56 protein-coding genes and 3 pseudogenes are annotated in these 56,540 nt (G+C 61.8%); 27 read left to right on the forward strand and 32 right to left on the reverse strand.

Annotated elements, in window-relative coordinates; translation table 11 throughout:
* A partial coding sequence (locus CVS30_RS18185) for a hypothetical protein (RefSeq protein ID WP_220033942.1) occupies positions 1–313 on the forward strand: 313 nt, incomplete at its 5' end.
* 179 nt (positions 314–492) lie between these two features.
* Here the strand turns inward: CVS30_RS18185 and CVS30_RS16160 are convergent.
* Together CVS30_RS16160 and CVS30_RS16165 are read right to left on the reverse strand one after the other, a co-directional pair.
* Entirely contained in the window at positions 493–1,596 is a 1,104-nt protein-coding gene (locus CVS30_RS16160) for a glycosyltransferase family 4 protein (protein ID WP_110486591.1), read from the reverse strand.
* Between the two features lie 12 nt (positions 1,597–1,608).
* Positions 1,609–3,654: an amylo-alpha-1,6-glucosidase gene (locus CVS30_RS16165; RefSeq protein ID WP_245934649.1), complete on the reverse strand. Its 2,046-nt coding sequence runs from the start codon at positions 3,652–3,654 to the stop codon at positions 1,609–1,611.
* Between CVS30_RS16165 and CVS30_RS18345 the strand changes: the two genes are divergently transcribed.
* The 6 genes and pseudogenes from CVS30_RS18345 (at position 3,653) to CVS30_RS16190 (ending at position 9,432) form a co-directional block, all read left to right on the forward strand.
* Positions 3,653–3,802 carry a hypothetical protein gene (locus tag CVS30_RS18345; RefSeq protein ID WP_245934650.1) on the forward strand — a complete coding sequence of 50 codons (150 nt, stop codon included), beginning with the start codon at positions 3,653–3,655 and terminating at the stop codon, positions 3,800–3,802. The genes CVS30_RS16165 and CVS30_RS18345 overlap by 2 nt on opposite strands.
* 744 nt (positions 3,803–4,546) lie before the next feature.
* A complete protein-coding gene (locus tag CVS30_RS16170) occupies positions 4,547–5,032 on the forward strand; it encodes a Dps family protein (protein ID WP_110486593.1) in 486 nt (161 codons plus the stop codon).
* Positions 5,033–5,212: 180 nt separating this feature from the next.
* Positions 5,213–6,136 (forward strand): hypothetical protein, encoded by a 924-nt coding sequence (locus tag CVS30_RS16175; RefSeq protein WP_220033943.1) that lies wholly within the window; start codon positions 5,213–5,215, stop codon positions 6,134–6,136.
* A gap of 106 nt (positions 6,137–6,242) precedes the next feature.
* Positions 6,243–6,928: pseudogene (locus tag CVS30_RS16180) on the forward strand (SDR family oxidoreductase).
* Positions 6,929–6,961: 33 nt separating this feature from the next.
* Complete coding sequence (locus tag CVS30_RS16185; RefSeq protein WP_110486595.1) at positions 6,962–8,302, forward strand: NRAMP family divalent metal transporter; 1,341 nt, start codon at positions 6,962–6,964, stop codon at positions 8,300–8,302.
* Between the two features lie 944 nt (positions 8,303–9,246).
* On the forward strand, positions 9,247–9,432 hold the full coding sequence (locus CVS30_RS16190) for a hypothetical protein (RefSeq protein ID WP_110486596.1): 186 nt from the start codon (positions 9,247–9,249) through the stop codon (positions 9,430–9,432).
* Positions 9,433–10,218: 786 nt separating this feature from the next.
* Here CVS30_RS16190 and CVS30_RS16195 read toward each other — a convergent pair.
* Both CVS30_RS16195 and CVS30_RS18600 read right to left on the reverse strand, forming a co-directional pair.
* A complete protein-coding gene (locus tag CVS30_RS16195; protein ID WP_110486597.1) occupies positions 10,219–10,788 on the reverse strand; it encodes a D-glycero-alpha-D-manno-heptose-1,7-bisphosphate 7-phosphatase in 570 nt (189 codons plus the stop codon).
* Positions 10,789–11,139: 351 nt separating this feature from the next.
* Positions 11,140–11,664, reverse strand: coding sequence for a DNA topoisomerase IB-related protein (locus CVS30_RS18600; RefSeq protein ID WP_370801181.1), 525 nt, complete (start codon positions 11,662–11,664; stop codon positions 11,140–11,142).
* A gap of 410 nt (positions 11,665–12,074) precedes the next feature.
* Between CVS30_RS18600 and CVS30_RS16200 the strand changes: the two genes are divergently transcribed.
* From CVS30_RS16200 to CVS30_RS18480, 3 genes are read left to right on the forward strand one after another with little or no spacing between them, the layout of a single operon-like run.
* Positions 12,075–13,643, forward strand: coding sequence for an FAD-dependent oxidoreductase (locus CVS30_RS16200; protein WP_110486598.1), 1,569 nt, complete (start codon positions 12,075–12,077; stop codon positions 13,641–13,643).
* Positions 13,644–13,666: 23 nt separating this feature from the next.
* Positions 13,667–14,206, forward strand: a complete 540-nt coding sequence (locus CVS30_RS16205) for an APC family permease (RefSeq protein WP_306418789.1) — start codon at positions 13,667–13,669, stop codon at positions 14,204–14,206.
* Positions 14,161–14,517, forward strand: coding sequence for a hypothetical protein (locus tag CVS30_RS18480; protein ID WP_306418790.1), 357 nt, complete (start codon positions 14,161–14,163; stop codon positions 14,515–14,517). Before CVS30_RS16205 ends, CVS30_RS18480 begins: the two co-directional genes overlap by 46 nt.
* Here CVS30_RS18480 and CVS30_RS18030 read toward each other — a convergent pair.
* The 3 genes from CVS30_RS18030 to ku form a co-directional block, all read right to left on the reverse strand.
* Positions 14,504–14,662 (reverse strand): hypothetical protein, encoded by a 159-nt coding sequence (locus tag CVS30_RS18030; RefSeq protein ID WP_181419837.1) that lies wholly within the window; start codon positions 14,660–14,662, stop codon positions 14,504–14,506. The genes CVS30_RS18480 and CVS30_RS18030 overlap by 14 nt on opposite strands.
* A 319-nt stretch (positions 14,663–14,981) precedes the next feature.
* Positions 14,982–15,464: a hypothetical protein gene (locus tag CVS30_RS16210; RefSeq protein WP_110486632.1), complete on the reverse strand. Its 483-nt coding sequence runs from the start codon at positions 15,462–15,464 to the stop codon at positions 14,982–14,984.
* A 54-nt stretch (positions 15,465–15,518) separates the two neighbouring features.
* The gene (gene ku, locus CVS30_RS16215; RefSeq protein WP_110486599.1) at positions 15,519–16,580 is read right to left on the reverse strand and encodes a non-homologous end joining protein Ku; all 1,062 of its coding nucleotides are present in this window, start codon (positions 16,578–16,580) and stop codon (positions 15,519–15,521) included.
* A 170-nt stretch (positions 16,581–16,750) separates the two neighbouring features.
* On the opposite strand from ku, the gene CVS30_RS16220 reads away from it, so the two are divergent.
* Positions 16,751–19,315, forward strand: coding sequence for an ATP-dependent DNA ligase (locus tag CVS30_RS16220; protein ID WP_110486600.1), 2,565 nt, complete (start codon positions 16,751–16,753; stop codon positions 19,313–19,315).
* Between the two features lie 51 nt (positions 19,316–19,366).
* On the opposite strand, the gene rfaE2 is transcribed toward CVS30_RS16220, so the two are convergent.
* From rfaE2 to CVS30_RS16275, 11 genes and pseudogenes are all read right to left on the reverse strand, one after another.
* The gene (rfaE2, locus tag CVS30_RS16225; RefSeq protein WP_110486601.1) at positions 19,367–20,872 is read right to left on the reverse strand and encodes a D-glycero-beta-D-manno-heptose 1-phosphate adenylyltransferase; all 1,506 of its coding nucleotides are present in this window, start codon (positions 20,870–20,872) and stop codon (positions 19,367–19,369) included.
* Between the two features lie 48 nt (positions 20,873–20,920).
* Positions 20,921–21,625, reverse strand: coding sequence for an SDR family oxidoreductase (locus tag CVS30_RS16230; RefSeq protein WP_110486633.1), 705 nt, complete (start codon positions 21,623–21,625; stop codon positions 20,921–20,923).
* Positions 21,626–21,676: 51 nt separating this feature from the next.
* On the reverse strand, positions 21,677–23,107 hold the full coding sequence (locus CVS30_RS16235; RefSeq protein ID WP_110486602.1) for a PfkB family carbohydrate kinase: 1,431 nt from the start codon (positions 23,105–23,107) through the stop codon (positions 21,677–21,679).
* Positions 23,104–23,739: a D-sedoheptulose-7-phosphate isomerase gene (locus CVS30_RS16240; RefSeq protein ID WP_110486603.1), complete on the reverse strand. Its 636-nt coding sequence runs from the start codon at positions 23,737–23,739 to the stop codon at positions 23,104–23,106. The genes CVS30_RS16235 and CVS30_RS16240 overlap by 4 nt, the downstream gene beginning before the upstream one ends.
* On the reverse strand, positions 23,736–25,022 hold the full coding sequence (locus CVS30_RS16245; RefSeq protein WP_110486634.1) for a glycosyltransferase: 1,287 nt from the start codon (positions 25,020–25,022) through the stop codon (positions 23,736–23,738). The genes CVS30_RS16240 and CVS30_RS16245 overlap by 4 nt, the downstream gene beginning before the upstream one ends.
* A 55-nt stretch (positions 25,023–25,077) precedes the next feature.
* Positions 25,078–26,036 (reverse strand): annotated as a pseudogene (locus CVS30_RS16250) (glycosyltransferase).
* A complete protein-coding gene (locus tag CVS30_RS16255; protein ID WP_110486635.1) occupies positions 26,033–27,034 on the reverse strand; it encodes a glycosyltransferase family 9 protein in 1,002 nt (333 codons plus the stop codon). Before CVS30_RS16255 ends, CVS30_RS16250 begins: the two are co-directional and overlap by 4 nt.
* Positions 27,035–27,278: 244 nt before the next feature.
* Positions 27,279–28,034, reverse strand: coding sequence for a sigma-70 family RNA polymerase sigma factor (locus tag CVS30_RS16260; RefSeq protein ID WP_146233428.1), 756 nt, complete (start codon positions 28,032–28,034; stop codon positions 27,279–27,281).
* A gap of 116 nt (positions 28,035–28,150) precedes the next feature.
* Positions 28,151–29,359, reverse strand: coding sequence for a glycosyltransferase family 9 protein (locus CVS30_RS16265; protein WP_110486605.1), 1,209 nt, complete (start codon positions 29,357–29,359; stop codon positions 28,151–28,153).
* Positions 29,356–30,783: an aldehyde dehydrogenase family protein gene (locus CVS30_RS16270; protein ID WP_370801174.1), complete on the reverse strand. Its 1,428-nt coding sequence runs from the start codon at positions 30,781–30,783 to the stop codon at positions 29,356–29,358. The genes CVS30_RS16265 and CVS30_RS16270 overlap by 4 nt, the downstream gene beginning before the upstream one ends.
* A gap of 579 nt (positions 30,784–31,362) precedes the next feature.
* The gene (locus tag CVS30_RS16275; protein WP_110486607.1) at positions 31,363–31,596 is read right to left on the reverse strand and encodes a CsbD family protein; all 234 of its coding nucleotides are present in this window, start codon (positions 31,594–31,596) and stop codon (positions 31,363–31,365) included.
* 14 nt (positions 31,597–31,610) lie between these two features.
* On the opposite strand from CVS30_RS16275, the gene CVS30_RS17855 reads away from it, so the two are divergent.
* On the forward strand, positions 31,611–31,799 hold the full coding sequence (locus CVS30_RS17855; protein WP_146233429.1) for a hypothetical protein: 189 nt from the start codon (positions 31,611–31,613) through the stop codon (positions 31,797–31,799).
* 466 nt (positions 31,800–32,265) lie between these two features.
* The gene (locus tag CVS30_RS16280) at positions 32,266–33,225 is read left to right on the forward strand and encodes a glycosyltransferase family 9 protein (protein ID WP_110486608.1); all 960 of its coding nucleotides are present in this window, start codon (positions 32,266–32,268) and stop codon (positions 33,223–33,225) included.
* A gap of 394 nt (positions 33,226–33,619) precedes the next feature.
* Here the strand turns inward: CVS30_RS16280 and CVS30_RS16285 are convergent, their stop codons facing one another.
* Entirely contained in the window at positions 33,620–34,066 is a 447-nt protein-coding gene (locus tag CVS30_RS16285) for a GNAT family N-acetyltransferase (RefSeq protein WP_110486609.1), read from the reverse strand.
* Positions 34,067–34,140: 74 nt separating this feature from the next.
* On the reverse strand, positions 34,141–34,644 hold the full coding sequence (locus CVS30_RS16290; protein ID WP_110486610.1) for a type 1 glutamine amidotransferase domain-containing protein: 504 nt from the start codon (positions 34,642–34,644) through the stop codon (positions 34,141–34,143).
* Positions 34,645–34,973: 329 nt separating this feature from the next.
* Between CVS30_RS16290 and CVS30_RS18485 the strand changes: the two genes are divergently transcribed.
* The 4 genes from CVS30_RS18485 to CVS30_RS16300 all read left to right on the forward strand — a co-directional run bounded on the left by CVS30_RS18485 (position 34,974) and on the right by CVS30_RS16300 (position 36,049).
* Positions 34,974–35,237: a cation efflux transmembrane domain-containing protein gene (locus CVS30_RS18485; RefSeq protein WP_306418791.1), complete on the forward strand. Its 264-nt coding sequence runs from the start codon at positions 34,974–34,976 to the stop codon at positions 35,235–35,237.
* Positions 35,238–35,253: 16 nt separating this feature from the next.
* Positions 35,254–35,409: a hypothetical protein gene (locus CVS30_RS18490; protein WP_306418792.1), complete on the forward strand. Its 156-nt coding sequence runs from the start codon at positions 35,254–35,256 to the stop codon at positions 35,407–35,409.
* A gap of 3 nt (positions 35,410–35,412) precedes the next feature.
* Positions 35,413–35,763: a cation diffusion facilitator family transporter gene (locus CVS30_RS18495; protein ID WP_306418793.1), complete on the forward strand. Its 351-nt coding sequence runs from the start codon at positions 35,413–35,415 to the stop codon at positions 35,761–35,763.
* A gap of 91 nt (positions 35,764–35,854) precedes the next feature.
* Complete coding sequence (locus CVS30_RS16300; RefSeq protein ID WP_110486611.1) at positions 35,855–36,049, forward strand: hypothetical protein; 195 nt, start codon at positions 35,855–35,857, stop codon at positions 36,047–36,049.
* A 543-nt stretch (positions 36,050–36,592) separates the two neighbouring features.
* Here CVS30_RS16300 and CVS30_RS16305 read toward each other — a convergent pair.
* The 6 genes from CVS30_RS16305 to CVS30_RS16330 form a co-directional block, all read right to left on the reverse strand.
* Positions 36,593–37,582 carry a DNA topoisomerase IB gene (locus CVS30_RS16305; protein ID WP_110486612.1) on the reverse strand — a complete coding sequence of 330 codons (990 nt, stop codon included), beginning with the start codon at positions 37,580–37,582 and terminating at the stop codon, positions 36,593–36,595.
* A 159-nt stretch (positions 37,583–37,741) separates the two neighbouring features.
* Entirely contained in the window at positions 37,742–38,341 is a 600-nt protein-coding gene (locus CVS30_RS16310; RefSeq protein WP_110486613.1) for a DUF3618 domain-containing protein, read from the reverse strand.
* Positions 38,338–38,769 carry a phage holin family protein gene (locus CVS30_RS18350; protein WP_370801183.1) on the reverse strand — a complete coding sequence of 144 codons (432 nt, stop codon included), beginning with the start codon at positions 38,767–38,769 and terminating at the stop codon, positions 38,338–38,340. The genes CVS30_RS16310 and CVS30_RS18350 overlap by 4 nt, the downstream gene beginning before the upstream one ends.
* 83 nt (positions 38,770–38,852) lie before the next feature.
* Positions 38,853–39,701, reverse strand: a complete 849-nt coding sequence (locus CVS30_RS16320; RefSeq protein ID WP_110486615.1) for a hypothetical protein — start codon at positions 39,699–39,701, stop codon at positions 38,853–38,855.
* A 184-nt stretch (positions 39,702–39,885) separates the two neighbouring features.
* The gene (locus tag CVS30_RS16325) at positions 39,886–40,968 is read right to left on the reverse strand and encodes a YihY/virulence factor BrkB family protein (RefSeq protein WP_110486616.1); all 1,083 of its coding nucleotides are present in this window, start codon (positions 40,966–40,968) and stop codon (positions 39,886–39,888) included.
* Between the two features lie 191 nt (positions 40,969–41,159).
* Positions 41,160–43,313: a catalase gene (locus CVS30_RS16330; protein WP_110486617.1), complete on the reverse strand. Its 2,154-nt coding sequence runs from the start codon at positions 43,311–43,313 to the stop codon at positions 41,160–41,162.
* A 238-nt stretch (positions 43,314–43,551) separates the two neighbouring features.
* On the opposite strand from CVS30_RS16330, the gene CVS30_RS16335 reads away from it, so the two are divergent.
* Entirely contained in the window at positions 43,552–44,736 is a 1,185-nt protein-coding gene (locus CVS30_RS16335; protein WP_181419838.1) for a carboxylate-amine ligase, read from the forward strand.
* Positions 44,737–44,928: 192 nt separating this feature from the next.
* On the opposite strand, the gene CVS30_RS16340 is transcribed toward CVS30_RS16335, so the two are convergent.
* Positions 44,929–45,474, reverse strand: a complete 546-nt coding sequence (locus CVS30_RS16340; RefSeq protein WP_110486619.1) for a Dps family protein — start codon at positions 45,472–45,474, stop codon at positions 44,929–44,931.
* A gap of 400 nt (positions 45,475–45,874) precedes the next feature.
* Here CVS30_RS16340 and CVS30_RS16345 point away from each other — a divergent pair, with 400 nt between their 5' ends.
* From CVS30_RS16345 to CVS30_RS16375, 7 genes and pseudogenes are all read left to right on the forward strand, one after another.
* A complete protein-coding gene (locus CVS30_RS16345; protein ID WP_110486620.1) occupies positions 45,875–46,144 on the forward strand; it encodes a GlsB/YeaQ/YmgE family stress response membrane protein in 270 nt (89 codons plus the stop codon).
* A 332-nt stretch (positions 46,145–46,476) separates the two neighbouring features.
* On the forward strand, positions 46,477–46,878 hold the full coding sequence (locus CVS30_RS16350) for a hypothetical protein (protein ID WP_110486621.1): 402 nt from the start codon (positions 46,477–46,479) through the stop codon (positions 46,876–46,878).
* An 81-nt stretch (positions 46,879–46,959) separates the two neighbouring features.
* Entirely contained in the window at positions 46,960–47,859 is a 900-nt protein-coding gene (locus CVS30_RS16355) for a glucose 1-dehydrogenase (protein ID WP_110486622.1), read from the forward strand.
* Between the two features lie 312 nt (positions 47,860–48,171).
* Positions 48,172–48,813, forward strand: coding sequence for a CinA family protein (locus tag CVS30_RS16360; protein WP_110486623.1), 642 nt, complete (start codon positions 48,172–48,174; stop codon positions 48,811–48,813).
* Positions 48,814–49,374: 561 nt separating this feature from the next.
* Positions 49,375–49,623: pseudogene (locus tag CVS30_RS16365) on the forward strand (DUF6766 family protein); the annotation flags it as partial.
* Positions 49,598–50,221: a transporter substrate-binding domain-containing protein gene (locus CVS30_RS16370; protein ID WP_245934652.1), complete on the forward strand. Its 624-nt coding sequence runs from the start codon at positions 49,598–49,600 to the stop codon at positions 50,219–50,221. The pseudogene CVS30_RS16365 and the gene CVS30_RS16370, both read left to right, overlap by 26 nt.
* A gap of 66 nt (positions 50,222–50,287) precedes the next feature.
* Complete coding sequence (locus CVS30_RS16375; protein WP_110486624.1) at positions 50,288–51,274, forward strand: cation diffusion facilitator family transporter; 987 nt, start codon at positions 50,288–50,290, stop codon at positions 51,272–51,274.
* Positions 51,275–51,383: 109 nt separating this feature from the next.
* On the opposite strand, the gene CVS30_RS16380 is transcribed toward CVS30_RS16375, so the two are convergent.
* The 4 genes from CVS30_RS16380 to CVS30_RS16395 all read right to left on the reverse strand — a co-directional run bounded on the left by CVS30_RS16380 (position 51,384) and on the right by CVS30_RS16395 (position 53,460).
* Complete coding sequence (locus CVS30_RS16380; RefSeq protein WP_146233430.1) at positions 51,384–52,502, reverse strand: baeRF2 domain-containing protein; 1,119 nt, start codon at positions 52,500–52,502, stop codon at positions 51,384–51,386.
* Positions 52,499–52,765 (reverse strand): hypothetical protein, encoded by a 267-nt coding sequence (locus CVS30_RS16385; RefSeq protein ID WP_110486626.1) that lies wholly within the window; start codon positions 52,763–52,765, stop codon positions 52,499–52,501. Before CVS30_RS16385 ends, CVS30_RS16380 begins: the two co-directional genes overlap by 4 nt.
* 67 nt (positions 52,766–52,832) lie before the next feature.
* Positions 52,833–53,027 (reverse strand): DUF2795 domain-containing protein, encoded by a 195-nt coding sequence (locus CVS30_RS16390; RefSeq protein WP_110486627.1) that lies wholly within the window; start codon positions 53,025–53,027, stop codon positions 52,833–52,835.
* A gap of 70 nt (positions 53,028–53,097) precedes the next feature.
* Positions 53,098–53,460, reverse strand: coding sequence for a nucleotidyl transferase family protein (locus CVS30_RS16395; protein WP_110486628.1), 363 nt, complete (start codon positions 53,458–53,460; stop codon positions 53,098–53,100).
* A 1,076-nt stretch (positions 53,461–54,536) separates the two neighbouring features.
* Here CVS30_RS16395 and CVS30_RS16400 point away from each other — a divergent pair.
* Positions 54,537–55,331 carry a glycosyltransferase family 2 protein gene (locus CVS30_RS16400; RefSeq protein ID WP_110486629.1) on the forward strand — a complete coding sequence of 265 codons (795 nt, stop codon included), beginning with the start codon at positions 54,537–54,539 and terminating at the stop codon, positions 55,329–55,331.
* A gap of 159 nt (positions 55,332–55,490) precedes the next feature.
* On the opposite strand, the gene CVS30_RS16405 is transcribed toward CVS30_RS16400, so the two are convergent.
* Positions 55,491–55,736 carry a DUF6480 family protein gene (locus tag CVS30_RS16405; RefSeq protein ID WP_110486630.1) on the reverse strand — a complete coding sequence of 82 codons (246 nt, stop codon included), beginning with the start codon at positions 55,734–55,736 and terminating at the stop codon, positions 55,491–55,493.
* A gap of 173 nt (positions 55,737–55,909) precedes the next feature.
* Between CVS30_RS16405 and CVS30_RS18035 the strand changes: the two genes are divergently transcribed.
* Positions 55,910–56,083: a hypothetical protein gene (locus CVS30_RS18035; RefSeq protein ID WP_181419839.1), complete on the forward strand. Its 174-nt coding sequence runs from the start codon at positions 55,910–55,912 to the stop codon at positions 56,081–56,083.
* The last annotated feature ends 457 nt before the right edge of the window (positions 56,084–56,540 follow it).

Consider the following 56,540-nt stretch of genomic DNA (forward strand, 5'->3'; position numbering starts at 1 on the left):
CGCCACCGGTCAACCCATTGCTGCCACCGGTCAAAACAAACTGCAGCCACCGGTCAGTTTAAAGTTGCAGTTGACAGTCATACGCAGGCTGGTACCAAGATACGAGGAACCCGCCCAAGACCACGGTGATCCCCATCTATCCAGTGAAACCGCCACCCGTTCGTCTTGTTTTGATCCCCTCGCGCGATATGGCATGAAACCGAAGAAGATCAGGGACTATCCAACTGAGCTCAAAAATATGCTCGCGGTCGCCCTGCGGACATCGAGTCCAATGTCTTTCAGCCTCGCGATTAGCCAGAACATTTGGCCCTAAAAGCTCAGTAAACTCAATGAACCAGTGTTCGGAGAAAATACGCAACATCCCAATCCCAGGGGTTGGCCGAGCTTCTGCGCTGGATGATCGGTAGCCTGGCCGAATAGCGTTTGGCCTCAAGTGTGGGATGTGATCTACATGCACCATTCCTATGACGTGGAACTGGCGGATACTTTGGATCAGGGGCCGTAGCGGGGTTCCACAACTGTGTCTTGCACGACCGCCATAGCCGCCGGTAGTGTCAGACTGGCACCGTTAGGAAGCGTTCGACTTCGAAGTAAATCACCGTATAACGTCAGGTGCTTTTGGACCATCCGTTCTGCACTGAATCGCGCTTCCACTGAGGCCCGGCAGATGGTTCTGTTCAACGCTGGCGCGGACTCGAGAGCAGCAGCCAGCCCAGTGATGGTCGTGCGTAAATGTCCTGTGACGCCTTCTTGGACAATCTCCGGCGCCGAACCCCGGGATGTAGCAATGACTGGTGTTCCCGCCGACAAGGATTCGATCATGACCATCCCGAATGGTTCATCCCACTGAATGGGATTCAACAAAGCCACAGCCTCTCTAAGTAGCTGGTACTTTTCCTCGGCATTCACTTCACCGACATATTCGATTCCCGCTCCCAGCAATGGCCTGACCACAGTGTCGAAATACTCGTGTTCGGCTACAGTCCGCATTTTCGCGGCAATCCGCAACGGCATTCCTGCCAGCCGTGCTACTTCAATGGCTTCCTTGACCCCTTTTGCCGGATCCATTCGGCCTAGAAAACACGCATACCCACCATGTCCCTGGCCCCACCCAATCCTCGTTGTATCGATGCCGTGATGGATAGTACGGGTAACGCTACCTTTGGGCGCCGTCCGTGCCTGATGGTGGGAGATTGCGATCAAAGAAGCATCACGGGCGCAATCTTGGTAGACGCTCCGAAGCGCACCGGAAAAAGGTCCGTGTGCCGTCACGACCACCGGAATCTCCGAAGGTCTCCGCCTATAGAAGGCGCCAGCAAGTGTGTTGTCATGAATGACATCAACATCCGACAGTGCTTTGTAGGCCAAGATGGCATGTCGCAGCTCGTCCGCGCAAGACCCGACAGATCCGGCGTTGCTTATGGCCGTGCCAGGCACCAGCTCCACCGGGCAGCGGCTATCCGATGAGGCCACCAAAACCACCTCGTGGTCTGCAGCGCTGAGCCCTCGCGCGAGTACGTCCATCACCGCTTCGATGCCACCATAGGCCGGCGGAGGAACAGGAATCCAAGGCGGTGCGATCAGTCCAATGCGCATACCGATACCTCCTCATCTACCGCCCCCATTTCGGTGTACGTCCAATAGATCCACCAACGGTTTACGAACCGTTCGGTGGAGTTTTACAGTACTGGGCAGCCCCGCCACCTGTGTCTCCCCGTCGACAATATTCACGGCTAGACGCGATCCCGCCAATGGAACGTTGGCCACCCGTATGTCACCAAAACGTGGCGGCAGGACCGGGTCAACCCATAGCCCCCCTTGAGGCAAGCAGGGGTCGAACCGCAGCAGGACGCGCATCAGTTGGATGGGGGTGGCAGCTGCCCAGGCTTGAGGTGAGCAGGACGCCGGGTATGGGACAGGCGTCGGATACGTGTCGCGGTCCAGCCCGCAAAAAAGTTCCGGAAGTCGCCCACCAAAGGCCTCGGCGGCATCCAGAATGGCTGTAGCGATTCGCTGCGCCTCTTCGACATAGCCGTAGCGCATCAGGCCGCTGGCGATCAGAGCATTGTCGTGCGGCCAGATCGAGCCGTTATGGTAACTGGCCGGGTTATAGGCCGCCATAGCTGAGGACAGTGTTCGTACCCCCCACCCGGTGAACATCTCCTTTGAAACCAAATGCTCAGCGACGGCGCCGGCCTTGTCATCGTCGACAATGCCACTCCACAAGCAGTGACCCATGTTTGATGCGCAGGAATCCACGACGTTCTTATCTCGATCCAGCGCCAGAGCATAGTAACCACGCCGGGGCAGCCAAAATCGTTCGTTAAAGGCGTCCTTCAGCGCGGCGGCTTTGTTCCCCCAATGAGTGGCCAGCGCAGAATCCCCAGCATCCTGCGCCATGAGCGCCCGGCTCAGGTAAGCCGTATATACATAGCCCTGAACTTCGCACAAAGCAATTGGCGCCTCCGCCAGCGCACCATTGGCAAAAGTTATCCCATCCCATGAGTCCTTCCACCCTTGGTTGATGAGGCCGTGCTTCGTGGTCCTGGCATATTCGACGAATCCATCGCCGTCGGCATCACCGTAGGTTTCGATCCACTCCAGCGCACGGTCGATAGCGGGTAGAAGGGAGCGGGTGACATCGCTTTGGAACCCCCACCGGGCCAGCTCGCCGGCAAGGGTGACAAACAACGGTGTGGCATCTACCGAGCCGTAGTAGGCGCTGCCGCCGCCCAAAGCCAGACCGGTGTTGACCCCAAATCGGACTTCGTGCAGGATCCTCCCAGGTTGCTCCTCGCTGCGAGCATCCACTTTTTGCCCCTGCGTATCAGCCAGCGTGCACAAGGTTCCCAAGGCCAAAGACGGGTCCAAAGGAAGCGCCATGAAGGATGTGAGCAGAGAGTCCCGTCCGAACAGGGCCATGAACCAAGGTGACCCCGCCGCGACAACCACCCGGCCAGGATGCTCCGGGTTAAAAATCCTCAGTGATCCCAAGTCCGCTTGACTCGTTTGCAAGATTTTTGCAAGCCCTGCGTTGGACAACGACACTGTAGGGACATGACTCTGCCAAGCGAGGAGGCGTTCCTCAGGAATGTCTTGGGGGCGGATAGCGCCGTCCATATCGGGACCGATGCCTTCAATGCTGGGAGTCATCGATATCCGGCATGTCCATGTTCCTTGGGGCGCTATGAACGTTTGGTAGGTGATGGTCTGGCCGATAATGTGGCCACCGGGCGCGTCAATGGAAATTTGCTGGTGGCGGCCGTGCCGAACAGCTTCGATGGTGAGGGAACTACCCACGCTCCGTACGGTATGTCGAGGCACGTGGGGTGTCCTAGCCTCCTTGACTTCGAAGAGATCAGCGAAGTCGGCGCCCAAGGACACTGTGACCGAGCATTTCGCGATGTCAACGGAGTGGTTGGTCACTCTCAATTCTTCCACGAGGCCGCCGTCGATGCTGCGGCGGCGTTCCACGAGAAGATTGCTATCAGCGAGGCCATCCGACCGGGCTGCCCGTCCTATGAAGGCGGCTCGGAAAGGATCAATGATCGTATTTCCTAGCGACTCGATGGGCCGCCCATTGATGCCTAGTTCCCAACGCGACACAAACCTCGTGTCCCGGAAGAAGACTCCATGAGGATGGAGCGGGTCCATGTCCCCATTGGAAGTCGAAATGCAAAATGATGTTCCCGCGAGCAACGTGACAGAACCCGAGCCAGCAGATTCAGCCCTGTTATCCATGTTCCAACCGGTCATGGCGCATCCTCACCTCCGCCGCCTCGCCACGGTTCTTTATGTATAGAATTCGCTCGGTCCGAGACAGACCCAATCACCTGTTGAACCAACTCGTCCATAACGATAGATTGTCTTTGCTGCGGGCCGACGTTCCATATCCGGGGCCACGGCTTACGAGCGGGTTTTCGACCCAAGGATCGGTAGTGGACGGTTTGACCATCCCTGCGTATCTGGGCGAGCTCTTGACGCAGGCAAGGTCGGAGAGTCTATGATCCGATGGGTGGCTGCTTCACCCTTAGCACCGACGTTAGTCACATCTTCCGCAAATGACCACCGTTTCTACACATCTAATTCGATGTAGACACTGGAACGATATGAACACGCTTTTGCTTCGGTTCACATAATCTGGGGCAACAATTCCCTGGCAACCCTCGCCTCTATCCGCCACGAAACGAATCGATCAGACGAGCACTACCTCGCTTGAATTTACCTTCCAACTCCGGCTCCCTAAAAATAGAGTCTGAACGTCTAGATGTTCAGTCCTACCCGAGGGTCTTGAACTTGCCAGATTCGAAATGAGTCCCAACAGTTGCCGTGCGGCGCCGGAGCACGCCACGGATTCTTTACGCCTCTGGGAAGAGAGTAGGAGCCTAGGGTCAACCCGAACTTCCTCTATAAAAGGGTAGATTAATGCTCCTGACGGGGTTAAGGTCAAATCATGTCGCGAAGATGGCTCCACAACTATTCGCGATGAAGCCTTAGCCCCGGGTTTTCAACTAGTCCAACGACGGTTTGATGACTAGGACGCGTGATGGATGCATCAAAAAAACTCAGTGCCAATCTGCAACTAGTGCTTGTTGACCTGATCGAACTCCATGTGCAGGGCAAACAAGCTCATTGGAACGTGGTCGGCCGGAACTTCCGCGATCTACATCTTCAAATCGACGAAGTAGTCACCGTTGCCAGAGAATTTTCCGACCGGATCGCCGAACGTATGCGGGCTCTGCATGCCGTCCCCGATGGACGCAGTACTACGGTGTCAGCGTCAACCAAGCTCACCGCATTTCCAGACGGGCTGACCGATACAAAGGACGTAGTAGATCTCATCGGTGCCCGTTTGGAACAAGTTGCAGCGACTGTCCGTGGCGTGCACGACCCAGTCGATGACGAAGACCCGACCACGGCGGATCTGCTGCACGAAATCCTTGCTGCCGTGGAGCAACTGGCATGGATGATCGAAGCGGAAAACAAATCCACCCACAAGAAACCCCACAAGTCTCCGACGAAAACCGCCTAAGAGGCGACAGAAATGACGTTGACGAGGTTGACGAGTGGGGCGACGCCGCCCAGCCAAGGTTTAGCAACTGCCGGTCACATACTACCCATCGACTCAAACCCTGGTCGGCACGTCGTGCTGGGCAGAATGGCTAAGACTGCGAAATTTCTGGATCAGGTGGTTTCCCATAGTGCTTCAGCTGTGGGAACTCCTGTCGCCGCAGTGAAACTGGCAAGGAACATCGCCCGGTTCCTACCCCGACCGGACCTGACTGGATTCCTCCCCTACTGGGGAGCACTGGCAGCCTTGGATTCCGTGGACTTGGGTGTGGATAAAATCATTGAACCACATCTTGATGCTCCGAACATCCTAGACGAGACAGGCTCCCCAAGCACAGACGACCGTTCAATCTGGGTTGTCTTTGCCGCGCGTTCAATCTGGGTTGTCTTTGCCGCGGAGGGTTCTTGGCATCATCTTCAGACCGGCAGCATCGACAACAACCACCGTACATTGACAGGTACCGAGCCTAGGTGCTCCCCCACCACAATCCTCAACAATGTCATCGTCACCGCACACACAGAAACCATACGGCGCGCCTGCGCCGTGGACCTGCGGCAACCGGGGTTTAGCCGTGCCGGGTCCCCATGGGCCGCTTGTGGTCTAGTGGAGGTGCCCCGCCGGACATTATCGTTCGACGAGGTCGCCGCCATTCCAATCGCCGACGTCGGATGGTCCTTCGACAGACCCGGATCTCCCTGGTGCGGAATCGGAGTTGCGGCCATCTGGCACGGAGCCATGTTTGCGATAGCCCGCAGGCTATTTGAGTACTGTACGGCTAGGACCCCGGGCCATATCACCCTTTTACACCTCGACGAGGCGAACGCCGACATTCACCGAAGCGCCATCCCTCTCCGAATAGCGGCAGTCGAGCTCGGCGAGTCGGGCGGCGCGTCCACACAACTGACAGCGGTCCGCACACGCGCCGTCGTTGTCGTTGTCGTAGCCAAGGTCGAGATAGTCATGGCCGTAGCCGCCCACGGCTTGGGGCCTGCTCCATTGACGTTCGAAGCTGAGCATGCCAAACGCATCGCCGATCTGAGTCTCTGCGCGCGTGAAGACTCGTGAAGACTACGGTAGACGATCCACTGGCCGAGCTGGGCGCATTGCTGGCAAGCGGCAAGGAGATACCGGGGTGAGATTCTCACTAACCGAACACGGCACGCCGGCGCGAGTGGACGCACTCCCACCGGGCGCCGATGTCGCCTTCACCTATCTGCCGGAAGAGGACGGCGACGCGGCCCAGACGGTCCAACTCATTGAAGACGCCGGACAAAGCGCACTGGCCCTCCCCGACGACCTGCAGGACGAAGGATTCTGCCTTGAGGTAGCTGCCCAGGTAGTGGAACAGCTAAGCGGCATTGACGTGTTGGTAAACAACGCAGGCTACCAGATGGCCCAGCCCAACGGAGTCGAAGACATAACCACCGACCAGCTGGAACGCACCTACCGGACCAATGTCTTCGCACTGTTCTGGCTAGTCAAGGCCGCCCTGCCCCATTTGCGGCCCGGATCATCCATCATCAACATCACCTCTATTCAGGGCTACCATCCTTCTCCGTCGCTCATTGACTATGCGTCGACGAAAGCCGCTATCACCAGTGCCACCTTCTCCCTGGCCCAATCCCTAGGCGGACGGGGTATCCGAGAGAACGCCGTCGCACCCGAACCGATTTGGCCCCCTCCAGCCACCCAACCAACCAACCGAAAAGATCGAGGAGTTCGGTCAGGACACGCCCCCTTGGGCGGGCTGGCCAGCCTGCCGAACTCGCGGGCACCTATGTGTTCCTTGCTTCCCCTGATTCTACCTATGTATCGGGCACAGTCGTCGGGGTGACGGGCCGGCGACACCTCGCCTAACCTTTCAAGCCCAGTACCGCAAAGGAGGATGAGATGGCCAAGCAAACACGGGACGAGGACACCTCCGCAACACCGGAGCCTACGCAGAAATCTTCCCTGACACGGCTAGGTAAGGCCTTGGGACCAGGGTTAGTCACTGGGGCCGCCGACGACGATCCCTCCGGCATTGCCACGTACGCTCAGGCCGGGGCAATGTTCAAAAATGCTGCCCTCTGGACAGTGCCGGCCACCTTGCCGATGATGATGGCGGTGCAGGAGATCTGCGACCGAACGGCGCTAACCACCGGTGAGAGCCTAGGCAAGCTCGCCCGCAGAAAGTTCACCCGTGGCATTCGCACGATCATCGCGATTCTCATCGCCGCCTTGTTGATTGCCAACGGCGTTAATCTGGCGGCCGATCTGATGGCCATCGGTGAAGGAATGGAAATGCTGGGTGCAGGGCCGGGACCGGTGTGGAGCGTCCTTAGTGGCGCCACCATCACAGCGCTGCTCATGAAAGGGTCCTTTAACTCGATCGCCAAGGTCTTCAAATGGCTCTGCCTTGTCCTGTTTACCTACGTCGGCGTCCTTATATTCACCCACATCGACTGGAGTGACGTCCTCAAGGGACTGACGTTCCAACAGACCCAGTTCAGGCTGTCCTACTGGGCCATCATTGTTGCCGTTTTGGGAACCACAGTCTCTCCATATCTGTTCTTTTGGCAAAGTGCCCACCGCGTAGAAGAACTGAGGGATGAGAAGCTTGACGGCGGTGAGGCACCATCTTATGCAGAGAGATCCCGAGACGGTGCAGAGCGCAAGCAGACCGATGCCCGAATTGACGTGTTCACCGGCATGGCCTTCTCCGTCCTGATTATGTTCGCCATCATGGTGGCAACCGCATCAACCCTCGGTACCCAGGGACTGGAGGTGAACAGTGCCGCCGACGCTGCGAAAGCACTCGAACCCATAGCCGGACCCCTGGCGAAAGTCCTTTTTGCCTTGGGTTTCATCGGTTCCGGATTGTTAGCGGTTCCCGTTCTCGCCGCCTCAGGTGCCATCGGAATGGCCGGACTGCTGAATAAGAACTGGGGGCTAGAACGCAGCCCCAAGAAGGCGCCTGTCTTCTACCTACTGCTGGCTGCGGGAACCATTGCCGGAACCTTACTCTCCGCCATTCTCAGCGACCCAATCGCTCTTCTGGTCCTCAGCGCAACAATCAATGGGATTGCCGCAGCGCCCTTTCTAGTGGTCGTTATGCTCATTTCCGGCGACCCCGCCATCATGGGAACCCACCGCAACGGCTTGCTCGCAGGAATCACTGGATGGGCTACAGCAGGAATTATGGCCGTGGCGGGCGTGATCGGCATATGGGCAACGATTGTTGGCAGCTAGTGATTGTCAATGTGAGTGAATTCCATCAAAAAGGTACCGTCCACATTGGTACCGACGCCGCCAAAATATCCCACGGGGAATGGGCGAATTCTGCCTTTGAACGCAATAGAAGGTTCGAATAATTCCAGCAACTTGTTCAGATCGTCCTCCTTGTCCGCCAGCCGTTGGCTTCAACGGCTAGCTACCATCAAAATCATGCGTCTTGAAATGGCCGCACCTACCTGAAATCGGCTTTTCACCGCCTAGGCAAAAAGAAAACCATCCCATTTTCAGGTTGCTAGAACTTTGGTACGCCTTGAACAGTGTAAAGGGGAGAATATCCCTGAGCACTTAGAAGGGAGCCGGCAATAACAAGCAACCAAGGCAGCGCTGGAATACCACGACACACCAAACCGAGATCCTCAGGGGAAAATTGGCCATATAGAATCTAAAACATTTGTTAACTAATTCGGGGTTTAGTTAAACAAGGAAAACCTCTGTTCTCCAGAAATTCATCTGTAGATCGTGCTCAAGGTGGGATACGAACCAGAATTTTGCCTTTGCAACCAATAGGAAGTATCGGAACTCCGCGGAAGTACGACGCAATCCGGCGGGAGAGTGTTGACGTTACCAACAGGCCGCCTTTCATCCGCACTACTCGAACACTTCCACTGCCATACCTGCGATTGCCGTTGGGGACTGGTGCCATACCACTCCCCTTGGAAACAAATGGAACAAGTGAGTTGTTGTAGAAGATCAACCGAGGACGTTCTAGTCCAAGACAGACTAGGCAGGATTGCCCTGGCAAGTGTTAGCTCCGCAACGAGCCGGACCCTATAAAAATCCGCTGGACGTTGGATATGCCTGTAGTTATAATTTATCCAGTGGCGATTTCGCCTAGAAGTCGAGCAGCCGGCGTTTGAGGGCACATTGTGCCACATCCCCTGCTCGATTAAGGAATACTCATGACCGCTTCCCAAGGCTCTGCAACTTCCCCCGTCGTTCCACGTAAACGTGTGCCGGGATACGAAGATCCCGCATGGGACTACGGTAACCCCTTCGGTCAGGTGACGATGCTGCCGGTGCGGCTCCGTTCGGACATGCCACTAAACACGAGTGAAAATGAGAAAGCCCAGGACCACTCCGAGTGAAACGACTAAGGAGTTCGCCGTTCACGAAATGTCATTCAAAGACGGTAGGAGCGTTGCACACATTCTATTCTGGAGTGGCATATGCAGGCTTTCAACGACGTATACAGCGAGCTCCATGCTTACACTCTGGAAATGGCTGGCCAGTCCAACTCACAACGCCTGCACGACTAAAGGCGGCTGAGCGAAGGGTAGTCCTCGGAGCTTCTCCCAATCACGCGGGGCAACACGTATTTATTCCGCTGTCGCAGGGATGCCGCCCGAGGTGGGAACGCTGGCCCGGGTGGACCAAGGAAGGCTGATCAATGAGACTGGCCGGCTGGAACACTTCTAATGGTTCATCCGGGCTAACGCCGAGAACTGCCTGAGAATACCGAACCGGTAGGAGGCAACATGCACGGTTCCTGAAATCGGGGCGGCGCCAAGAAATTATGACCTGACAGCCGCACCCTCGACTGCGGACCTACGATTCAATGCTGTCCTAGGGCAACGCTGCTCGCTGCAGTGGAACGAAACACCACCATGTTTGCAATGCGGACCGCTTGCGCTCCGGTATTGAGGTGGGAGTCCGGGGCGTTGGCGGATCGAGCAGACCCAGACTGTGCTCCTGTGCTCTGGGACGAGATCTCATCTAGTATCGTCTCGCATCCGGGGTTCGCAGCCATTCGAAGACTCAATTTTTGGCGTCGGTGCAGGTCGCAACCTAACCGGCACCGCCAGCTCAGCTCAGCTCAGCGAGGAGCACATTACCCATGCTGTCGTGTCGTACCACCAGCACTCGCATGCCGTTCATGCCTTAACAGGCCTGCTGGGAGCGTTCGGCGTTGGGAGCCCGAGCAGCAGTGCAACTGCCTCCTGCAAGCTTTCCGTCACTTCCGGTGCCAGCAGTATTTCCTTCTTGCGAGTAGCTGTCGTTGGTACAAGCACCGGTCTGGCGCCAGCTGCCAGTGCGGCGCCGACGTCGGCCCCTATGTCTCCGATCACGGCTAGGGAACGGGTTCCAACGCTCCAGCGCCGGGCTGCCATCAGGACCATTCCAGGGTTGGGCTTGCGGCATGGGCAACCCTGTTCGGGAGCATGTGGACAGATGAACCAAGCATCGAACGGACCAAGAAGATCCTCCACCCGGGCATTGACCATCGTGACCTGTTGGGGCGTGAGCAGGCCGCGCCCCACGCCCGACTGGTTGGAGATGACGCCAATCTTCAGCCCCGCCCGGCGCACACAATCCACGGCAGCACGCGCTCCCGCGATTGTCGTAACTCTTGCGGGATCACCGTTGTAGGGGACGTCATGGATCAAGGTCCCGTCCCGGTCAAACAAGACTCCAGCGAGTTGCTGTTTTGTGGCATTGCTCATATCTCAGCAGTTCCCCGTACTGCGTTTTCTAAACATCGGGTTCCCACGCACCTGCTGTGCGGTCCGGGTTGGTCACCTAATAGTCAGCGACAATGCGCGGCCGTGGAACAGTGCTATCGGAGGCGCCGAGGGAGCCGTTGCAACCCCTTGAGTCACCATCAGCGTCTGTGGGTCGGGGCTCTAGAAAAGCGTATACATCATCAAGAGCGGCCTATACGCCGAATAATGTAACAAACTGCACTTGGCGAACATAGCCCGGTACGGCATGGCTCGCTGCTTCTGCCTTGACAGCCGGGAATTTAGTATCCCGTGCGATTTGCGTTCTTTGACTCTCCCGCAGTAGGGCAATGGTCAGGGCTCGGATGAGTTTCTTATCGTCACGCAGTTCGTGCCACCGCGAATGATGAAGTGCGGGTACTGAGTGCGCCCGGCGACATATACGCTGGTGGCCCGAATATGTGCGCGCTGATCGCTGGCAATCCACATGTGCTTCCAATCAGGAGGCGCCGCCAAGGCATCGATGCGTCCCCGCAGTGCCCTAGAACTAATGCGCCGACCGCTTGTCGCTACGTAGCTGAATCCACAGCCGGTCGTCCTGCGGGCAATTCCGCAGGGCACGCCGCCACTCGGTGTAGCTGCGTAGTAATGGTTCCCGCCACTGGCGACGGGTCGGTGACTGCCAATACATGTACTGGTCACCGCTAGGGCATGATCCGTTCCCAGACGCGATGTTGTGTCAGAGGCTGCGCAAGCCCGTGCACTACACGGGGCACCAGCCTCAAACTCTAATGAGCGCCCGTGGAATAGCTCATTTGCACGGTGTATTCGGTGCCGGGGAAGTTTCCCGCCCACAGCTGCGACGATCAGCACCAGCATGTCTGCCCCAAAGATGGCGTCCCTAGCCTCCCGCACGTGTTCCAGGTCGATGCCGGAATCAGTGAAGATGCCAATGACCCGCCTAGCCACCGGCCAGCTTTGCCCCAGTTGAGACGCGCGTGACTCCACCGAGACATCAAACTCAATTTGTCCAACTGACCACTCAAGAAAATACGCAAGTACGCAAGTACGCAAGTACGCAAGTACGCAAGGTATGCGGCATTGAGTTTTAAATGAGTCTCGTCGATCGCTTGCCCCCTCAAGCCACAACGAGGAAGCTGGGATACAGGAGCCATCCACGCCACTGCCGCCGGAAAAGTTCACGGCAGGAACTGAATGGCTAAAAGGCCGGACCGAGAAAAGACGAGGCCGCAGCTACAACGCCGCTAGAGCTCAGGAGGAATGGAAACGTGAAATCGATTTGGCTTGACACCCTCCGACACATCGAAACCGACGCGTTCGAATCAGGCGGCAACTACGACGCCGTGGTGGTGGGCGCTGGGCTTACGGGCATGGCCACCGCCCTGCTGCTGAGCAGGGCCGGGCTGAACGTCATAGTACTCGAGGCACGCTCCATCGGAGCCGTCACCACGGGCCATACCACCGCTAAACTCAGCTTGCTGCAAGGCACGGTACTTTCCCGCATTCGTCGGCACTTCTCCGAAGATATCGTCCGTGCTTACGTGCAGGGAAACCTCGAGGGCCAGGCATGGCTGCTGCGTTATCTTCAGGAACAAAACGTAGCTGTCCAGCGCCGTGACGCCTACACCTACACCTACTCCGATTCCGAACGCGGGACACTCGAACGCGAAGCGGAGACAGGCCGCGGCGCGGGATTGGACATCACCTGGGTCGAGGGTGAAATCGGCTTGCCGTTTCCCGTGAATGCAGCACTCCAGCTGCCGGACCAGGCCCAATTCAATCCAATGGCGGTCCTCGATGCGTTCGCAACGGATCTGCGTTCCCGAGGGGTGAAAATTGTGGAAGGAACCCGGGTGCGAAACATTGACGCAGGAACCCCGGTCATGGTGGGCACTGACAAAGGCAGCATTCAGGCCCAACATGTCATCTTGGCAACCGGCGCACCGATTCTGGACCGCGGAATGTATTTCGCCAAGCTTGAGCCCTCTCGGTCCTACGTTGCGGCCTATCGTGTGCCTGGCTCACAGGGCTCTCTGCCGCGCGGAATGTACCTCTCTGCGGACCAGCCTGCGAGGTCGCTGCGCACGGCGATCATCGGCGACGAAGAGGTTCTGTTGGTGGGCGGCAACGGCCACCCTGTCGGCGCATCGACCTCCGAACAGACCAAGGTCAAGGATTTGGATGGCTGGACCCAGCATTGGTTCCCGGGAGCCGAATCCACACACCGCTGGTCCGCCCAGGACTACAAGTCTGCCAACATGGTGCCGTTCGTGGGCAAGCTGCCCCGCGGCGGGGGGAACATTCACGTGGCCACCGGCTACAACAAGTGGGGCATGACAAACGCAGTGGCAGCCGCCTTGAACCTCAGTACGGACATTCTGGGCGGTAACATCCCTTGGGCGCAGACTCTCACCCATCGAATTACAGGTCCCACCGACCTTGCAGAAGGCGCTAAGTTCAATGCCGGGGTTGCCGCGAAAATGGCCAAGGGCTGGCTCGGTACGCTGTTCCACGACGAAGACGGACCCGAGCACCGTGGCAAGGAATCGGGAAGCCCGACGCCGGTCGAAGGCGAAGGCAGGATACTGCGCCATGGCCTGCACCCCGTCGCCGTGTCCACCGTTGACGGCCGGACCTGCGGTGTCTCCGGGGTTTGCACGCACCTAGGCGGTGTACTGTCCTGGAACGACGCCGAAAAATCTTGGGACTGCCCCCTACATGGTTCACGCTTTTCGCCTGACGGAAAGGTCCTCGAAGGACCGGCAACCGATGACCTCAAGAGGGCCGACGCCGGTGACGCCCCGACGTCGGACAGGCCAGCCACACCCGCGGACTGAACCAGCGCACACTATCTCTCCTTTTGTCCTGCTCCTATGCTTGTGCCACGGATACACCTGTCGAAACTCATGCAGGCGATCACGGGCCCCTGCTATACCTTTTCATCCCGGGCGATGTCTTTGGCGCGGGGATCTACGCCCTTGTGGGGAAGGTCGCCGGAGAGGTGGGAGGCTCGATCTGGATTCCCTTGGTCTTTGCACTGTTTCTGGCCATGCTCACGGCGTCCTCGTATGCGAAGTTGGTGACGAAGCACCCAAAGGCAGGCGGAGCGGCCGTGTTCGCCGAAAGGGCGTTCAAGATACCGCTCACTGCAACGCCTGCGGCACTGGTGTTTCTCCTGCTGGTCGCCTTGCTCAACGCCCGCGGCGTCAAGGAATCCGTGCGGGCCAATGTCGTCATGACCGTCATCGAGGTGTCGGGGCTGGTGCGGGTGATCGTTCTGGTGGGCATCATGTTCGGCCGAGGCGACGGGATGCGTCCCGCGTCATGGAGTTCAATCCCGAGGTCTCCCCCGCCATGGGAATTCTGGCAGCCTCGCTACTGGCGTACTACTCGTTTGTAGGTTTTGAGACCTCCGCCAATGTGGCAGAAGAGGTCCGCGATGTTCACTGTGTCTACCCCAAGGCGCTTTTCGGCGCTTTACTTAAAGCAGGTGGTATTTACGCGTTGATTGGCCTGCGCAGCCCCCACCGGACCGGCCTTGGTAGACACCAGCATTGGGGTTCCGCCGGCGTCGCTCACGGCCGTCCAGGTCGCGATGAGCTCAGTGTGTTCCACCCCGCTGAGGGCAACCAGAAACGTGATCTACTTGCAGCTGGTTTCATTGGACACCAGATTCTGCCTCCCTCATCGGTCCCAGTCAGCTCCGAATAGAGCCCCTGTTCCGGAACCAGGCCACCGCTGCTGTGGCGACAAACAAGACAATGCCGATAATGGCCAGCCACAACAGACCCTTGACCACGAATCCCAACAGTGCCAACACCAACCAGATGACCAACAAACCGACTATCAATCCCACGGCAATCCTGCCCCCTCTCCACTATTTCCTCTGCGGCAATCATGCAGTCCGAAGAAAACCCGGGCCGTTAACTGCCGCTTGTCTTCCAAGGCTAAAGCCCGGACATATCCCTGACAACAGCCAGGTCCCGGATAAGCCCCGGTGCGGCTACCAGCAGGAAACATTACCTTCGCCTTCCCCGTGTACTGGCTCTGGAAGGGCCCGGAGTGCGGCGGCAACTGTCCCTGCCAATTGCCACGTAGGGCCCAAACGACGCCGCCAGAAATCTGTCCCCCTGAGGCCCTCGCTTTGGGGTTTCACGGACGCGGCAGCAGGCCTGCTAGTTCGCGTCCTCGTCGCTGCCAGTGGGTATTTCTTGCGGCAGCGCCTCGTGATGCAGCCGTCCGCGGCTCCGGCGGTCCTCTTTCATCTCGGCTTCGAACAGGTGCCGCTTACCGTCAACCAGTGTGTCACGGGCCCGCTGCTCGGCGGCCTTGAATTCGGCGTAGTATCCGTCGTCATAGTCTTCAACCAGTTGGAAAGTCCACCTTCCGCTGACCACGTTTCGGCCCACGATCTGTTGGTCGATGTCGTCGGCCAGTTCTTGGTGGCCGGCGTTCCGCAACATGTCCACAGCATCGCCCAGAGCCAGGTCGGCAGTGCCGGTCAGTCGATGAAAGCCATACAACAGGCCACGTGCGTGCTCCACCACTTCGAGGGCCTCGGAAAGTTTCCCCAAGGCTTTCACGGTTGCATCGCTGACGTTGTCCGGCCTGCGGTGGGCTGCATCCGGACCGTCGTGCGGCGGCCCACCGCGTACCAGCGGGGCGTGCGGCTGGTGGTTAGACGGCTGCGGGGCATTGGACTGTGGCACGAACTAGGCCTCCTTCCGGGCGGCTGTTTCACGATGGCTGTTTTTGGCGGCGCCGGTCTTCCTCGCGGGGCTGGTCGTCTTCGCGCTGACCTTACTGGCGGGAGGTTTCTTCGCTGCCGCTGTTTTCTTGGATTCTGTGGGAGGTTTCTTCGCTGCCGACTTGTCCGTCTTGTCCGTTTTGGTGGCGGTTTTCTTGGCTGACTTTTTCGCCGGGGTCGCCGGCGTTTTCAGTTTGGTGGCTGGCGCAGCAATGCCGTCGCTGCGTGTGCGTTTTTGGTCCACGCTGCGCTTGAGCGCCTCCATCAGGTCAATGACGTTGCTTGCGCCGGTTCCGCTGCTTTGATTCGCGGCTTCCTTGTCACCGAATGTGGACTCCGTGTCCAGAGAATCGCCCTGCTTGAGCTTTTCCTCAATCAAGGTTCGGAGTTCCACCTGATAGTCATCTTCAAACTCCCCCGGTTCGAAATCTCCACGGAACTGGTCCACCAGGGCTGCTGACATCTTAAGTTCCTGGGCACTGATTTTCGGCTTTGTTGGCGCACCTATGAAATCGGAGCCGCGCACTTCATCACCCCACAGGATGCCTTGCAGAACCAGTACCTGCCCCCGGACCCGCAGCGCGCCCAGCCGTGTCTTCTGCCGCAGGGCGAACTTCACCACCGCCGTGAGCTCCGTGTTTTCCAGGGTTTTGACCAAGAGACCATAAGCCTTGGGAGATTTGGAGTCCGGTTCCAGATAGTAGCTGCGTTCCAGCGTGATGGGATCGATTTGGTCATTGGGGACAAACTGCACCACTTCAATTTCTCGGCTCTTTTCCGCGGGCAGCGATTCCATGTCGCCCTCGCTCAGGACCACAGTTCGTTCACCGTCGTCGTACGCCTTGTCAATATCGTCGTAGTCGACCTTTTTCCCGCACACCTCGCAACGGCGCTGGTACCGGATGCGTCCGCCGTCGGCGTCGTGGACCTGATGCAGCTTCACATCATGGTCCTCAGTTGCCCCGTACGCCTTGACCGGGACATTGACCAACCCAAAAGCTATCGATCCCGTCCAAATTGATCTCATAATTCCAGTTAAGCACCATCACCGGTGCGGCGCCAGAGCAGTCTCCGGCCATCTGAAGCGGTGCCGCGAGAGGTCCGTCAGCCGCCGGGGGTGGCCAAGTTCCCGGGAGGGGAACAGAATGAAACCAAGTCAGCAAAAGGAGCCGCCCAGTGTCACGATCCAATGAACAGATGGTTGAGGTCGCAGGCCGGCGCCTGAAAGTCAGCAACTTGGACAAAGTGCTGTACCCGGAAACCGGAACCACAAAGGCCGACGTGCTTGAGTACCTGGCGGGAGTCGCCCACGTGCTCATCCCCCAGGCGGCCTGGCGGCCTGCCACGCGCAAGCGCTGGGTCAACGGGGTCGGTACTGCCGAAAAACCAGGTCAGGTCTTCTTTCGCAAGAACCTTGAGGACTCGGCCCCAGGCTGGGTTCCCCGACAGGCACTCACACACAAGGACCACGTCAACCACTACCCACTTGTCAATGAGCCCGCTGTACTGGCCTGGTTCGGCCAAGTGGCCGCCTTGGAGATCCACGTGCCCCAATGGCGATTTGGTTCTGACGGCAAGCCTGCCAACCCTGACCGCCTCGTTCTGGATCTGGATCCTGGCGAGGGCGCAGGGCTGCCGGAATGCGCAGAAACAGCTCAGTTGTGCCGCGAACTGCTCTCCGGCATGGACTTGGAAGCGTTTCCGGTGACCAGCGGATCCAAGGGCATCCATCTCTACGTGCCGCTGGACGGCAGCCACTCGGCAGCCGACGTCTCTCAGGTGGCCCACGAACTCGCCATGTCTTTGGAAGCCGACCATCCGGACCTTGTCGTTTCGGACATGAAAAAAACGCTCCGCACAGGGAAGGTCCTGGTGGACTGGAGCCAAAACAGCGAATCCAAGACCACCATCTGTCCCTATTCCCTGAGAGGCAGAAGCCGCCCAACTGTCGCCGCGCCACGCACTTGGGACGAAATAGCCGACCCGGAGCTCCGTCAGCTGGACTATCGGGAAGTTCTGGCTCGCGTGAAGGACGGGTTGGACCCCGCAGGCGCCCTCGGATGGCTGGAGGCCGCCAACGCTGACCGGTTGGAGAAATACCGTTCAATGCGCGACGCCGGTAAAACCCCCGAGCCAGTTCCGGCGGAACCGGCCAGGGAGACCCAGTCCGCGGAACCGCGCTTCGTCATTCAGGAACACCACGCGTCCCGACTGCACTGGGACTTCCGTTTGGAACACTCCGGGGTATTGGTCTCGTGGGCCGTGCCGAAGGGCCCACCGTTGGACTCTGGTGAAAACAGGCTCGCCGTGATGACGGAGGACCATCCCCTGAGTTACGGCTCCTTTGAGGGCACCATCCCCAAAGGACAGTATGGCGCGGGCGTTGTCACTATCTGGGACACCGGCACCTGCGTGCTGGAGAAATGGCGTGAGGGCAGGGAAGTCATCGCGGTGCTGCATGGACGGCCGGACGGCGGACTGGGTGGGGTCCCGCGCCGCTATGCGTTAATCAGCGCCCCGGGCATGGGGGATGCAAAGAACTGGCTCATCCATCTCATGAAGGAACAACCTGAACCAGACAGCAGACCCGGCCGCGGTGGCAAGGTCGCCGGGCCCGGCAGCGGGATCGCCGAGACCGGCGTCGATCATGTCAAGGCCACCACGCACACATCCGGCACCTCCACCTCTAGGACCGGGGAGACCGCGCTGGCACGGCCTTCGCGGAAGAAAGCGGCAGCGACAATTTGGGACGGGACCAGTGCGGAGCTGCCCGCTGCGATGCTGGCCACTGCCGGCACGAGAAAGGACCTCGATCCCGAGAAGTCGTGGAGCCATGAAATGAAGTGGGATGGAATGCGGGCCATCGCGGGTGTGGTGGGAGGGAAGGTGCTGCTTGCGAGCAGGAATGGCAACGACGTGACCGCCCAGTATCCGGAGCTGCAGGAACTTGCCGCTCTGGCAGCCGACGGTTCCGTGTTCGACGGCGAGATTGTCGCCCTGAATGCCGCCGGACGGCCGGACTTTGGCCTGTTACAAACCCGCATGAAGCTCACAGCCAAGCGCGACATAGAAAAGGCCGTTGGCAAAGTCCCTGTGCAGCTGATGCTCTTCGACGCACTGCAACGCGGCGCCGATAGCGGAGCCGGGGCCGCCGCGCAGACTTTGCACCAGGAGCCGTACAGCAAGAGACGTGAAGCACTTTTCGCCGGGGTCGCCGAGGGTCAGCACATCCATGTACCGCCAGCCCACACCGGGAACCTCAACGAGGCCCTGGCCACCAGCCGGGAACTCGGGCTGGAAGGCGTAGTGGCCAAGCGCACCGACGGCAGGTACCTCCCCGGCAAGCGCAGCCCGGGCTGGCTGAAAATCAAGGACGAACACCACCAGGAAGTCATCGTGATTGGCTGGCGCAAGGGACTGGGCCGGCGCGACGGCACCCTCGGCTCCTTACTTCTGGCCGTGAACGACGGCGGCCGGCTGCGGTACGTGGGCAGGTGTGGATCAGGGTTCTCCGACAGTGAGTTGCAGGACGCGGCGGAGCGGCTGGGAAAAATTACTCGGAAAACTTCGCCCGTGCAGGGCATCCCTGCCGCAGAGCGTCGGGACGTAGTGTGGACCACCCCCAAGCTTGTGGGCGAGGTGAGCTTTACGCAGGCCACGAAGGACGGCCGGCTCCGCCACCCGATCTGGCGCGGCTGGCGTCCAGACAAGTCAGCCGCAGATGTCCAGTGGGAGGCCGCAGACGTTCAGTGGGATGCCTGAGGTGAGGGGCTCGCGGCCCACCACCGATCCCCGAGCCTCGGGCATCCCCGCCTATTCAGATCCGCCGGTTGGCTGCGGCAGAGCGGCTGCCATTTTCTTCACCAGCGCAGTGGTGGAATGGTCCGGAACATAGTCGAGGATCTCCACACGCCCGCCGTAGGCCAGGACCTCTTCGGCCTCTTGCAGCATGTTCGGGCTGTAATCACCTCCCTTGGCGTATATTTCCGGTTGGAGCGCCTTAACAAGTTCGACGGCGGTGTCCTCACTAAACACGGTGACGTAGTCCACACAACTCAGCGCGGCCAGCACCCCTGCCCTGTCGGCAGAGTGATTGAGCGGGCGTGCAGGTCCTTTGAGCCGCCGGACGGAAGCATCGCTGTTGATGCCGACAATCAACAGCTCACCGAGCTGCCTCGCCTGGTTCAGGTAGCTGGTGTGGCCCCGGTGCAACACGTCAAAACAGCCATTCGTCAGCACGATCCGCCGCCCCTCCTTCCTCGCTTCCTGAGCCTTGTTCAGCAACTCGGCACGGTCCAGCACGCGTTCATTCAACTCGCCCAACATCCGTGCCATGTCCGCCGTGGTGCACACGGCGGTCCCGGGCCGGTGGACCACAATGTCGGCGGCCACCTGGGCCAGGTCCATGGCGGTTGCCAGTGGGACACCGCAGGCCAGGCCCAAGGTTAGGGCCGCGGCAAAGGTGTCCCCTGCTCCTGCCGTCTGCGTGTCGAGCACGGGCCGGGCCCATGTCCGGTGCCGGCGTCCAGAGCCGTCCAGCAGCACCGTCCCCTCCTTATCAAGTGTCACGACGGCGCACGCGGCCCGGGAGGCGGCTAAAACGGCCTCACTGTGCTCCAGCAGCCACCGGGGACGGTCACCGGCGGGGGCCGGGACGCCGGCGAGCCGCAACGCCTCTGCCCAGTTGGGCGTCACCACGTCGGGCCGCAGCGGCGCCCAGGGCCGCCCGTCGTGGGCATCCACCACAAACACTGTGCCCGGGCGGGCGCTGCTGCGCAGCGTCCCGGCGATGCCGTAAGGCAGCCCGCCCGAGCCGTAGTCGGCAATGATGAACGCATCGGCCTCCGGGGCAGCCCGTTCGGCTGCCGTACCCATCGCCACGGTGAGCTCGGGAGCCAGGGAGGCAGCGCCGTCGTCCATCCGTAGCATCACCTGGCCGGAACTGACAATCCTGGTCTTGGTGGTGGTGCGGTGGCCGGGGATAACTTGCACCGCATCGGTCCCCACTCCTGCCTCCTCCAGGAGTGAAAGCAGGATCCCGCCCTCGCTGTCCGCGCCCACGGCACCCACGAGCGTCACCCGGGCACCCATGGCTGCCAAGTTCATGGCAGTGTTGGCCGCCCCTCCCGGGGCATACCTCCGCGCCCCCATGTCCACCACGGGGGCAGGTGCTTCGCGGCACATTCGTTCCACGGTGCCGCTCCACCAACCATCAAGCAACAACTCCCCCAGAACCACCGCATGGGGGCGGACACGCGCCAGCAGGCTCGGCACTTCCGGGGTCAGGGCCCGCAAAGTCTCAAACGGACTGGTCGTCATGGAAAGCTCCTCCTCGGGACGTGGTTGACGAAAAACGCTGGCCTGCTTCTACGGCCAGGAGTCTTCCTCTTCATGGCAGATGACCAGCTCCCGAACCTCGCAGCCCTCGGGCTGGGCAAGGGCAAAGACGACGGCGTTTGCCACCGCCTGGGGATCGTTCAGGCGGGAATCGTCGGTGGGTTTGTATTGTTCGGTCCGGTCATCGAAGAAGTGGGTCTTCATGCCCGCCGGGATCAGCGTGGTGACGCCGATAATGCCCTTGTTCTCGGCTGCGAGCGCCCGGCTGAAGCCAATGACGGCGAATTTTGAGGCGCAGTACGCACTAGCTTCTGGCAGGGCTCGCAGCCCCAGGGACGAGGCCACTGTGACAACGCGGCCGTGATCCTTCACCAGCCAGGGCATGGCTGCGCGCACCACGGCCGCCGTGCCCAGCAGATTGACCTTGATAACCCGCTCCCACTCCACCGCCGCAACGTCCTCCAGCCGTCCGCACCTGTCGATGCCCGCCGCCGTCACGACGGCGTCAATGCCGCCACAGGACTGCGCCACGGTCTTGACAACCTCGGCAACAGCCATCGAGTCGGAAACATCGACCTGGTGAGCTTGGGTTCCTGCCACGGCGCTGACATTGAGGTCCAGCACCACGGGAACCCCGCCAGCTGCTGCCACGGCCTTGACCACGGCCTCCCCCAACCCGGAGGCTCCTCCGGTGACAATTACTGTTTTGTTCGCCAGGCTTTCGGTGTTCTGCATGTACATTCCTTTCCTTGGCGTCCGCCCATGGGGTTGACGCCGACAATGATGTCACCTGCCAGCCCGGGCCAGGGCCTGGGCCAGCAAGGTCGTTGAGTGATGCGGGTGGTACGGCACGGTGACGGCCTGCCCGCCCCAGGCCTGCAACGCGCGGGCTTCCGGAAGCCGCTCAACCGAGTAGTCAGCACCCTTGACCCAGACATCGGGGCGCAGTGCCTGCAGTGCCTGCTCCGGGGTGTCTTCATCGAAGACCACGACGGCGTCCACACTGGCCAAGGCGCGCAGCATCTCGACGCGGTCGGCTTCGGCCATAATGGGCCGTTCCGTGCCCTTCATCCTGGCGACGGAGGCATCCGAGTTCAGCAGGACGACCAGGCAGTCGCCCAGTCCCCTAGCCTGGGCCAACATCCTGACGTGGCCGGCATGGAGCAGGTCGAAACAGCCGCCGGTGGCAACCACCGTCCCGCCTCGTGCCCGCACCTGGTCCGCCACTGCCGCGGCGGTGCTGCCGGGATCCTTCCCGTCTGCCGGCGGCATAGCGGTTACGGGCCTGTGACGCACGCCGGGGACGCGGGCGCAGCCGAAGGAGCGGGTGCCGCGAAGGGAAGCCACTCCCCCATGGCCAAGGAATTCCGAGGTGGTGTTGACAGCACCTTCAACAGCGGTGGAGATCGGCTGCCCTTGTGACAGCAGCGCTGCCAGCGCCGAGGCGAAGCGGTCCCCGGCACCGCAGGGATCGAGGGCCGAGACACGGGGCGCAGGAATCAGCAGCGGTGCCGCCAGGTCCCCTTCCGTGGCTTGGAGCATCAGAGCCCCTCGGTCGCCCATAGTGACCACGACGGAGCGGCTGTTCCAACGCTGCAGCAGCTTCCGTGCCGCCCGCGCGGCTGCTTCTACTGTTTGACCGGTTTCCCCTGACGCGCCCAGCGCCTCTCCCAGGTTGGGGGTGACGGCAGCAACCCCAGGCACGGGCACGACCCCGCGGGGGTGCGGATCCCAGACCACCGGAACCAGGGAAGAGCGCGAACACAGCATGCGCCGCAGCAGCGGATCGTTCAGCAGCCCGTGTCCGTAATCTGCGACCACCAAGGCGTCCGCCCCGGCGCAGGCATTGAGCATGGCCCGGGTGGTCCCTGCATTGCGGACATCTTGGCAGCCCATGTCGATGCGTGCCACCTGCAGCCCGTTGGCCCGAACCCTGGTCTTGGCCGGAGTGGGTCCATGAAGTTTTGTCGTCGCCAAGGTCACCCCCGCCAGTGCGCTGCGCAGCCGGTTCGCGCCGTCGTCGGAAGCCATAGCCGTCACCAGCGTGACGTCGTGGCCATCGGCAGCCAGCAGCGTGGCCACCAGCCCCGCCCCGCCCGCCCTGGCGCTTTCATGCTCCAAATCGATGACGGGCACTGGCGCGTCGGGGCACAGCCTCGTGGCCGCCCCGTCCCAGTCCATGTCGAGCAAAAGGTCCCCCACCACACAGATCTTCATGCCAGTGCCTCATGTCCGGCGCGGCCCAGCCTGTCGATTTCAAGGTCGAAACAGGCGCAGAGCGCGTGGATGGCCACGAGTTGGGCCTCCTGGACGCTTGCGCCGGTGCCGGCCAGGGCAATGTGTTCCTCCGTGATTGCTGCCAGCGGGTTGGGCAGCGTCCCGGTCATGGCCCATGAGTGGATGCCGCGCGCCTGTGCCTCCCGGGCTGCCTGCAGCAGGTTTTCGCTCCGGCCGCTGGTGGAAAGAAGCAGCAGAATGTCCCCGGTCCGGCCGTGGGCAGCCACCTGTCTGGAGAACACCTGGTCAAAGCCGTAGTCATTGCCGATTGCTGTCAGGGATGAGGTGTCTGCGTGCAGGGCGATAGCGGAAAAGGCCGGCCGTTCGGCCAGATAGCGGCCCACAATCTCGGCGCTGAGGTGTTGCGCCTCGGCAGCTGATCCGCCGTTCCCAGCCACCAGGAGGCGTCCGCCACTCCAGAGCCGGTGCGCAAGTGTCGCCCCCCATGCTGCGAGGTGTCTTGACTGCAGGGCCAGGGAGTCCAGGGCCGGCACAAGTTCCGCCACATGCCTGTCCACGATGGTGGACAGCTGCTGCGCTTCGGCGCGGGGAAGCTGTTGGTTGAGGGTCATTGTGCCCAGCCTTCCATCATGGTGCCAGCATCTGCCGGTTTGCTCTGCAGCGGGCCGCGGTGACGACTCAGGGTCATTCGGGAGTAGATTTTTTCCGTGGCGGCTGCCACGTTGTCCCAGGTGTAGCGTGACTGCACCCTGTGCACCCCTGCTTCACCAAGCTGGCGGGCCAGCGTGGGATCCCTCAGAACGTTGGCCAGCGCCTCGGCCACTTCCTGCGGATTCCGGGGCCGCACGTGCAGCCCCGTCAAGCCGTGGACCACCGAATCCTTCAGGCCGCCCACGGCCGCTGCTACCACCGGGCGGCCGCACGCCATTGCCTCCAAGGGCACGATGCCGAACGGTTCGTACCAGGGTGTGCAGACCACCGCGTCCACACTGCGCAGCAGGGCCGGGATTTGTTCACGGGAAAGCTGCCCACGCATGATGACCCGGTCTGCCACGCCCAGGTCATTGGCCAAAGCCATGATTCTGATGGCTTCGGGATCCTTGGAAATCCCGCCCGGGCCCCCCACGCCGCCCACCACCATCAACTCCACGTCGGCAAAGCCGAGCTCCGCCAGTAGAGCCAAAGCCGTCACGGCCGTTCCCACGCCTTTCCTAGGCACTAACCTGCCGATCGTGGCAATCCTGTAGCGACGGCGTCGGACTTCCATGGGCCCGTGAGGCGTGAATAGGGCGGTATCAACGCCGCACGGCGCCACGGCGATGGAGCGGGCCTGCACCCCCATGGCCTTGAGTTCAAAGACTTCATCCGAGCAGGTGGCCACGGCCATGTCCACTGACTGTCCCACCCATGGCTCCAGTTCGGCGCGTTCGCGCGGGCTCGTGTCAGCATCGCCCTGGTGGCGGCGCTTGACGGTGCCCAGGGCATGAAAGGTCTCCGCGACCAACGGCCGCCGGAGTCCTGCCTGCTCGCACTGGGTGGCAGCATTCAGGCTTGCCACGCCCGACATCCAAAAGTGGCCATGGACGATGTCGGGAGGATTTGAACCCCACTGTGCGACGATGCCGACAGCCAGCTCCGGCATCCACGGCAACATCTCGTCCTTAGGCACGTGGCTGGCGGGTCCGGCGTCCACGTGGACCAGTTTCACGCCAGGGCCGAACCGAGTGGTTGCCGGCAGCTGCGGATCGTCACGCCGGGTAAATACCGTCACGTCATGTCCGCGGCGGACCAGTGCGGAGGACAGTTCCGCCACGTGGACGTTTTGCCCTCCGGCATCCACTCCGCCGAGTGCAGCCAGCGGGCTGGCATGCTCGGAAACCATTGATATTTTCAAAACGACCTCCTTGGTCAGGGAACTTTTGGTGATGTTGAGGAACCAGCTGCGCCACTCACGGCAGCTCGTGAAGCAGCTGGTCCCAGTCATTGAGGAAGCGGCTCAGTGAATAGTGCTGCAAGGCGGCTTCGCGCGCAATTTTTCCGCGCCGGGCTGCCTCTTCAGGGTCATTCATCAGGGCCTTCGCGGTGGCAGCCAGCTCCTCGATATTCGTGGAAATGGCGCCGGCTTCTGGGGGAACGGCACGGGCGGCTTCAGTGCAGTCCAGCACTACCACCGGCATGGCCATGAACATGGCCTCTATCAGGGACAGCCCCAGCGACGTCCAGCGCAGGGGGTGCAGGTAGAGCCTGCACCGGGCCAGGCGTATGTGTAACTGGCCCGGTGGCAGGTCCCCGCCCCAGAACAGCTGACGGGGTCCCAGCCCCAGTGTGCCCGCAAGCGTTTCCCCTCCCATGCCAAAAACGCTCATGGGCCCGGCGCCGACGAAGTGTGGCAGCAGGTCGGTCCCGGTGACGCGTCCGCGCCGGACAGGTTCATTGATCACCACACCCTGCTCTGCCAACTCCCCGGTGTATAGCGGGCCAAGATCCGGCACGCCATGTTCGACGACGGCGGTGGTGGCACTGCCGGTGTTCCACATCAGCCGATTAAAATGGGTGACATGGATTACCGGGATGCCTCGTTGGTCCGCCAGCGGATGGACGCTTTCCGGAACGGCGCCCTTGGGCGTGTTGTGCTCGACGAAGACGGCACGGATCCCGGCTCCGGGCCGGCGCCCCGTCAAGAGTTCCACGGCTTGAATTTCCTCCATCCGTTGCAGGACCACAACGTCTATGTCCATGTCCCGCAGCGCGGAAAGCTCCACGTCAACAACGTTTTCAGGCCAGTCGCGCCCGGCCCGGCCCAGCCCCCAAGGCCCCCGGCGGGTGCTGCTGGTAGAAAATAGTTGTGTCGGCCGCGGACAAAGGAATCCATCCAGCCGCCATGGACGTGCCACAGGAGAATGTTCATGGTGCGACCTTTCGGGGACGCTCAAGGAGCCGCTCTACTGCCTCGAACACCTGCTGTGGCGTGACGTTGCTCAGGCACGGATGGCCGGGGACTGGGCAGACTCTCGCCCGGGAATTGCGGCAGGATGCGTGTTGGTTGCCGAGCAATTCAAGCGGGACACCGTGCGGGGCCCACTTGCTGGCGGGGACAACGGGGGAAAATAGGCTCACGATCGGTGTGCCGACAGCAGCGGCCAAGTGGGCAGGGCCGGTGTTTCCCACCACCACTGCTTCGGCCCCGGCAAGCACGGCAGCCAGCGCGGGAAGGTCCAGCAGTCCGCCCAGGTCCAGGCCGGTGCTGCCTGCCACCGTTGAGGTGAGCCTGACCTCCCCTGCCGCGCCGGTCACCACCACGGCATGGCCGTGCCTGGCTAGGAGGTCCACAGCCTCCTGGTGTGCCGTGGCGGGCCAGGTGCGGGCCGGGGCATCGGCGCCGGGGTGAATGACAATGTAGGGGCGGGCGGGACGGAAGGGCTGCGGTGGTGCCACCGTGCGCACCGCCAGCCGTCCGTCGTCGCCCGGTGGAAGCCGGAACCCCGCGGCCTCAACAATGGCCAGGGCACGCAGAGGCTCCGGCAGGTCCTCCGAAAGGCCTTCCCCTGGCCGCAGCCTGACATCGAGCAGGGAGCCCGGGTAGTCCACTGAAGCCGCGGTGATGGGACTGATGCCATGGACTCTCAGCAGCAGTGCCAACGGCAGCGGCGACTGGTGAAAGGAGGTAAGAATGACTGCCTGGTCGGGCTGTTCCTGATCCAGCAGCTCCATCAGCCGATCCGTGTGGCTGCGCGTCATTGCCGGTGCCGGATCGGCGATCCACGGTGCATCCCATTCAATGACTGCATCAACACCCGGCAGCATTCTCGCCGCGGCACTTCCCTTCGGGCCGCACAGGAAGCTGACGTGGGAGGCGCTCGCGGCCACGGCCCGGACTGCCGGCCCAGCCAGCAGCACGTCACCCATGCTGTCTTGGCGGGCCACCAGGACCCTGGCGCCTCTCACTCTTGCACCGGATTCAAGGCAGGATCGCCATTGTAGGGAACATCGTGGATCAAAGTGCCGTCACGGTCGAGGTGCACCCGGCTAAACTGCCGGACTGTTGTCTTGGTCATATCTGAACAGTTCCCACACCGTCGTTTTCTAAACAAGACCCGGCACACCGGCTATCCGCCTCTCCCGTCGGCTCCTCCTGCACCGGGGAACGCACTTAGTTCCCGTCCAGGCGGCGGCGCAACTTGGCCAGCAACGTCGTCAGCGCCCGTGACACCTGCATCTGGGAAATATTCAGAAGGTCGGCGATGTCTTGCTGCTTCATTTCCTCCTGAAACCGCAGGGACAGCAAACGGCGCTCCCACGGGGTGAGGCCGCGCAAGGCGCAGTTGAGGCTGACTCGTTCATCCACCCGGGCGAAGTCGTCGTCGTCGCTACCCAGGCGCTCGCACAGCGCAGAGCCATCGTCAGCCGGGCCGGTCGCGTCCAAGGACTGCGGGCGCACGCTGCTTTCGCTGAGCAGCGCCTCTTCGATGTCCCTTGTTCCCACGGCGAGCGCACCGGCCAGCTCGGCCAGGGTGGGTTCGCGACCCAACTGCTGGGCAAGTTCAGGCGTGGTAAGGCGAAGTTCCTGCCGCAGTTCCTGGACGCGGCGGGGCGGGCGCACCGTCCAGCCGTGGTCGCGCAAGTAGCGTTTGATTTCACCGCAAATGGTGGGCACGGCGAAGGCCACGAAGTTTGATTCAGTGTCCATCCGGAATCGAATGGCGGCCTTGAGCAGGCCAAGCCTGGCGACTTGCTGTATATCGCACCAGTCGGAACCAGCGTTCCAGTAGCGGTGGGCCATGCCGTCCGCCAGGCCCAGGTGGGCAAGGGCAAGCTCTGTGCGTTCCTGGTCGAGTCCCTGATTGAATTCAGGGGCTGACTGTTCCAGGGACACTGGGTTGTGCACCGGGTAAACGGTTCGGGCCACGGCGACCACCTACTTCTCGACGGAAGCTGGCGCCGTTTGCTCGACACTCCTTCTAGAGAAGCAGAAGCAGCACTAAGAAGCAAGGGCCCCGGATTGGCGTGTCAGAGGCTGACTGGTCAGCTGCGCAGCAGTTCGAGGGTGTCCGCGAGCACGGCATCTGCCGCCACTCCGGCGACAAACGAACTCTCGTGTCCGCATTCGGGCACGGCCTGTCCGGCCGTTGCAGCCCCGCACTCCGGGCAGGCTGTGTCCCAGGCTATTTGCATGCGGTGCCGTCCCCGAAGCAGCGGGCCCGCATTGACTGCATTGGGTGCCCAGTAGATCGAGGCGGTGGGCACGCCGAGGGCTTGCGCCACATGGCGCGGGCCGCTGTCGTTGGCGACGAGTGCGCTGCTCAGGGCCAACATCCCACAGAGTGTGCCCAGATCCATGGCTCCGGCAAGGGACACCAGCTGCCTGTGTGCGTTCCGGGACGGGAGCAGGGCCTGGCCCCGGTCCACCACCTCCTGCACTATTGACCACTCGTCCTTTTCTCCCACAACCACGAGCTGGCAGCCTTCCTCCACCAGCTCCGCCGCAACGGTGGCGAAGCTCGCTGTCGGCCACCGGCGCCGAGGGTCCTTCGCACCTGGGTGCAACAGAACCAGGGGCCGTTCCCGCGAAGGATCAAGCGAGAAGGTGGCCAGGAGCGCGCGTGCTTGCAGCAATTCCGGTTCGGTGGCCTGCCATTGAAGCCGGTGCTCGGTGCTACAGGCGCCAGCCAGCGCTGCCACTTCCAGCGCCCGGAGCACCTCATGTTGGAAATATTGGTGGTACAGGGTTCTGTCCAGTGGGCCGGCTCCGTCCGCGCGGCTGCCGACAGTGTGTGCGGCCTGCAGGCCGGCCACCAGCGGGTTGGAGAAACGTCCGCCGCCGTGCAGCTGGACCCCCAGGCCGAATTGTTTCTTCCGCATGGCCTGCACAAAGCCGTTCAGCCCGGCAGGATCCACCCCATGGCCGGGGCGAATGCCCTCTGCCACCGGCAGAATCTCGACCCGGGAAATGCAACTGTTGCGGTTACGGAGGATCGCTGCGTGCGAAGGCATCCCCAGGAGAGTCACATCGGCGTGCGGATAAGTCTGTGCCAGTGCATTGATGGCGGGCATGGCCATGATCAAGTCGCCGATTCCGCCACCGCGGAGCACAGCGATGCTTTCCACGTCCGGAAAGGGTTCGTGCGCAGATCCTGTGGAGCTGGCCAGATTGAAGATCTCGTCAGGGACCGCTGCCTGTGGTGCTGGCTGGGTTGCCGGATGTCTTGCTGTGGGCAATTCCGGTGTACTCATGGCGCGGTGTCCGGTTCCCCCGCGCTCGGAGCCGGTTCGATGTGAACCACCTTGACGCAGGCCATCTCATCGAGCAGTTCAGGCCCGTAGCCAAAGCCGGCGCCACTGGTCCTACGGGGTTGGGCGGCCCCACCTGGGGCACCGCCAAAGACATTATTGATTTTCACAGTTCCCGTGTCCAGCTCAGCCACGGCCTGCTGGGCATGTCCAAGCCCACTCGTCAACACCGTTGCCGCCAGTCCATAACGTCCACCGGCTGCCAACCGCAGGCCCTCCGCGAAGCTGTCCACCACTTGGACAGGCGCCACCGGACCAAAGGTCTCTTCCTGCATGACGGTCATAGCGCCGGTGCATTCGCGAAGGACCGTGGCCGGATAATACGCCCCAGGGGTCCCCGGGACGATGCCACCAACCGTGGCCACCGCCCCGTCCGCGACGGCCCCACTGACCTGTCCATGCACCAGCTTGCGCAGCCGCTCATCCACCAAGGGTCCCAGACTGCCGGCCTCGTTGATCCTCACGGCCTCCGCTTCCAGTGCCGCCAAGAACTCCGCGGCAATGTCCCGGTGGACATAGATGCGTTCAACGGCGGTGCAGATCTGCCCGCTGTTGCTGAACGCACCCACCGCGGCCTGCTGGGCTGCCCACACAGGATCGACGTCGGAATCCACCAGCAGGGGGTCGTTGCCGCCATTTTCCAAGATAGTGTGCGCGCCGGTGCCAGCGGCGATCTGCCTCAGTGCCGCGCCGGTGGCGCTGGACCCAACATGAGCTATGACGGCGACGTGCGCATCAGCTGCCAGAAGTGCCCCGATATGCGGGCCGCCGCAAAGTGTCTGCAAGACTCCCGCGGGCAGCACCTCGGCGAGCACATTGCCTAAGCGCGCGCCTACTTGCGGGCAGCGTTCGCTGGGTTTGTGCACCACGGTATTGCCCATTGCCAGGGCAGCACCAAGGATGCCGCAGGCTACAGCCACCGGGTCGTTCCACGGCGTGAGCGCGGCCACCACACCCCGGGGGCACTGCACGGTGTAGTCAGTGGCCAGTTCGCCGCCGCACAGGCTCCTGCCTCGGTGGATCGGACCCAACTGGGCGTATTGCTCCAGAGTTGAAACGCCGGCTAGAACGCCTTCGAGGGCCTGATCTGCCGGCCTGCCGGTTTCGGCATGGTTAAGCTCCGCAAGTTCCAGGGCGCGGGCGCCCACCGCGGCCGCGCACTTTTGCAGCACCTGGCCCCTCTCATGAGGGCTGGTTGCGGCCCAGCTTTTCCCCGCCAGGGAGGCAGCGCTGCAAGCCTCCGCAACGTCGTTCGCAGTCGCGGCAGGCATTCTCCCCACCAGGGAGCCGTCCAACGGACTGATGGTGACAATGTCCTGATCCGGCGTTGCTGTGGCTCCGGCTCCGTGGTGGTCCAAAAGTTCCAAGACAGGCTCCTTGCATGTTTCAGGTCGGGGTCCAAGGTGCCCGGGGCGCCTGGGTGCTTGCCATGGCTGTACCCTGCCTGCAGTCCGTTCAAACAAGGCCCGCGGCGGCTGGCTCATTGCAGAGACAACGCTCCAAGGAAACTCGACCCGTTGTGTTCTCCAACATCTACGACGGCGCCAAGCGCGGACTGGGCGGACTAGGCGGACTAGACCACAGCTGTAGATCTGGGAGTCCAGGGCATCCCGGTCAAGAGCGTCGCACCCAGCTTCCTGCCGTGGGCTGCCGGGTCTGGGCGGAACGGGTCCGCAGACCACGGCTGCGTTTCAGCGGCCTGTTCAACTGCAAGGGGAGGACCATGGACGCCCGGGGCAGGGCTGGCTTGATCGCATCCGCGTGATCCACCCGGAATCGCCAACCACCGTCCAGGAACGCCCGGTGGCGCCATCGACGTCTTTTGTCCCGACTTTCGTGCCGGTGCCCGGAGGCGCTCCCATCATCGCGGCTCGCATCAATGTGGAGGTCGACGCGCGGGAGCGGCCGACCCGAGACGTCAGCCGCTCCTCTGTGGAACGATGCCGCTACACGCTGCGCGCGGTGGGCGCCCCACCCTCGGTGTCGTCCGTGTGATGGTCCCCGGCGTCGTCCTTCAGGTGGGCCTTGGCCTCCGCAAGCTTGTCCTTTGCGGTGCCCTTAGCCTGATCGGCCTTGCCTTCCATCACCTTGGAGTTGTCGTCGGTGGCCTTGCCAACACCCTCCTTGACCTTCCCTGCGACCTTGTCCTTTGCTGCATCAAACTTGTCAGCGATACCCATTGCATTCCTCCTGTTTGATTGCTTGTTTTTCCTCTTCCGGGACCGCCTTGGCGCTGGCCCCGGCCGCTGGATCATTCTTTGGCGGGGCCCGCGTCCTCGACGTAGCTCGTGCCATCTTCATTGGTGCGGACAAGGAGGTCGGGAACGGGCTGGTTCCCTTCAGCCTCCATCGCCCGCCTCGCGGGCGGCTCGTCAATGGCTGAGCGCTCCGCGTCACCCAGCATGACTCCCAGTCCCGGGGAGTCCGGATTCGGTGCGGATGCGGGCCGACTTGGCGGCTTGCCTGCGTGGAACCTGGTATGCCCCGCCGCGAATCCTCCACGAGCTCCGCAAATGCCTCGATCAGCATGTCCTCGTGCCTCATTGAATCGCCACTGAGGCCAAACTACGGAGACAGATGACTGCTTCATCCGCCACTTCGACTGTAGCGAGGACTGGTCGAAATATCCATGCCCCAGTGACGACCGGTGCGGCGTGAGAGACTGCTGGGGCCACTCGGCGCGTTGGCGTCATGCTCCGCAGGGGATCCCTTTTCACGCGCCGAGCCAGCTAGTCTGAAACTGGAAAGTCCCGGACTCATCCACGGCCCCAAGGCGTTCCGCGATTGCAGGCAGGACGCAGGACGCAGGACAAATCAGAACTGCACATGAACAGGAGCATCCCACGACCATGGAACCCGCAACCCATCCCACCCTGCTGGTGCTGAGGGCTCTCAAGCTGGGCGACCTCCTGGTGGCTGTCCCGGCGCTGAAAGGCCTGCGTTCTAGGTTCCCCAAGCACCGACTGCTTCTGGCGGCTCCTGAGTGGCTCCGGCCCATTGTCGACTTGCTGGACGTCGTGGACGGCCTTATTCCCTTGCCGGATTTGGCAGGGACGCTGCCCCGGAGCCTCAAAGGCATCGACATCGCTGTCAACCTCCACGGAAACGGCTCGGAAAGCCGGGCACTGCTGGAGAGGTTGCAGCCGCTGCATCTCATCGGGCATGCCGCTCCCGGCTGGAACGGAGCCCCATGGCAGCCCGAAATGCAGGAGCGTGAGCGCTGGGTCCGGATGCTTAAATGGCACGGCATCGCCGCCAACGCTGATGACGTCTCCATTGCCATTCCACCCCATCCGGCAGTACTCTCCGGCGCCACTGTCATCCATGTAGGTGCGTCGCACGGCAGCAGACAGTGGCCGGTGGCGCGTTTCGCCGCCGTGGCACAAACCCTGCAGGAAAATGGCGCTGCCGTGGTGCTCACAGGCGATGCCAGGGATGCGGCACGGTCTGGAGAGGTTGCGCGGCTGGCCGGCCTTGACTCCGGACAGGACTTGGCAGGCCGGTTGCCCTTGGCGGACTTTGCGGCTTTGATTGCCTCCGCCGCAGTGGTCGTCAGCGCTGATACCGGTGCTGCGCACCTTGCCTCGGCTTATGGGACACCGTCAGTGGTGCTTTTTGGACCCGCGCCACAGTCCCAGTGGGGCCCGCCCCGAGGCCCGCATCTGGTGCTCACGGATGAGAGCCTGCGCCAGGGCGATGTGTTCTCCGATATTCCCGATCCTGCGCTGCTGGCAGTGCGGCCGCAGGAAGTGCTCAGTGCCGTCGCATCCCTCATCAGGGCTGTGGACGCACCGCGGGTGGCTCGCTAGCATGCGAAATGATCGCATACGACCGTGGACAGAGGAGACAGCGCGCGAAGTTTCAACACAGTCTTGCAACGAGCAAGTGACGCCAACGAGAGGCAACAGCGATGAATGAACACCAGCCCGCCGAACCGCAACCCTTGGTTCCGGAACCTTTTCCGGACAATCCCCGGCCTGACTCCCCAGCTGATCCAACGGAGCCCAACGATTCACAGCCAAATGATCCCACTGCACCGTTTCCTCCTGTCCCCGAGCCCAGCTCCCCGACATCACCGCCCGACCCGTTCTTCCCGCCCGCCCCACCGGTGATCTAGCACAGCTCAGGGGGCCCTGGGAGGAATTCCTGCTTCGCCAAGGACCACCAGCGCGCCCGGAGAGCGCCCGAGGAACCTGAAGCAGGCTAGCTGCCCGCCAGGACCCGGGTGTGATTCCGCCTTCCGGGCACCGTTGTGGCTTGTGAGCCGACAGCGTCCGGAAGACGGAAGCGGCCCCGCCATTTCTGGGGAACCAACTGCAGGTAGCTGGGGTTCTCCCGCATGAAGGCCCGTACTTCCAGGCAGTAGGGATTAACGGCGATGCGGCGCCTGCCGGCGTCGTCGAGCACCAGGCGGATCAGCTTCTGTGGGACGTCATTGACGGCACCCACATTTGCCACATGCACATGGAGCAGCCACATCTCGGCACCCCGCATACTGTAGCGAACATATCCGGCCAGCAGTCCGGACACGTAGGCCTCAAACTGGGACAAGACGAGGTTGTGAACAAGCGCCACAGCGGGCACCCCCGACACGTCGGCGGCCGATTGCGGGGCAACGGCAAGGTACTGCTTCTTCTTCTTGGCATCCACAGCAGGCTCCTTCTCGAGCTAATATGATCCGGTTGACTTAATCGCTGGTACTTCCTGCCTTTGGGCGAGGATCTTCACGGCGCAAAGATGTCCAGCATCGCTGCAGTGAAGGCATTCAAATCATCGGGCTTGCGGCTGGTGACGAGCATCCAGCCTTTCAACCCGCAGCGCTGGACGGGCTCATCGACCCAATGCCCGCCAGCGTTGCGGATATCCGTCTGCAGGCTTGGCCAACTGGTCAACGTCTTGCCCCTGACCACATCCGCCTCCACCAGGGACCAAGGGCCGTGGCAGATGGCGGCAACTGGTTTGTGTGCTGCAACATAGCTCCGGACAAAGTCCATCGCCCCGCGATCTAGGCGGAGCTTGTCCGGATTGGTGGTCCCTCCCGGCAGCACCAGCCTATCGAAATGGGCCGTGTCCGACGCCTGGACCCGGGCATCCACGGCGAATTTGCTGCCCGGCTCCGTGTCACTGTTGAACGCCTGCACGGTGCCTTCCTCGGTGGAAAGCAGCACAGGGATGCCACAGGCCTCCTGGACGGCCTGCCATGGTTTGACCGACTCAACCTCTTCCACCCCTGAGGGGCAACGAGGAAGCCGATCTTCCTTTGCTTCAGTTCCTGGGGCATCGGGTCCTCCTGATCGTTCCTGGCGCTGGTGCGGGACCTGTCACATCCACGCCCAACGGTCGACGCCGGCACACTGGTTTCCCGTGCCTTGCCAGCACCCGCCGTCGACGTTGGGATTCATTTTGTTCTGTACCCGGTGTTGGCTCAGGGCAAACATCCCGGGCAAGGATCGCCAAACCCATCAGCGGCCCCTCCCTGTTCAGTGGCTGAAGAGCAGAATGAACGGACGGCCGCAGGCTGCCCAAGTGCCTGCGCTGCAACACCAAGGAGTCCAATTTGTCCCGATCATCGGCAGGTCCCCTCCCCCACAAGCCACGAGGGTCTGTCTCCGTTACAGACATCCTCGCGTTCAGCATGAATGTCCTGGTTGCCATAGCCAAGACTGTGGCCGCCCTCATCACCGGCTCGGCGTCGATGGTGGCGGAGTCTGCGCATTCCTGGGCAGACACTGGCAACCAGGTTTTTCTCATGGTTGCTGAACGCAAGTCTGCCAAGCCACGGGACACGGCACACGGCACACCCCATGGGGTACGGGCGTGAATCCTATGTGTGGTCCATGTTTGCAGCCTTCGGCTTGTTTACAGCAGGCGCCGCCGTATCGATCATGCACGGCGTGCAGCAGCTGTTTGCCCCCGAGCCGGCCGCTGACTTCGCCGTGGCCTACGTTGTGCTCGCCATCTCGTTTGTCCTTGAAGGCGCGTCCTTTCTTTAGGCCTTGCGTCAGGCCCGGCGCGAAGCCGGCAAGCAGGATCGCGCCGTCCTGGACCAGGTGCTCAACAGCTCAGATTCCACAACCCGGGCAGTCTTCGCCGAAGACGGGGCCGCCCTGGCCGGGATCGTGCTTGCCTTCGTAGGAATCCTGGCGAACCAGCTCACGGGCTCGCCCGTCCCTGACGCCCTCGGATCCATCGCGGTGGGCCTGCCCATGATCGGGGTCTGCAGCGGCGGCACCAGCGCCGCGGAACTCCGTGATGCCGGTTCCGCGGAAGTGTACCAAGACGTCCAGGAGCTGTTGGAAAACGTTCCCGGAACCGCCCTGGTTCGCTTGCTTTACGGAAGCTCCTGACCTCGCCGGCACACGCGGTAGCATGCTCGCAAATTACTACCCCACCCTCAACCCCGGCTGGAACCGTCAGCCACCAACACAAGGAGAGCAAATGGCAACTCACAACGAGTCAGACAACCAGAAGAACCCGGACTCCGGGAATTCAACAAAGCAGCAGGAGGATGGCCTCGACAGCCGAGCCGCCGGGAAAGGCGCGAAGAAGGACCCCGACGGATCAGGCACCAATGCACCGGGTTCCGGCTCTGACCAGGGCCAAGAGGATGGTGGGAAGTCCTTTCGATGCTGACTGAGGCCCGTCCCTGATGGAACACTGGCAGTGTGCCTGGCTCCGGGGAGAAGGCACACCTCCAAGGTGCCATCGGAGACTCGCGCCTGGAACCGCGCCTGGTGCGCCGTTCCAGCCCCAGGCAGCAGTTCGGCCGTGAGGAGCGGGAACCCGTTGGCCTGCCAAGGACACTCCAAATAAGAAATGTCGGCGCAACGTCACGAACCTGACTCCCTTGAGCGGGCAGGACAAATGCGAACATTCATCAGAAAGCACTAAACACTGTCATCTACCGACCGCCGGATTGGCGTCAAACACCACCGGCGCCACCGCCGACGCCAAAAACTGCGATACCAAGGCTGCGGCGCCCTGTACAGCGCTGTACAGCGCAGGGCCAGCAACACACCGAAAACGATGGCTCACACTGCATTGGCGGCAGCATCCCCGAACCCGTCCGGCGCCTTGAACGCCAGCAACGCCTGCTTCGCGATTCCTCCCCGCGCACTACACAAACTGCGAAATGCCGTGCCCGTCAGGGAGTGCCAGCGGCGGCGCTTCGGCAGATTATTGGTGCTTGCCGGTTCCTGCTGCCAACAGCGCCAGGACCGCTCTGTCGCGCTGGCGATTCAAGTCGGCAACCTTCCCTTGTTCAAAGAGGGCAATGACACGTGGATTGACGTAGGATTCCTTGGCAATGGATGGCGTGTTGTGCAGCCACTGGGCGGCTTCGCGAATGGCCGCGGTGACTGCTGTCGGGGATGTGGCTCCTGACCGCCTGGAACGCGCGAGCGAGATGGCGGCCGCCACTGTTCCCTGCCAGGTACGGAAGTCCTTCGCCGTAAAGCCGGTGCCGACAACCTCGCCAAGGTAGGAGTTGACTTCCGTGTCCGTGATTGCATGCCAGACCTTGCGCCGCCCCGACATTATGGGATGGCATAGGGCAGGACCTTTGCGCGGCGTGCGGGGCACGCAGGCGAAGTAGTCCCCCAGCAGCCCGTCCGTCAGGTGCACATCCCACGTGCTGGCCGACTTTCCCCGAAACACCAGGCGAATTGCGTCCCCCTCGACACTGACATGGCGCCGCTGCAGGGTGGTGGCACCAAAGGATCCATTTTCCTCCGCGTAGGCGGCACCGCCCACGCGGAGCCCGGCCCGGTCAATAAGGCGGACCGCGGCAGCCAGGGCCCTGCGTCTGGGGTCCTGCTGCTGTTTCAGGTCCCGGGTCACGCTCCGGCGCATGGCGGGCAGCCGTTGGGCGAACGCAAGCGAGCGGATGAACTTTTCATCGTCTCGCATTTCCCGCCACCGCGGGTGGTAAATGTACTGAGTTCGTCCTGCGGCGTCAACGCCAGTGGCCTGAATGTGGGCCCGGGGGTCAGCTGCAATCCAGACGTGGGTCCACGCCGGCGGCACGGCCAGCGCCCCGATGCGCCGTAGACGCGCATCAGAGCGTATCCGCCGTCCGTTTGCCGATACATAACTGAACCCGTTTCCGGTAACCCTGCGTGTGATGCCACCTGAACCGGGCTCCACCCTGTGAAGCTGCTCCACCATGGCGCCCCTTTCCCTAGATCTTCGGAATACCTGCTGCCCCTGCCGCAGCGCTTCCTTGCAGCAGCACCCTCGTCCGGCAGCACGTTGCCTGCTGCGTTCCGCTTCGATTGAAGCGGAACGCAGCAGGCAACGGAACAGAAAGCCGCTGGGCAACAGTGGCTAGGCTGTGCCCCTGCGGTCCCCGGCCGCATCCTGAACCTGCGCCTTGCCCTCCTGCGCCGTTTCCTTCACATCTCCGGCGGCAGCAGCGCCTTCTTCCTTGAGGTGCTCAGCCGAGTCCCGCTCCGCATCCTTCACATGCTGCACAGCCTCCTCTGCCGGCTCCTTCAGGTCTGCCGCAACGGACCTGGCCATGCCCTGAGCCTCCTCCAGAAGTGGCTGGGCCTTTTCCTTCACAGCTTCCGCCGCGTGCCTTTCCGTTTCCGTGGCAGGGACGAACGTGGAAAGCAGCAAACCCGCGCCAAACGCGATGAGCCCTGCGGCCAGAGGGTTGCCCCTGGTCCCCTGGGCAACGTTTCCCGGCAGCCCCTGGATGGCGTGGCGTGTCTCGTCCGACGTTTGGTGCACCGCTTCAGAGGCGTCGTCTGCGACACCCATGATCTTTTCGCGCACACGTCCCACGGAGCCGCGAATCTTCTCCGTCTGCCGGTGGGCAATGCTCGAGGGACTGACCCTGTCCGCCAACGCGTCGACGTCGCTGCCAAGACGGCCCCTGGTGCTTTCTATTTCATCTCGAATTTCTTCTGGTGACTGGCTCATGTCATGTCCTTTCCAGGCTTGAGGGCGCCAGGGATTTCCTGCACCGTTTCCGTGGTCGCGGGCAGGCCGCGAACTGAGGTGACGTTCTTTTTGCCGAGCAATGCCAAAATTGCGGCGACCACTGCCCACACCACCGCAACGATCACGGCGGACCAGCCCGCGTCCATCACGTGTGCCAGGGTTGCCCAGAGGGCCAGCGAAAGGAAAAGGAGGGTGAAGCGGGCTGCTTCACTGGCGCCAACCAGCATGCCGGCCCCCTTGCCCGCCCGAGTTGCTGACTCGCGCAGCTCGGCCTTGGCCAATTCCAGTTCTTGGCGCATCAGTGTCGACATGTCACGGCTGACCTCCCCCAGGAGTTCGCCAAGGGATGCTTCTTCTGGCCGTTCACGGGGGGCCTGCCGTCCTTGGTTCCCAACGTGCCGCGGCACTGCATTTTCGTCAACCACCTGTCCCCACGGTGCCGCCCCTGCATCGTCAGGCAGTCCTGTCCCTGCTTCCTGCCGTGGCTCCGTCATGCGAATCCGCCCCCTGTGCCCCGTTCCGGGTTGCGTGGCTCGGGCGCGACCGGAGCAATCCCCGGCTCAGGGTCGTTCGGGTCAAAGCCGAGCTCGGGAGTCGGCCCGGCAAAGGACGGCGGCGGCGGAACCATGGGGGCGACACCTGCGCCTCCCACCGTCCCATAACCGGCCGCATCAGGGCCCGTCGGTCCCCCCAGCGGCTTGCCGGTCACTACAGGTGCAGCGGATGGGGGTTCGGGAAAGGTCTCCCCGCGACGGGCAGCCAGCACATACTCGGGTGTGGGCGGGACTTTCCGGGGAGTGACTTCGAACTGCGGGTCCTTGCGCTGTGGTCCATCGTCCGACGCCCCTTCGCCAAGGTTTCTGGTCAGTCGTCCGGCGAGCAGCCCGGCGCCCACCGCAATCCCCAGGAAGGCCGCGGGCCGACGCCGCGCGAAACGCTTGACGTCATTGACCAACGACCCGGGATCACGCTGGTCAAGCCAGTCGGCGGCGCTGCTGGCCTTGGTGGCAGCCTCCCGCACCCACCGGGCGGCCATAGAAGACTCCCCTTGCCCGTTCGTGGAGTCGGCCATGGACTTCAAGTCGCTGCCCAGCGTGTGCAGCATCTCGGCCGTTTTTTGCTGCTGCATTCCTGCCTGTTCCTGCAGGCTGCCCATGAACTGGGCGACGACGTTCTGCACCTGGGCCCCGGCCTCACCCGCGACGTTCCGCGCCTCCTCTTGTGCCGTCGAGGCAAGGTGCGCGCCGGCCTTGACAGCCGTTTCTTTCGTTTTTTCTGCCTCGTTGGCGGCCGTTTGGGCCGTTGAGGATGGTTGTTCGTGGAGATTCTGGCTACTCATCGAAGATGCCTCCATTGCAGTTCGGCTAGGCCGACGGTCCCGTGGCGCCCACTTCCGGAACGCTACAGGAACTGACTTCGGCCATGGGCCACTGTGCCGTGCCCCTCTGCTTGAGGCAGATGAAGAGCAGCCGCTTCCCTGATGACCCGGGCCGACGAACTGCCGGTTGCCGCTCTTGGCCCCATCATAGCCCCGGGTCAGTGGGCGGGCGCAAGGGCCCTTGTGCCTCCCGGCGCAGTTCCCGGCCCTGCGAAACTTGCTCCTCCTCCTGCTCACGGCGCTTCTCGCTGCGCTTTGTGTCGCGGGGCGGCAGCTGGATGGTGTCCTCGGCTTCAATGCCTGCCTGCAACTCCCGCCCACGTTCCATCTCTGCGTCAAACTCGGCGCCAAACAGCAGGGACATGTTAAGGATCCAGAGCCACAGCAGCAGCACAATGGCACCGCCAATGGTGCCGTAGGTTTTGTTGTAATGGGCAAAATTGGCCACATAGAAACCAAAGCCGGCGGAGATCACCACAAACACAATGAGGCTGATGGCGGAGCCTATGCTGATCCAACGGAACTTGGGCTGCTTCACATTCGGGGTGGCATGAAAAAGCATGGCGATGACAACAACGGCCATGGCAACGATGATGGGCCATTTGGCCACATTCCAGATCGTCAGCCCTACGCTGCCAATGCCCACCGCCGAGCCCACGGCCAGCGCGAGGGGCCCGGAGAGAATCAGCATCAGCGCCATCAACGCCACGAGAACGACGGCTGCCAGGGTTATCAGGAGCATGGCCGGACGGAGCTTCCAAATTGGCCGGCCCTCGTCGATCTCGTAGATCCTGTTCATGGCCCGGTTAAAGGCCCCCACATAGCCTGAAGCTGAAAACAACGCCACTACAATGCCCGCTGCCAGGGCAAAACCTGCGCCGTTGGCGTGTGTCATCTGTTCAATGGGAACGCGGAGCGTTTCCACGGAGTCCGGGGCGATGTTTTCCACCATGTTCAGGAGGGCAGCCGTGGTCTTTTCAGCCTGCCCCACCAGCCCCAGCAGGGAGACCAAAGCCAGCAAGGCGGGGAAGATGGACAGCACGCCGTGATAGGTCAATGCGGCGGCCAAATCCGGGCACTCGTCCTTACTGAATTCCCTTACCGTGCGTTTGGCTATGTAGCGCCACTGGGGCTTACGCAACTGTGATGGCTTGTCGGGTTTTCGGCCATCTTCGGGATGCGGGGCTGTATGTTCCTTGGAAACACTGTCCTGGGACTTTTCATTCATCGTCGCAACCACCTTGTCACTGGATGTTTTTGCTGAAATTTCGCCGCCATGAGTCCATGGCCCGGCACCCTTCCGGCTCCCGGCAGGGCCCGGCCTTCCCAGGCGGGGCTATCGGAACCGCACCGGCTCGCCGTGGTGCCGCCGGACGTACCGCCCCGGCTGGGGCGGTACGGTACGGTGCGGTAGGGTGCTTACTGTATGGGCGCGAACCGCTCCCACACCCGGTGGTGTGCCAGCAGCCCGCCCAGAGCCTCCACCACTTCCCCCGGGTTACCGTGCACAATTCCAGCTGCGTCGGCGTCCACTCCCGCCACCTGCAGCACCTCAGGCGCGCTCCCCCACCCGCCAATGGCCTTGGCGTGGCGGAATGCCTCCGCTGCCAGCACCACCACCCGCGGGTCCGGGCCGTTCTGGTCCGCAACGGAGGTGGCGAAGACGACGGCGTCGAACTCCACTGAGCGCGCGGTGGCGTAGCTCCTTTGCACGGTATCCTCGGTGCCGGGAAGTTTCCCGCCCACGGGTGCAACGATCAGCGCCAGCATGCCTGCCGCTGTGATGGCGTCCCTGGCCTCGAGCACTTGTGCCGGGTCGCTGCCGGAATCAGTGACGATGCCAATGACCCGTCCTGCCACCGGCCAGCTTTGCCCCAGTTGGGACACGGCTGGGCTGGGAATCTGCTCCGCGGGCGGCTCTGTGGCAACAGGCACCGGCAGGCCAAGTTCCGCCGCGACCTTCCGGCACAGGTCCGCGTCGATGTTGGCCAAGGCGGTCAGTTGGCGCTCGCGGATGGTTTGTTCGTAGCATTTGCCCAGCTCAAAGGCGTATGCCTGCGCCGCGTGGTCCTGCTCCGTGGGCGTGAGACTGCGGTAAAACAACGTGGGTTGGGAGAAGTGGTCGTTGAAGCTTGCCGGGTTGGCCCGCTCTTTTTTCCCTGCCTGCACTGCTTGGGGCACATCGATGAAGGCGCCAGCGTCGATGCCCGCGTGGAAGGGGCAGCCGCCGTCGAGCGAGTTTGGCTTGTAGGGCGCCACACCGGCGTAGTCTGCGCTTTGGTGCATGCCATCGCGCAGCATATCGTTGACGGGCGCGTGCGGACGGTTGATGGGCAGCTGGCCGAAGTTCGGCCCGCCCAGGCGGCTGATTTGGGTGTCAAGGTAGGAGAATAGCCGCCCATGCAGCAGCGGGTCGTTGCTGGCGTCGATCCCGGGCACCAGATGTCCGGGGTGGAAAGCCACCTGCTCCACTTCTGCAAAATAGTTTTTTGGGTTGGCATTGAGTGTCATCCGGCCCAGCATTTGCACCGGCGCCAGTTCCTCGGGCACAAACTTGGTGGGGTCGAGCAGGTCGATGCCTTCATACATTTCATCCTCAACGTCGGGGAAGACCTGCACGCCCAGCTCCCAAGACGGAAAGTTGCCTGATTCAATGGCGTCAGCCAGGTCGCGGCGGTGGAAGTCGGGATCCATGCCATTGACAATCTGGGCCTCTTCCCACACCAGTGAGTGCACGCCCATGACGGGCTTCCAGTGGAACTTGACCAGCGCCGTCGCCCCTTCATTGTTGATCAGGCGGAAGGTATGGACACCAAACCCTTCCATCATCCGGAAGGAGCGGGGAATGCCACGGTCAGCCATGAACCACAGTGTGTGCGCCTGAGCTTCAGTGTGGAGCGAAACAAAATCCCAAAAGGTGTCATGGGCGCTTTGGGCCTGCGGGATCTCCCTGTCCGGATGCGGCTTGGCTGCGTGGACGACGTCGGGAAACTTGATGGCATCTTGAATGAAAAAGACGGGGATGTTGTTGCCGACCAGGTCGAAGGTGCCTTCATCTGTGTAGAACTTCACGGCAAAGCCGCGGGTGTCCCGCACCACGTCAGCCGAGCCGCGTGAGCCGACCACGGTGGAGAAGCGGACAAACACAGGAGTTTCCACATCAGGTGCCAGGAAGCCTGCCCGGGTCAGCCCCGTGCCCGTCCCGTAGGACTGGAAGACGCCGTGGGCTCCCGCACCGCGGGCATGCACCACCCGCTCAGGGATGCGCTCATGGTCAAAGTGGGTGATTATCTCCCGGAGGTGGTGGTCCTGCAGGAGGGTGGGGCCGCGGCGCCCGGCCTTGAGCGAGTGATCAGTGTCCTGGAGCCTGGCGCCTTGGGCGGTGGTGAGGAAGTCGCCACTCTGGCTTCGGGACCCCTCCGGTTCCCCGGTGGGCGTGCCGGTGGGCGAGACCAGTTCGGGCCCGTGCTGGTCGGGTTTTGGCGGCAGCGGCTTGCGCGGTTCCGTAGGCTCGTCGAACGACGGCGGCTGGGACGACGGCGCTCCGGGAATGGGCTGGCTGGGGGTTGTCATGGTGCCTCCCGCAAAATGAAGTGGATTGTTTCGACACTTCCAACCTTGAACTCGTCGCGGGAGACGGTCAAGTGTCCCGGCGTGGCAAAAACCGCAGCGGAGCCGCCATGGAGCGGTGCACAGTGCCAAAAACAACTTCTTGATGACCACAATCGGAGTAGCATGAACGCGCAGGCACGACGACAGCCTGTACCGTGAATTCCATACCGCACCACCGGCTGAAATGGAGACGGCAGTGTTGACGTTTGGCATAGAGGAAGAATTTGTTTTTCTGGATCCCGCCACGTTGTCCCCGGCGCATGTAGCCCCGAAGATCCAACGTGAGCTGGTGACCGCCGGTTACGACACCTCGGTGGTTCATCATGAATTTTTTCAGTCCCAAATAGAATTCGCTTCCCCCGTTTTTGAGTCGGGCGGGACCGCAGCTGCCACGCTGGGTGCGTTCCGCAAGGCACTCCTGGCGGCAGCCTCAAGGCACGGCGTGCTGGTGGCCGGCACCGGGACACCATTCCAAAAATCACCGGCATCTGTCCTGACTGAAGACAGCCGCTACCGCGAGATTGCCGACGTCGTGGGGGCCCTCAGTGATGAGCATGAAATCAATGGGCTGCACATCCATGTCGGCATCCCCGACCCAGAGAGCGGCGTCCGCGCCTTGAACGCCGTCCGCCGCTGGCTGCCCACCTTGCTGGCCATCTCAGCCAACTCCCCGTTCTGGCGCGGAAGCGATACCAGGTTCGCCAGCTGGCGCGCCATCCACTCAAGGCGCTGGACGACGGCGGGATGCCCGCCTTGGTTTTCCGGTGCCGCGGACTACCACGCACGGGTCGAGGCACTCATAGGCATCGGAGGCACTCCGGACTCCGGCACCATTGCGTGGTACGCCAGGCTCTCCGAACACCAGCCCACCCTAGAATTTCGGGTTGCCGACGCGCAGCTTAGGCCCTCGGGATCGATCCTGCTTGCCCTCCTGTGCCGTGGTCTCGTAGAAAGCAGTTTGGCTCCGGAAGCAAGCGAGGCTTCCGCGCCTTCCCCCGAATTACTCGACGCGGCCCTGTGGCATGCAGCTCGTTACGGACTCAGCGGGCAGCTGGTCCACCCGTTGCGACAAATGCTGGTGCCCGCATCCGAGGCAGTTGAGGCCCTGCTGAACACCACGGTCCCCTTCCTGGAAGCCAGCGGGGACTACCGGACCGTGACAGCTTTGGTGCAGGAATTGCTGGCGTCGGGGACCGGCTCGGAGCAACAGCGGATGAGCTACGCCGGTGGCGGCTGTGGCGGGCTCACAGAGCTCTTTGCCAGCTCCATCACTGGCAGCCCCGGCGGCACCGACGCAAACACGGCCGCCGCGTCCCAAACCGATGACAGCGATGCACAACACCAGTGGGCCGCCCCGGTGTTGCCGCCACGACCGCTCAGCTAAAAGACGTCGCTGGCCCATCGGTCTAGCGACGTCCTCCACCGCCCAGTCCCGGCCCCGGCCAGCATGGAACGCCGGTGCTCTTGGACGCCGGCCGGCTTGCTCCTGGCCCCCGCCAGCATTCCAACGCCCACGTGACTGACCAGGATTCTTACCGCCCACACTGCGGATCGAACTTGGGCAAGGCGGCGGGTTTTACTTTTTAGCCTTCACCGCAGCGGTCTTTTCCGTTGGGGCAGCGGCATCATCCTCAAGATGGGCCCGCATGAACCACTGGAACAGCTCCAGCTTGGCTACCTGGCCAATCAGCATGTCTTCCGTCACCGGATCGAGCTCGCCTGTGACAGTGATGGCATCCCGATGGCTTGAGACCACGCCGTCGTACACGCGGTCCAGTGCTGCCAAGTGCTCCAGCGTGGAAGCGCGGCCGAGGTCGTAGTCGTCCCAGTCTCGCTCCCGCACCAACGCCCCGGGCAGGCCATTCGGGGAGTCGCCGAGCGTAGCGATTCGTTCTGCCGTCTCGTCGATCATGGTCCGAACAAGTTCAATTTGCGGGTCCAGCATCGTGTGCACACCAATGAAGTCCCGGCCCACCACGTTCCAATGGGCATGCTTTAAGGTCAGTTGGAGGTCATTCAATGCGTGCAATCTGCCCTGCAGGATGACGGCCACCTGGTGTCCGTCCTTGACTGAAAGACCCGGAACAGTGAATTTCGCGGTGGAAGTCTTCTTGGCAACCATGGGAACTCCTCTCGAAACCGGTCGATCTTCTGCGACCGTCGTACTTGCCACGCTAACGAGTCAATGCGCCGGACGCCAGTCCCCCGCTGCGGCCTGCATCCCCTGCACGAGGTCGGCAGCCCGACAACGGCGTGCCCCTGGGCACCACAGCCGGCCCCAGCGTGCTGCAATGGACAAACCGCAGCGCAGAAAAACAATTTCCACCATCTAGAGTCCTCGCCATCACTAGGGCTGCGGGCTCACCCTGCTACAACAAACCAGGAACCATTTCGGGATTTTCGCCTTGAATGTGGTTAGGCTGGCACTGTCGGCCACCGCAGTTTGGTGGCAGCATGTTCCGGAAAGCAACAACCGGAGTCCTACCGCAAAAATTGAGACAGTCTCTTGTTAAGGAGTAGTCATGGGTTTCATCGGATGGATCATTTTGGGCCTCATAGTCGGCGTCATTGTCAAGGCCGTCATGCCGGGCAGGGTGGAAGGGGGTTGGGTAACCAGTCTCATCCTCGGAGTGGTGGGAGCCGTCGTCGGCGGGTGGATCGGGGATCTGCTCTTTGGCAACGGAGAGATGGAATTTTGGAACTTGGGGTCCTGGATTCTCGCGATCGTTGGCGGCTTGGTCGTCGCCGGGATCTACGGGGCGATCACAGGCCGCAACAAATCTGCCGCCTAGCCTCCCCTGCTTAACAACTGACGTCGGGTGGGCAATTGCCTGCTCCATTGCCCACCGTCCGGACGCTCCCCAGTGAACGCGGGGTCCGCGATTTGTCGAACGAAGCCGTCTCGCCCTCTTGCCCCGAGGGTCGAGCCTCGGAAAAACCGTCCCTTCCGGTTCCAGCCCGACGGCGCGCAGTATTGTGATTCGCCCGACGGCGTCAGGGTCGGCGTCCGCCAGTGTGCCAAGGCCGGGCTGACGGGTGAGACGGTGGATGCAGGCGAAAACCGCTCCTTAGATCATCAAACACTGGGTATTCCCCTGAAGCCTCTTTACAGAAGGAGAATGAGATGCAAGCCAAGTTGACCTTTCTTGCCGGGGCCGCCCTCGGTTACGTCCTGGGGACCCGCGCGGGCCGGGGCAGTTATGAGAAAATCAAGGCTTCCGCCAAAGAGTTTTGGGCCAAGGACGCGGTGCAGGACATCGTGGGTACTGTTCAGGACGCAATCAAGGACCAGGCAGGGGACGCCGTCCACAAACTGGTCCAGCAAGTGGCCCCCTCCCATGGACGAAAGCCAGAGTCAGGAGGGCATTCCCCCGAAATGGCTGCTGATCCCCTGGACGGCAACCCGCTGGACATTTTGCCGGAAGTTTCCGACGAGTTCCCTGACAACGCCCAGCCTGGCGGCAAAGGGCCGCAATGGAGGGAACGGCACCGCTCCGACGGCCGCCTTCCCGACACGGGGAAATAACTTTAGTGAAACACCCTCGTCGCGATGAAGTGAGTACGATTTATTGGCCCACCGTATGGGCGCCATCGAAAGGATGAACTGATGACAAACAATGACCAGTACACTTTCCAAAATCCCGTCACCCGGTATCCAAGCATCAGCCCGCCGGAGCAAGACCAGCCCGAGCCGGGCCTAGACCGCGATTTGGAACCCCGTACCGACCGCGGCGAGGACTCCTACCGCGGCACCGGGCGCCTCGCCGGCCGCAAGGCCCTCATTACCGGGGCCGATTCCGGCATTGGTGCCGCTGTCGCCATCGCCTTCGCCAGGGAGGGCGCAGACGTGGCCTTGTCCTACCTGCCGGTTGAGGAGCCGGACGCCCAAAAAATTGCCGAAATCATCCGAGCTTGCGGGCAGCAAGCCGTTACCCTGCCCGGCGACATCTCGGAAGCGTCCAACGCCCGCGAACTGGTGGCAGACGCCGTCGAACAGCTGGGCGGGCTTGACATCCTTGTCAACAACGCGGGGCGGCAAATTGCCGTGGAGAAGCTCGAGGACATCAGCGACGAACAATTTGAAAACACGTTCAAAACCAACATCTTCGCCATGTTCTGGATCACAAAGGCAGCCCTGCCCCACTTGGAGCCCGGTTCGACCATCATCAACACCACCTCCATCCAGGCCTACAACCCGTCCCCGACCTTGATTGACTATGCGTCCACCAAGGCTGCCATCAACAATTTCACCAAGGGACTGGCCCAACAACTGGCTCCTCGTGGAATCCGTGCCAACGCCGTGGCACCCGGCCCGATCTGGACCCCCCTGCAGGTCAGCGACGGCCAGCCAAAGGAAAAACTACCCAAGTTCGGCAAGGACACGCCCTTGGGACGCGCGGGACAACCAACGGAACTTGCACCCGCCTACGTCTTCCTCGCCTCCCCCGAATCCAGCTATGTCACAGGGGAAACGCTCAACGTCAATGGCGGCACATCCAGCCCCTGATCCGGCCCCGCCGCGGGTTCCGCTTCCGGTGAGCCTCCCACACCTGCTCCGGCAATGCTCCGGGCCAGGTGTGGCGGGCCCCGGAAGCTGAGTTATTGGCAGTCCCGGTGCCCACCGGGCAGCCGCGGGGGTCGGGATTCGGGCGTCGAGTGTCGGAGCAGGGGCGCTGGACGTGGCAGGGAACAGTCATTGAAACTATACCCAGCAAGGCCAACAGAACGGGGCTTTGACAATGAAAGCAACTTCAACGCCTAGAGAGACAATGCAAAATAGGCGTCCATCCCGCGACTTCGCGACGCGCTGGTTGACCCCATGAGCCCGAACCAACCGGACAGCCTGGCCGGGGACTCGATGGCGGTGGCGGCAGCAATTTCACAAACAGCGCGCAAGGGCCAATGGACTGTTGCCGTCGTGGAGTCCTTGACCAGTGGCAGCTTGTCCTGTCATTTGGGTGCTGCGGAGAGTTCCTCGGAATGGTATCTGGGTGGTGTGACAGCCTACAGCAGCGAGGTGAAATTCAAGGTTCTTGGCGTGGATCGCGGACCGGTTATTACCGCAAGGTGTGCAGAACAGATGGCGGCCGGAGTCGCAAAGCTCACAGAAGCCGATTTTTCCGTTGCTGTGACCGGCGCTGGAGGACCGGGACAGGAGGAGGGCAAGCCGGCAGGAACAGTCTTTATTGCCGTTTACTCGGCCGACGGAACCCATATAGCCGAACATCATTTTACGGGAGATGCGTCCCACGTTGTCCAGCAGACCACCCTCCACGCCCTGCGCATGCTCGACGCCGCAATCGGGGGCCTGATCCCGCCAGCGGCCCCGATGGATTGCGTCGCGCAAGCAACGTTGGCACAGCTGCAGCAATGCCGAGGCCATCGGGCGCGGGGCGGCGTCCATCGATTCGTGGTTGATCGCCGTTCTGGTGGCCGGGACAACGGCAGATCTTCGACATGACGTTGGGCGGTCGGGAAGCAGCACTCACTGCCGCCTTGGTTGCTGTGGGACTGGCGGCCGCATTGTTCATCCATCGGCGGCTATCCGGCCTGGGAAGTGGCCTGCAGCAGGTCGTTCCAGTTTCGGTCGCGTTTCTCGTTTCGGAGTTCGTTCCCCCGCTCCCAGCGGCCTACCCGCCGTCGTGGTTCGGAATGCCAGCCTCACGTCCTTGCATCTCCGGGGCATTTCCACGGGTGCCGGGACTCCGCAGCAAAGTTGGCCGCGAAGGGAGGCCCTGATGCTCGCGCAATTCTGCGGCGGCTGCCGAATCATATCTGAAGCCGCTGCCACCCATGTGGGGGAAGAAAATGCAGCCGCGTCTGCGCATGCCTCATGCCGGGATGCTTGCCAGATGACTTTCGCGTGCCTCATCAAAGGTGGCCGCCAAAGCGTGATACTGCGGGCTTGGGAGTGGGTGCTCGTGCCGCGCGGACGAGCCGATCGTCGGCGGCCCGGGCCGCTGCACCAGCGCTCGAACCGGCCCGCGCCCAGTGAACGCCTGGCCAAGCTGACGGGGTGTATTGGTTTGCCCAGTCCGTGGCTGGCGTCAGCGCCTACAACGAGGAACAAGTCCAGGACCTGCAGGAAACCCTCACGTGGGGCCAGTACGTGCTCTCCCCGGAATTCTGGAACCGCACGCTGCAGAACTGGCAATCCGAGTTCCTGGCAGTGGGCTCCATGGTCGTGCTCTCGATTTATCTGCGCCAGCGCGGATCCCCGGAGTCCAAGCCCGTAGGTGCCGCCCATGACGACACCGGCACGACAGGCTAAGGAGGTGTCCATTCAGGAAGAACTTTCCAGCCTGCAGTCCACTCTCCATCTATTTCGCATGCGCACGACAGTCAACGCACGCGTACGTGCCTTGAATCACGGCCGCTCGCGAACCATGACAAAATCCCTGAAGTCCTTGGCTTTGCTGATCGTTGTACTTGCCATGCTTACGGCCTTCGGGAATGCCATTCCCGTGGATCCGCACGGCAGCCTGGACCGCATTCGACACGGTGAACTTCGCGTGGGTGTTTCGCAGAACGAGCCGTGGGTGCAACTCCACGACGATGGTGACCCCACTGGCACAGAGGTGGACCTCGTCATCGAATTTGCGAAGTCGCTCGGCAGCGAGGTCCATTGGATTTCAGGCTCGGAGGAAGCCTTGATGGAATCCATGAACCAGGGGGAAATCGATTTGATTGCCTCCGGCCTCACGAGCAAAACCCCTTGGACAGACAAGGCAGCGATCACCCGGCCCTACAGGGAGTGGGACAACACGTGGGGAGAGACGGAAAAACACGTCTTGGCCGTTCCGATGGGCGAGAACGCTCTCCTCAGTGAGTTGGAGGCCTTCCTTGATCGCTCGAGGGCCGACGAATGACCGGCTCCCGTTCGAATGAAGTCCGTGCGTGGCAAGGCTGGTTCTTGCCAGCCGAAGGAGGTGCTGATGTCTCTCAATGAACAGAGTGGGCTGCCGGAGGAGCAAAAGCAGGCCCTCCGGAAAGCGAAGCGGCTTGAGTGGCTGAGCCTGGCGTACACGGCATGTACGGTCACCGTCGTGGCCTTTGTCCTGGGCAATTCACAAGCCATGAAAACAGCTTGGGTGGAAGACATTCTCTCTACGCTTCCCCAATTGGCCTTCCTGCTCGCCGCGGTCTTCACCACGCGCAATTCAACCCTTAAGCACCCGTACGGGTACCACCGATCCATGAACATCGGCCACCTTGTTGGCTCGTTTGCACTGATCGTTGTCGGGGGGATACTTGCTTTCGAGGCAGCCTCAGGGCTTATCAAGGCGGAGCACGCATCCATCGGAACGATGCAACTTTTCGGGCACACGGTCTGGATGGGTTGGATCATGGTGGCCGTCATGGCCATCATCGCCGTCCCGCCCATTTTTCTGGGCCGTGCAAAGATGAAGGTTGCCAGGTTCCTGCACAACAAGCTGCTCTTTGCGGATGCGGACATGAGCAAAGCTGACTGGAGCACCAACGTCGGCTCCATCGTCGGCGTTTTGGGGATTGGCATGGGCTTGTGGTGGACAGACGGAATCGCTGCGCTTTTCATCTCTGCCGGGATTTTGCGGGACGGGCTCAGGAACACCAAATTTGCTGTCCTCGACCTGATGGATGAAAGTGCCACAACCTACGACCAGCGCAAGATTCACCCGTTGATCAAGGAACTTCAGGACTTCCTCATCCAAGTGCCATGGATCGCAAGCGTCGGAATTCGCATGAGGGATCAAGGGCATGTCTTTCATGTCGAAGCGTTCGTGTCAACAACTGCAGACAGTGTTTCCACGAAGGCCTTGATCGGTCTGACGCAGGACACCATTGGATTGAATTGGAAGCTGCAGGACGTCGTCATCATTCCCGTGCAGGACATCCCGCCCAACACACATGCGCGCTACAGCCACCACCTGACTGAGCAGTGAGCGGATCCAGCAGCAGAACCACCGATTCGGGGCGTTCGCCAGCCGCACGCCGGATCTCGACGGGATGCCGTCAAGATCCGGTCTACGTGTAGCTGCCTGGGCTTCAGGATCAGGACTCGCGCTGCATTCCGGCTGGCCAGCGCAAAAGGGAAGCGACCGGTGAGTGTCCGCCCAGGGCGCCCGGTGCGAGCAGTTCCAGGTTGGCATCGGTCAGCAGTGCCGCACGCACCAAGGATGCCGATCCGGAAGCTCTTCCCACGACCTCCGCTGAAAGCGCGTCGTCGTCGGTCGTTGCAATCCACGGCGCCTCGCCCAACACCAATGCAGTCTTGTCGGCCAGACCGTCTGATTCAAGCAGCAAGGTCTCCACTTGGGCCGCTTGCAATGCCTGAACGCTTTCGCCCCAGCCGATCGCGCGGTATTTGACGTCCGCCCCTGCCAGCCGTTCCAGAATGGTTTGTTGCCTATGTGCCAGGGCCTCAGCCACGAGACGCTCAACCTCGACGTCGAATTTGTCCCTGTCGGCCCCCGCCGGGTGGCTGTTCATGTCAATGACCCTGACCAGCGAGGCAGCTGCCGAACCCAATTCACCAAGGAGCAGCTGGCGGGCACGCACGTCTCCCGACACAATGACCAGGCCAACACGGTGCCCCTCTACTGCAGCATCCACTTCGGCAGCTGTTTCGTTGGCGTTCCTGCGCCAGATTTCCTCCGTGCGGTACTGATAACGGCCCTGAGACAAACCTCCCCCGGGGACCTTTTTGAGGTTCTCGGTATCGCCGTGAATTTCCCCTTGCGTCAGCGGCTCGGGTGTGCTGGCCCTGTACAGGCGTATTTCAGCCTTTGCCCGTTCCGCTTCGACCACCACATAGGTAAAATCAGCGCCCGTGGCCTGCAGCAGCGGAACCAGATTGGGGATTGGCCCGGTGTCGATGATCTCCACGGGTGGTTCACCAGGACGCACTTCATTGATTCGGACTTCACCCCCGCTGATCAGGACATACCGAGAACAGGGACCAGGCATGCCCTCCGCCCGCCAAGTCAAGGCTGCCGAGGTCTTCACATCCTCCTTGCTGGCGCCCGCGGCGGCGAGGGTTTCCTGGATACGTCCACCCAGCAGGTCCATGGCCTCTAGGGAGTCCACAGTCCCTGTACCCACACCCACGTGCACCGTGCACCAAGGCCCCGGCATGCGCAACAGTTCCGTCAGGCGGCCAGTCACTGTCACGGTTCCTCACCTGCTTCCGAGTCGTCGAGGTCAGCGGGTGATTCTGCCAGTGAGTCATCTTCCCCGTCGACGGTCCGCCCGGCATCAAGTCCACCACCAAAGGCTTCCTGAACTTCCGGGCTGTCTGTTTCATCGGGAACAGGTTCCGTTTCCCGCCAGTCTTCAACATGGGGCGATTGTGCTGCATTGCGCAGCCCCCGGGTTTCCTGCTGCATTTTCTCGTCGATGATAGGTCCGTGCTTGGAACTTCCACGTTCAGCCATGGCTGTTTCCTTTCGTCCGGTATTGTTGCTCTTGGGGTTTTTATGCTTACTGTCGCGCGTTGCGCGACTAGCCGTTACCCAACGCTTCACTGACGGCACTCGGCCCGCTGTATTCACGGTCTGGCACTGCCTGCAGGGCGTTGAGGATGCCCTCCGGCGCTCCTTCATCCTCGGCCGTGGCCAGGAGCTGTTCTTTGCCGGCCGGGTAGTCGATGCCCGAAAGGTACTTCTGTATTTCAATGGGTGTGGGTTGGTTCGACATGATGTCTCCTTACTTTGTTGGTGGGCTGTTCCGTTTTAGGTGCTGGCCGCCGCTGGAGCAATGCCTGCCGTCATTGCTCCACTAGAGCCGCGGTGAAGTGGTCAGGGACGCCGCCAAGGATTTCCACCCGCTTGCCGCGGGCTGTGACCTCACCAGCCACATCCAGCACTTCAGGGCAGTAATCACCTCCCGTAGCGTGTCTTTCCGGCTTGATTCCTCGGACAAGTTCGACGGCGGTCTCGTCGCCAACGAGCGTGGCATAGTCCACGCAACTCAGTGCAGCTGGCAGGCTTAAGTGGCGCCGTACCGAGTTCAACGGCCCGCCGGAGCCCTTGAGCCGTAGGATCGAGTCGTCACTGTTGATGGCAATTACCAGCGAATCGCCGAGGACCGAGGGTTTCAGCGAGTGCAGCTTTGCAGGTCTTTCAGTCATTGGTGTCCTCCTGTTCCGAGATTATTCCGAGGCCAGCAACAGTTCCCTACCAGTTCATTACCCCGTTTGAAAGGGGATATGCAGGCAGCGACGTTTTGCTGGGTCACAGTTCTTGTTCATTTTGGCGAATGCTGGCCTCAGCCATGGAGGCGTGGTTTCCCGTCGTTCAAGGAGCGGGACGTCAGCGTTGCAACTGCTTGGGGCGTCCAGCCCTTGCGGTCGCACACTGCTTGCGCTGCGGAGCGCTCCGTCCATGTCCACGGTTCTTGCGTTAAGTTCCGTAGCAAGCTTTGCCGGTGTCGATTCGCGGCGGGCGCAGGCAGACTGCCCGCAAATGGCGGGCATCGCATGGGCAACAATATTCAGGCCCAAGGGTGCGAGGCCACACAATACTTTCTCCTCGTTTAGCACCTAGCGATGGGGAGATGTGAGTTCTCTGGAAGCCGGTGCCCCCACTCGTTATAAGTGCCTGCACCAATGCGACTGCCTACTTCACGTTCGAAGCGGATGTCGCTGGCCCGATACGTCTTCCAGCGGCATAGGAGCAATTCAAAGCAGCAAGGGTGCGGCGCCTTGAATCACCGAAACCACCACGTGGCCATTCATCTTTTCCACACGGGCTCCCTCTGTTCTTGGGAAGTGGATTTAGATGGGGAGATGCAGGCGCCGCTAGAATGTCCTCTTGGCGCCAGCCTCCGCGCAAGCCCGCGCTGAGCGGCGGCGATGCCACCGGGATTGGTACTCAGTTGAGTTTCGCGGTCCACAGGCGCTTCAGCAGGGTTCACGGCAACTAACGATTGCCCGTCTGGGGCATCCCGCCATCCCTTGCACAATAGGCTTGCAGGTGGAGAGTATGGAAAGAGAAAACACCTGACCACCAGCCCAAGGAGTTGTCTGTGGAACTGCGCCCCAGTTACGAATTGTCCGACGGCTCCCGACTACGGAGTGGGGAAAAGTCAGGAGCGCCGACGACTCACAAATTCCGGTCATCTGACAGAGATAACCATGTCCGCACGTCGCGGCGCACGTCCGAAGACTGGGTACCTCAGACCGGGCGGCCTACCCCTGAGCTCGAGGTGCTGATCCCCACGTGTGACAGACCGGCCGAACTCGCGGTGACGCTGGCAGGCTTGGCCGCCCAAGACCGGCCCGACTTCGCCGTGCACATCAGCGATCAAAGCAGCGGCACCGCCGCCGATTGGGAGCATCCAGCCATCAAGGCAATGATCCGGGTACTCCGGGTACAGGGCCGGACTGTCACCGTCGGCAGGCACCTGCCGAGGCGGGGCATGGCTGAGCACCGCGCGCACCTCTTGGAGCAGGCGAGCTCTGCGCAGGTCTTGTTCCTCGACAATGACGTTTGGCTTGAGCCCGGTTCCTTGGCCAGACTCAGCGAAGCACAAACTACCCTCGATTGCGGATTTGTGGGCATGGCTGTCCAAGGACTGAGTCATCTGGATGACTACCGGCCCGCTGAAGAGGAGAGCTTTCAACCATGGGAGGGCCCGGTCCAACCTGAACAAATCCGACGATCAACACCAGCTTTTGAGCGCTGGCCACTCCACAACGCGGCGAACATCACCCACATCGCGGCGCGCCTGCCACAAGACCCCCGAGGCTGGCTGCCCTATAGGGTCGCGTGGGTTGGTGGGTGCGTGCTGTTCAACCGCCGGGCATTGATTGATTCCGGCGGCTTTGATTTTTGGAACCGACTGCCCGCAGACCACGCGGGTGAGGATGTGGCTGCTCAATGGCGGGTAATGGAGATGCACGGCGGCGCCGGACTGGTGCCCTCAGGCGCCGTGCACCTTGAATCCCCGACGACGGTCAAGACCCGTAGAGTGGACGCCACTGAAATCCTTTACCCCTGACTTGCAATAGCTACTGCAGCGGCGACTCCATATGATCGACTCTCCCGGACCGGTCGGCCAGCGTAAGGAATCAGGTCAGCGGCATGTCCGGCTCGCCAAGCTCTCCCAGGCGACTGTCACCGCCGAACGATTAGCATCCCGCTTGTTGGGGCTGGCAACTCAGCTCAGCAGGTCAAAAAGACCAGTAATGTAGCCTACAAAAAACAGCGCTATCAGCACTACAACGATACTGATGGCCACCAGCCACAGCCTACTGACTGCCTTGCCAGCCTTGGCCCCCTCAGAGTGGCCCTGATCACTACTAATGGAGCCCTCCGCAGGCGGAGTCTCCCCCGGTGGCACGCCTCCGCCAGGCTCGAGGCCGGTGATATTTTCATCCATTGGGTCTGGATTGCTGCTCACAATGATCTACCTCCTGGTTGATTCCACCCGGATGGGAACGTCCGACGCCGCTGCACAACGACTGCCGCCGTCTCTTTATACTCTGGCACAAGCGGTATGAATGGGGAAAGGTGGAGAAGTGAAAGCTGCACCGGAGCTCCTTAGACAAGGGGTTTGTCAGGGATTCTTCACCCAGCATGGCCAAGGAAGCCACGGGAAGACGTGTGGCCATGGCCATCAGCCGCCAAGACAAGACGGAGCTGGACGGCTGCGCTACCGTAGTTGACTCGATGGACGGGAAACTGGGTGCCTTGGGCATGACAGTCGACAGCGTTGCGCCCGGCGAAATTGCCACCGCCATGACGGGGTAAGGGACACTAGTCCAACCACTACCTGCCGCAAAGGCATACCACTGGGCCGCCCCGGATGCGCACGCGAATTTGCCGCAGTGGTAGTCGTTCGCTCCTCCCCCACCACCGTCGACCGGATAGTGGGGTTGCCATTGCGATGCAGCTTTTGCCCTGCCCACCCAAGCACCCTGCAAGTGACGTGCAACAGAGTTGAAAACTTATGGGCACAGCGAACTCCGGGTAAATCATTCGAGCCGACACGCCACCCCGGAACACACGGCCCACCCTCATCAACCGGAGGTGCTCGTTTCATGAATGCTCAAATTACATTGCTGGTCGATGTGAAATACGGTCGGTGACACTGGCATCCAAACGACCCTGCTGGATGCGCTGCGGGACCGATTTCGAGTGGTGTCACCGAAGGAAGGTTGCGATCACGGCCAGCGTGGCGCCAGCACCGTGCTGATGGACGGTCGGC

This window comes from Arthrobacter psychrolactophilus (genome assembly GCF_003219795.1).
In the GTDB taxonomy this organism is placed as follows: domain Bacteria; phylum Actinomycetota; class Actinomycetes; order Actinomycetales; family Micrococcaceae; genus Specibacter; species Specibacter psychrolactophilus.

What these genes read in the sequence shown, in the direction of transcription:
- CVS30_RS16160 (WP_110486591.1), bottom strand. Translation starts at nt 1,596, where the DNA reads ATGCGCATTGGACTGATCGCACCGCCTTGGATTCCTGTTCCTCCGCCG.
- CVS30_RS18345 (WP_245934650.1), top strand. Translation starts at nt 3,653, where the DNA reads ATGTCCCCATTGGAAGTCGAAATGCAAAATGATGTTCCCGCGAGCAAC.
- CVS30_RS16165 (WP_245934649.1), bottom strand. Translation starts at nt 3,654, where the DNA reads ATGGACCCGCTCCATCCTCATGGAGTCTTCTTCCGGGACACGAGGTTT.
- CVS30_RS16170 (WP_110486593.1), top strand. Translation starts at nt 4,547, where the DNA reads ATGGATGCATCAAAAAAACTCAGTGCCAATCTGCAACTAGTGCTTGTT.
- CVS30_RS16185 (WP_110486595.1), top strand. Translation starts at nt 6,962, where the DNA reads ATGGCCAAGCAAACACGGGACGAGGACACCTCCGCAACACCGGAGCCT.
- CVS30_RS16190 (WP_110486596.1), top strand. Translation starts at nt 9,247, where the DNA reads ATGACCGCTTCCCAAGGCTCTGCAACTTCCCCCGTCGTTCCACGTAAA.
- CVS30_RS16195 (WP_110486597.1), bottom strand. Translation starts at nt 10,788, where the DNA reads ATGAGCAATGCCACAAAACAGCAACTCGCTGGAGTCTTGTTTGACCGG.
- CVS30_RS18600 (WP_370801181.1), bottom strand. Translation starts at nt 11,664, where the DNA reads ATGCTGGTGCTGATCGTCGCAGCTGTGGGCGGGAAACTTCCCCGGCAC.
- CVS30_RS18480 (WP_306418790.1), top strand. Translation starts at nt 14,161, where the DNA reads ATGGGAATTCTGGCAGCCTCGCTACTGGCGTACTACTCGTTTGTAGGT.
- ku (WP_110486599.1), bottom strand. Translation starts at nt 16,580, where the DNA reads ATGAGATCAATTTGGACGGGATCGATAGCTTTTGGGTTGGTCAATGTC.
- CVS30_RS16220 (WP_110486600.1), top strand. Translation starts at nt 16,751, where the DNA reads ATGGTTGAGGTCGCAGGCCGGCGCCTGAAAGTCAGCAACTTGGACAAA.
- rfaE2 (WP_110486601.1), bottom strand. Translation starts at nt 20,872, where the DNA reads ATGACGACCAGTCCGTTTGAGACTTTGCGGGCCCTGACCCCGGAAGTG.
- CVS30_RS16230 (WP_110486633.1), bottom strand. Translation starts at nt 21,625, where the DNA reads ATGCAGAACACCGAAAGCCTGGCGAACAAAACAGTAATTGTCACCGGA.
- CVS30_RS16235 (WP_110486602.1), bottom strand. Translation starts at nt 23,107, where the DNA reads ATGAAGATCTGTGTGGTGGGGGACCTTTTGCTCGACATGGACTGGGAC.
- CVS30_RS16240 (WP_110486603.1), bottom strand. Translation starts at nt 23,739, where the DNA reads ATGACCCTCAACCAACAGCTTCCCCGCGCCGAAGCGCAGCAGCTGTCC.
- CVS30_RS16255 (WP_110486635.1), bottom strand. Translation starts at nt 27,034, where the DNA reads ATGGGTGACGTGCTGCTGGCTGGGCCGGCAGTCCGGGCCGTGGCCGCG.
- CVS30_RS16265 (WP_110486605.1), bottom strand. Translation starts at nt 29,359, where the DNA reads ATGAGTACACCGGAATTGCCCACAGCAAGACATCCGGCAACCCAGCCA.
- CVS30_RS16275 (WP_110486607.1), bottom strand. Translation starts at nt 31,596, where the DNA reads ATGGGTATCGCTGACAAGTTTGATGCAGCAAAGGACAAGGTCGCAGGG.
- CVS30_RS16280 (WP_110486608.1), top strand. Translation starts at nt 32,266, where the DNA reads ATGGAACCCGCAACCCATCCCACCCTGCTGGTGCTGAGGGCTCTCAAG.
- CVS30_RS18490 (WP_306418792.1), top strand. Translation starts at nt 35,254, where the DNA reads ATGTTTGCAGCCTTCGGCTTGTTTACAGCAGGCGCCGCCGTATCGATC.
- CVS30_RS16300 (WP_110486611.1), top strand. Translation starts at nt 35,855, where the DNA reads ATGGCAACTCACAACGAGTCAGACAACCAGAAGAACCCGGACTCCGGG.
- CVS30_RS16305 (WP_110486612.1), bottom strand. Translation starts at nt 37,582, where the DNA reads ATGGTGGAGCAGCTTCACAGGGTGGAGCCCGGTTCAGGTGGCATCACA.
- CVS30_RS16310 (WP_110486613.1), bottom strand. Translation starts at nt 38,341, where the DNA reads ATGAGCCAGTCACCAGAAGAAATTCGAGATGAAATAGAAAGCACCAGG.
- CVS30_RS16320 (WP_110486615.1), bottom strand. Translation starts at nt 39,701, where the DNA reads ATGAGTAGCCAGAATCTCCACGAACAACCATCCTCAACGGCCCAAACG.
- CVS30_RS16325 (WP_110486616.1), bottom strand. Translation starts at nt 40,968, where the DNA reads ATGAATGAAAAGTCCCAGGACAGTGTTTCCAAGGAACATACAGCCCCG.
- CVS30_RS16330 (WP_110486617.1), bottom strand. Translation starts at nt 43,313, where the DNA reads ATGACAACCCCCAGCCAGCCCATTCCCGGAGCGCCGTCGTCCCAGCCG.
- CVS30_RS16340 (WP_110486619.1), bottom strand. Translation starts at nt 45,474, where the DNA reads ATGGTTGCCAAGAAGACTTCCACCGCGAAATTCACTGTTCCGGGTCTT.
- CVS30_RS16345 (WP_110486620.1), top strand. Translation starts at nt 45,875, where the DNA reads ATGGGTTTCATCGGATGGATCATTTTGGGCCTCATAGTCGGCGTCATT.
- CVS30_RS16350 (WP_110486621.1), top strand. Translation starts at nt 46,477, where the DNA reads ATGCAAGCCAAGTTGACCTTTCTTGCCGGGGCCGCCCTCGGTTACGTC.
- CVS30_RS16355 (WP_110486622.1), top strand. Translation starts at nt 46,960, where the DNA reads ATGACAAACAATGACCAGTACACTTTCCAAAATCCCGTCACCCGGTAT.
- CVS30_RS16360 (WP_110486623.1), top strand. Translation starts at nt 48,172, where the DNA reads ATGAGCCCGAACCAACCGGACAGCCTGGCCGGGGACTCGATGGCGGTG.
- CVS30_RS16370 (WP_245934652.1), top strand. Translation starts at nt 49,598, where the DNA reads ATGACGACACCGGCACGACAGGCTAAGGAGGTGTCCATTCAGGAAGAA.
- CVS30_RS16375 (WP_110486624.1), top strand. Translation starts at nt 50,288, where the DNA reads ATGTCTCTCAATGAACAGAGTGGGCTGCCGGAGGAGCAAAAGCAGGCC.
- CVS30_RS16385 (WP_110486626.1), bottom strand. Translation starts at nt 52,765, where the DNA reads ATGGCTGAACGTGGAAGTTCCAAGCACGGACCTATCATCGACGAGAAA.
- CVS30_RS16390 (WP_110486627.1), bottom strand. Translation starts at nt 53,027, where the DNA reads ATGTCGAACCAACCCACACCCATTGAAATACAGAAGTACCTTTCGGGC.
- CVS30_RS16395 (WP_110486628.1), bottom strand. Translation starts at nt 53,460, where the DNA reads ATGACTGAAAGACCTGCAAAGCTGCACTCGCTGAAACCCTCGGTCCTC.
- CVS30_RS18035 (WP_181419839.1), top strand. Translation starts at nt 55,910, where the DNA reads ATGGCCAAGGAAGCCACGGGAAGACGTGTGGCCATGGCCATCAGCCGC.